Here is a 41,753-nt window from a genome sequence, read left to right on the forward strand (position 1 = left end):
GGCGGTGTCAGGAGTTCTGGCGGACTTTCTAAGGAGCAGTAGACCGGTGTTGGGGAAGTTTACGCGTAAAACAGATCCTCTTACGACACTTGTATCTACGGCAACCTGCGAATCATATTCAAAGAGCTTGACGAGTAATGATCCGTCATATTTCTTGCTCTCGCATTCCCAGTGATACTTTTTGCTGGTTCCTTTGTAGGTGATGGTAAAATGAGAATCTGTTATTCTTTTCTCATCAGTTTTGTCCTGATGCTCGATGAAATGTTCATTTCTCATTCTTGTGATGACAGCGGTCTTGTCATAGTTTTCATTGTAGAAATAATTGACAAAGGGAATGACTATGTCATCACACTCTGTTTCCATTGTTCTGAATGCGTCGTCATAGGCAAACTCAGAATACAATGGGGATACATCGATTTCATTTGTGGGTTCTTCTTGCATACACATATGCCTCCTTCATTGATTTTTTTAATTCAAATACCCAAAACATTGAAAATAAGCATATGCAGAATGCATTGCCTTTCCGGATTGGAATTGAAGTTGTGAAAGAGTATCACAACGATAATACAATAGCATGGATATAAGGGATTTACAATATATAAAGTGTCAGGCACATGTGGCTTCCCGGGGGGTGATACTCAAATGAATGAGACGGTTTTTTACCAAACAGAACCGTCCCCATTGGTAAAAAAACCGTCCCCACATCCATTACTTCTCAAAATACGCAAACGCAATAGCTCCGGGGCCTGCATAGGTACCGATGGTGGCGCCTGCATACATGATATTGGTTTCCAGGCTGACAATCAGAATAGCATAAAAAATAGGGCTGCAAGAGCCTCTTCTTTACCACAAATTCAGTAAAGGTTGTGAATTTCATTTATACCATGTGACGGCTGTGCTATACTATTTCCCGGCAAATATGTAATTGTTGGGAGAGAGTATGATTTTCGTCAGGGACAAAAAATTTTACACTACTTTGGCGGCCTATGCGCTGCCGATTGCGCTTCAGCAGCTGATCACGGTGGGGGTCAACATGGCGGACAACGTGATGCTGGGGCAGCTGGGGGAGGCGCCCATGAGCGGGGCTACTCTGGCCAATAATTTTATCAGCATTTTTCAGATCATGTGCATGGGGCTTGGAATGGGCGCCAGCGTGCTGGTGAGCAGGTTCTTTGGGATGAAGGAGAAGCTCTCCATGAAAAAGGCTGTGAATATCATGCTCAGGATGCTGTTCGTGGTGGCGACGGTATTTGCGGTGGTGACAGCTCTTTTTCCTGAGAATATTATGAGACTGTTTACTACGGAAAAAGAGGTTATTGAAAAGGGCACGGGGTATCTGCTGATATCGATTCCTTGTTATTATCTTAACGGCTATGCGATGACGTCCAGCATTATGCTAAGGAGCGTGGGCAAGGCCAATATTCCGCTGTATTCGAGTATTGCTTCTTTTTTTATCAATATCTTTTTTAACTGGGTATTTATCTTCGGTAAGCTGGGGGCGCCGGCTATGGGTGTCAACGGTGCGGCGCTGGGAACGCTGATCGCGAGGGTTGTGGAGTTTGGCGTTATCATGGGATTTCTGATGTTCGTGGATACGAATATTGGGCTGCGGCCGAGGGATCTTGCGATTTCTGTGGGAAATCTGATTCCGGAGTACATCAGGATCTCGATTCCGGTGCTGGTGTCGGATACGCTGCTGGGGCTTGGAAACAGCGCTGTGGCGGTGGTTATGGGACACATCGGGGCGAGTTTCGTTGCGGCGAATTCCATAACGACGGTGGTGATGCAGCTTGCGACGGTGGTGATACAAGGCATCTCTCAGGCCAGCTGTACGATCACGGGGATCACCCTGGGAAAAGGGGAGGTGGAGAAGGCGAGGCAGCAGGGCTACACTTTTGCGGCGCTGGGATTTATCATCGGCGGTGTGGGCTGCGGGGTTATTCTGCTGTTGTCCAATGTTATCGTCGGAGCGTACAAGATTGAGCCGGAGACGGCGGTGCTGGCCGGGGATCTGATGCATGCGGTGGCGGTGGTTATCTGGTTTCAGGCGGCGAACAGTATTTTGACGAAGGGGACGCTGCGAGGGGGCGGTGATACGAAGTTTCTGATGGTGGCGGATATTATTTTCCTGTGGCTGTGCAGTATTCCGCTGGGGGCGCTTACGGGGCTGGTGTTTAAGTGGCCGGGGTTCTGGGTGTATATTATGCTGAAGATCGATCAGTTTATTAAGTGCGCGGTGTGCGTGGTGAGGCTACGGAGCGGGAAGTGGATTAAGAGGATCGAGAAGTAGAGGAGTGATAAATAAAGGATTAATTTTGAAAAAAATTGGGGTCTGACCCCAATTTTTTTTTGCACATGGCGCGAAGCCAGTATTTATCAGGATTTGTGAAAAGGTAAATTGTGTCTAAAGTGTGAATTGGGGTCAGACCCCAATCACACTTTGGACACAATTAAGCAAGGAATCCAAGATTAACCATGGAATACAGCTCTCCGTCAATCTTGCCAACGCCGCTTACAAGGTACTCGCAGCCCTTAAGGAAAGCAGATGATTCCTTGATTTCCTCATCGGCAACAGAGATCACGTCCATAACCTGGTCAACGATGATTCCGACCTGCTTGTTCTCCTCCAAAGTAACAACAACAATCTTGGTGCTACGTGTGAAAACATCATCCTCAAGACCCATCATACGACGAAGGGAAAGCACAGGGATCACCTCACCGCGCAGGTAAATGATTCCTCTGTAATGCGCCTCAGCACCGGGCATGCCTGTGATCTGAGGAAGTTCGATAATAGTATTAATGGAAAAAATATCAATTGCAAAGTTCTCATCGCCAATCTTAAAAGCGATATACTTTTTCTCTTCTGTCACAACATCATTGTAAACTGCAAGCTCGTTCATTGTTACCCTCCTGAATTAATTTCGTTATCATAATTTTTTAATATATTTTTTATAATTGTTGCGTCCATATAATTACATATAGATAGCCGCTAAGTCAACAAGTAATTAACTTTTAACCGATTATCAAAAACGTGAAACTATGTTGCCGGAGCCGTTTCTTCATATTATATGGAATCACATTCGAAATAATTCTGTTGTAACTCTTCAACAAAGGATTATTGTTTTACAGTTATTTCTTTGACATGATTTATGAAAAAAATATAAATTAAAAATTAATATTGCATTAAGCGAGCGTCTGAAATATAATGCATTTTGTTGTTGAAATATTGGGCAAAGCAAGCGAAAGCTTGTGGCGCAAAGCTATAGGGACTTTAACATGTCAGCCAGTTGCATTCCTATTCGATAATGATCTGATCGGGGCAATACCCGCAGATCGATTTCGAAACGAATTTTTCAGAAGCATGGGACATGTCTCCCATGCTTTTTTGTGTTGAGTTTTATTGTTTGTACAAATACGAACAGAAAGGAAATGAAATGAAAAAGAAGAGTAGAAACATGGTCCGTGGTATTATTCTTATCGCATCAGTGCTTGCAATCGCTATGTCTGCACTGATCGGTTACATCGGATTCAACCACATTCAGAGCGCATATTACACATCTTTCTCAGAGGGCCTTCAGGCAGCCGCTATCCTTCTCGAGAATCAGATCTCTAATCAGTACGAGGGTGACTGGTCATTATCAGAGGATGGCCAGCTTCTTAAGGGCGGCGTTGCTGTACATGATAACTACCAGAGACAGCTTGATAACCTTAATAAGCAGACCGGTATGCATTTCACTATTTTCTACGGAGATACACGTTATATTACTTCTCTTACAGATGCTACCACCGGCAAGCGTATGGAAGGCACCAAGGCCTCTGATGCAGTAATCGCAGAGGTTCTTAGACACGGAAATGAGTACCTTGCAAAGAACTTCGAGATCGGCGGACAGAACTGGTACGCATACTACCTTCCTCTTAAGAACTCTGACGGAACCACAGCAGGTATGGTTTTCGCAGGTCGTGATACAACTATCGTAGCAAAGAACATGCAGGCAGCCGGAACAGCGATCCTTGCCACATTCCTTCTTTTCTTTGTATTTAATCTGATCGTTGCCCGTCTTATCATCTCAAGAACCAGCAAGGCTATCCGTGATATCGTTGATGGCCTCCAGAATCTTGAGGAGGGTGAGCTTTCCTTCTATATTAACGACAGAACCTTCAATCGTAAGGATGAGCTTGGTGTCATCGCATCCAGCTCCGCTCAGGTTCGTGACAAGCTTCAGGACGTTATCAGTGCTACAAAGAAGCTGTCAGAGGACGTTACAAAGTCAGGTGAGAGCCTTGCTACATCAGCAGAGTCTGCTTCAAGAGTTGCAGAGCAGGTTACAACAGCCGTTGAGGATATCAGCCGCGGCGCAGCTTCACAGGCAGAAAGTGTAGAAAACTCAGTAAACAACACAATAGAGATGGGCGACAGCATTGACGATATCACTGACAGAATCGAAGTTCTTTCAGCAGCAGCTAACGATATGATGACAGGCGCTCAGCGTACAGTTGATACTCTTGGCAGCCTTATGGACAAGAATGTTGACGTTATGTCTTCAATGCAGGATATCAATACTCAGATCCGCAACACCAACGACTCTGTAAAGAGTATCGCAGAGGCTTCTAACATGATCACAGAGATCGCAGAGCAGACACACCTTCTTTCTCTTAACGCTTCCATCGAGGCTGCAAGAGCAGGTGAGTATGGCAAGGGCTTCTCAGTTGTTGCTTCCGAGATCGGTAACCTTTCTAAGCAGTCAAAAGAGGCCGCTGTTTCAATCAAGTCAATCGTTGAGCTTCTTGTTGAGGAGTCTCAGAAGAACGTTCAGATCATCGAAAAGCTCAGCGAGAGCATGCAGGAGCAGAACGAGCAGCTCACCAACACCAAGGATGACATGGATGCTGTCGTAGAGAACGTTAACAACGTAGATCATTCCACAAAGCAGATATCAGAGAAGATCCACCTTCTGAATCAGCTTAAGACAAGCTTCGCAGATATTATCCAGGAGCTTTCCGCAATTTCTCAGCAGAACGCAGCTTCTACCGAGGAGACAAATGCTTCTATGGAAGAGCTCAACGCTACATTCTCACTTATCAGCAACGCTGCCAGCGATCTGCGTGATATGGCCGAGACTCTTAATGAGAAGATGGCATTCTTCTCACTTCAGAGCCAGGAAGAGAACCAGAAGACAGCTTAATATACCGCAAATGTGAAAAAACTGTGATTGGGGTCTGACCCCAATTCACAGTTTTTTCACATTTGCAGATACTCGTGGTATGATTAATACAGAATACGCATACCAATAATTCTTTTTTTGTGGGGGAAAAAAAGATTGAGTATCAACAAGAACCATTCGCTTGCCGAAAAAGCAAGATCTTTTACACTTCTTAGCTGCGTCGCCTTCGGAATCGTGGCGCAGATCATGGCTCTGACCTTCTACGGAGTCTCAAACACCAAACAGCTTATAAGGGTCGCGGAGTCTGCGGCAATGCAGGCGGCAATGAGCGCCATTCACGGTGCAGACAGCCTTGGTTTTTCCCGGGAAGTTATGGATATATATAACGGGCTCAGCGATGAGGAAAAAAATGCAGTCGGAACCCCGGCGTACCTTGAGCACTTCAGCTCCATCGACACAGGGAGCGACAGCACCTACAGGCGCCTCATCAACATGCTGGCGGGAACCAAGGAATACCACAACGTCTACGCAGTGTACATCGCCATGTACGATGAGCAGAATTCGCGCATAGTCTACATCGCCGACGCCGACGACATTGACGGACAGGGCATCAAACCCGGAGAATGGGAACCCGTCAACAAAAAAGGCATGATGAAGTTCCTAAACCACAACGACAGCAGAACACTCTACGACATCGCCTGGATCGACAAATACGGCTTTTTGTGCTCAGTGGCAGTGCCCATGAAGGACAGCGCCGGTAACCTCTGCGCCTTTATGCTGGTGGACATTTCCATCAGCGAAGAGATCACCCTAATGGTCAAATTCTTTTTCCAGCTGCTCATCGTCCTCGGCGCCGTAACCGTCCTGATTTCCTACACTCAGAACAAGCGGATCAAAAAAGGCCTCGTGGAGCCCATCAACCGCATCGCCCAGGCATCATCGGATTACGTCAAGCACAAAGAAAACGCCACCGGCGAGAAATCCTTTTTTTCCACCCTTGATATCCACACCGGCGACGAGATTGAGAACCTGTGCAACGTCATGTCTACCATGGAAAAAGAGATGCTGGACTACGAGACCAATCTGACCAAAGTCACCGCCCAGAACGAGCGAATCGAGACTGAGCTGTCCCTTGCAACCAAGATTCAGCTATCCATGATTCCGCACGATTTTCCACCTTTTCCCGACAGAAAAGAGTTCGACATCTACGCCAGCGTTGAGCCCGCAAGAGAGGTTGGCGGCGACTTCTACGACTACTTCCTGATTGACGATGATCACCTGTGTGTGCTCATGGCAGACGTTTCGGGAAAAGGCATCCCAGCCGCTCTTTTCATGATGATTTCCAAAGTCATTATCCAGAGCTGTGCCATGCTTGGAACCTCCGCTGCGGAGACCCTTAACAAGACCAACGAAGCAATCTCATCAAAAAACCAGACCGACATGTTCGTAACGGTCTGGCTGGGAATTCTGGAAATCTCCACCGGCAAGCTTACCTGCGCCAACGCGGGCCACGAGTACCCGGTTCTTAAACGCTCCGGCGGGGAATATGAAATTTACAAAGACAAGCACGGCTTTGTTATCGGCGGCATGGAAGGCACCAGCTACAAGGAGTACGAGATCACTCTGGAAAAAGGAGACCGTCTCTTCCTCTACACCGATGGCGTGCCGGAAGCCTGCGACGCCGACAATAACATGTTCGGCACAGAGCGCATGCTTGCTGCTTTGAACGAATCCGGAAGCGGCTCCGAACCCCCGTCGCTCCAAGACACCCTTACCAACGTGCGATCAGCCGTCAGCGATTTCGTCAAAGACGCCGAGCAGTTCGACGATCTTACCATGCTGTGCCTGGAGTACCGGGGCTAACTTAAGAATTTTGAAGTGGGCATGTGCTTTTCTGCCATGCTCACTTTTTTATGCGCTTGTTTTTTCTTTTGCCATGTGCTATCCTATCGGTGTTGCGATAATCTTTCGCAATTTCATTAACTCCAATCAGGTACAGCCAGACATTTCTTGTCGCGGCTGATTCCCAACTATTTGGACCAAGAGATAACACTTAAACGCAATAACACTAAAAAGGAATGACACTATATGGCAAGACCTAGAAGAATCTGGTACAAAGGCGCAGTTTACCACGTCATGAGCAGAGGCAACAGAAGAAAACTAATTTTCAACAATGATTCAGACTACCTACGTTTTTTACGGTGTGTCAAAAAAATCCAATCGGAATCCGGTTTCAAAATCCATGCCCTCTGTCTTATGCCCAATCATTTCCACATGATCATCGAAACCGGCGAGACGTCACTTAGCATAATCATGCAGAAAATCCTCAGTATTTATGTTGAAGGTTATAACAAAAAATACAGCGTGACCGGGCATCTTTTTGAAGGCCGCTACAAGGCCAAGCTCATCGAAGATGTACCGTACTTTCTGGAAAGCAGTCGCTACATCCATCTCAATCCGGTCAAAGCAAACATGGTAGTTTCTCCTGAAAAATTCCTGTACAGCAGTTACTGTAAGTACGTCAATTCGTATTTTCCCGCAATAAATAATGCGCAAAAGCTCATAATAAGTTCCATTTGGAATCTTACCGAAACTTCGCGCATTTTAGGTTTTTTCCCCAAAAAGCCCCATGAGCGGTATCGCAGATTCGTTGAGTCCAGAGTTTCCCACAGAGAGCAGGAACAACTGATCCAGAAAGAATTTTGCGAAGACGACAACTGGGTGCCTTGGGAGAGAAAAAAGCGTGGTTAGATTAGTCTAATGTGCTGTAGAAAGAATCAATATTCTCTTCCGGAAGTACAACCGGATCCCAGCCAAAATCCTTGTAAGAAGTGATGCTCAGATTGTTGGCGGCTACATAGTTGGCGATGATCTGGGCGCGGGTTGCTTCAGTGGCCTCAGAGTCGGAGTATGCCTTCATAAAAGCATCGTAGTGCTCGCCGAAGATCTTTTTTGCAGTGGGTTCAAAGTCTGAGCCGTCGCCAACCTGCTCGAAGCTCGTCACTTCATAATCGCCTGACTCGGTGGTCTTTATATGAATGCATCCGGGAAAAGAGCCGCCGCCCAGGGTCTCAAGCACGTCGCCGTTGAGGTTATAATTGTAGAACCAGAAATCGCCGTAAACCTTGATGTCGCTGCGATCACTATCATCCTCGCACAGAATCACCGGGCAGGGAATCGACACATCGCCACGATCGAAGTACTGGCCCAGCTCTTCATCAAGGTAGCTGTACAATACCAAGTAAAAATATTCAGGTCCCGGATACTCATATGCCGGAAGCTTCGCTGCAGCCTCCGTTGTAGCTTCTGCTGCGGCCTCGTTCGCGGGGGCAGTCGCTTCTTCCACGAACTCTAACGTATCAAATATCGTTGCGAAGGCGTCGCTGACAGCGATATCCATCTCCTCGTTGCCGCTTTTGTGGCCGGTGAACTCAAAAAGGAGCGCACCCTCGAGGTAGTCTCTCGTAAATCCTACCATATACAGTCCTGATCCCTCGTCGCCGGCGGGAAGATACACATAATAGCCCTTAACGTCCTCAGTCCCGGGGAAACGTGTCTCTGTCATAGTAGCAGCCTCGCCCCACTCAGACACGTAGTCCTTGGCGGCCTGCTCTGCATCCTTATCGATTGTGTAGGTTACCATCAGAATGTTTGTGCCTGCGCACTCACCTGTGTAGGAAAAGGCCATCTGCGCACCGCCGCCGATTACCTCGATGCAGCCGGGATCATACTGGCATTTCCATTCGTTGGGATCCTCATAGACTTTGTACTGAACCTCAGGAACCTCCGACACCGCATCATCAACAGCGGTCTGGTCCTCAGCAGCATCCACTCCATCAGCCAGCGGAACCTGCTCCGGCTCAATCACAGCCGCTGTCTCCCTACTTCCGCACCCCGTCACAGCTGCCATTACCATAACTGCAGCCATCACTCCGGACAATACTTTCGTTACCTGTAATTTTCTCATATTTAATTCCCTCCTCATTAGGCGTCCTCAAATTTTCACATCTGTCTTTCACATCTGCAAACAAATATTAGCAAACGGATTATCACAAAAGTGTCACATGCCACATCCCCCGTGGCTTCGCTCTGTAGAAAAGAACACCTACCTCTCATTATACCTCATATTTTTGGGGTCTGACCCCAATTCACAGTTTAGACACAAATGCGATTTTGAAGAATGCTGATAAATACTGGATTTGAGTTAGATTACAAAAAAAATTGGGGTCAGACCCCAATTTTGGCAGCATCTCCGGTTTTGTGAGGCTGGATGAGGAAGATTGCAGGAAGATATATGAGATGATGGTGTGAGAAGAGAATAAAATTCACCTTTGGTGATTTTCATTGTATAATAATCTGCTTGGGGCTTGGCGCCGGGAAAGGGATTAATAGATCTAAGCAGGAAGGTTATTATTTAATGGACTCTATACATACTTTTTTCAAAAAACATGTATCTATCGCAATCGTAGCAGTATTCATCGCGGAGCTCTCCCTCTACGAATTAATGTGGCAGATGGGAACAGCCCTACACTTTAGCTTCGGCACCTCTAATCAGTCATATTTCTTTGCCGAGATTCTTCTGAAGGTTCTTCCTGCATTACTGATCGCCTTTTGCATAGGGACACTGGATTCGCTAAAGGACCCATTTAAGAACCTTGGGAAAAGTCTTTTATCCGGAGCATGGATACTGATTATCTCAGTGCTGGGCAGTATTGTTTTTTTGATAGATGAGTTTGATAAAGGAAAGATGTTAAAAGAACCATCTCATATCGTTTATTTTGTTTTGTTCCTGCTGATGGTCGGTCTGTCAGAGGAGCTACTTATGAGAGGCACCATAACCAGACTTCTTGCGGATAAATTTAGCAAAGAAGGCAAGGGAAAAGTGATCACGGTCCTGATCGGCGGGCTGCTCTTTGGCCTGTATCATTTTTCCAATTATTTCTACAGCCGGGATCTTGAGGCTACGCTTCTTCAGATGTTGGCGACAACCATGATGGGAATGCTGTTATGTGCAATATATGTTAAATGGGGAAACCTGCTGGGAGTTATCCTTCTCCATGCGGCGCTGGATTTCATGACTATGTCGCGGTACGGCCTGATCGCAGGGATGTCCATTGCGGACGACAGGACTTCCGGCGGCAGGGGTGACCTTAAGCAGACTCTTATCAGCAATTCGACTTTTGTTATAGCGGCTATTGTTGTTATGATGCATGGGAAGAAAAAAGACAGGTTTGTAGATAAATAGAGATGGTTCAATCGCAGGGGGATTGAACCATCTTTTTTGTATCAGCCCTTGAGCCTCATCATGAAGATGGAGTATTCATCGTTCTGGAAGTCAAGATTGGGGGAGTTCTCACCGCCGCCGTTGGTGCTGCGCTTGATCTCGGCGTAGAATTCCTCACCCTGGTTGACGATGTCCATGACGGAGAGCGGGATGCCGCATTCTGTGGCTGTGGCGCAGAAATCGTGCAGGGGATTGGCGGATGCGGAGGTGGCCAGGAGCTTTTCTTTTAATGCGTTGTCTTTGGTTGCTTTTTCAAGTAGCAGGTCTAGTTTCTCGGTGATTTCCATATGTTCTCCTCCTTGTGATGTGGCTTTATTTATCGACTATACGCCAGGTGAGGGCGGCGGTCAACGGGGAAAAGATTGGGGTCTGACCCCAATTCACAGAAAGGACACAATTGTGAAATTAGAAAATGCGGTGGTTACAGGCTTTGTGGGCGGTAGGTGATAAAATTGGGGTCAGACCCCAATTTTTTGCGAACGATTTAGCGTATGGGGATGTTTTGCTTGACAAGAATGGGTGGATGTTATATTTTTAAATTGTGCACAATTAAATTTGCGAAAGAGGATAATTATTATGGATAAAAAGCTTGAATTCCATGCGCCTACCTTTGAGGAGGCGGCGGAGCTGGCAAAGACATATGCACTTAGAGACAACAGGACCTGTGATAGTACGGTTCTTGATACATATATCTGGAAAAACATGTATAACACTGCGGTTTATCATGAAGATGGGGCAGCGCTGCTTCTTATGAAGGATGAGAAGGGCTATTTTGCTGCCATGCCATATTGCAGTAAAGAGGAGCTTCCGAAGTATTTCGAGATGCTCAGAGATTTTTTTCACCGGGAACTTGCAAGTCCGCTACGGATTGATCTGGCGGATGAGGAGGCGCTCCGAATTCTTGGCCTGTGCGATTCTGCGGAGTACGAGGTGGCGGAGGAAAGTGACCTTAAGGATTATCTCTACGACGCCGGGGAGCTTAGAGAGCTTCCGGGGAAAAAGTTCCAGAAGAAGCGTAATCTCGTGAACAAATTTATGAAGGAATATGAAGGCAGGTGGGAGTATAAGACTCTTTGCTGCGTAGATGAATTTTTTCTTGAAGAGTTCATGAGTAAATGGGTGGAGCAGCGCCTCGCAGATGGCGTGGAAAGCAGGGAAACACTGCTACTGGAAAAGGAAGGTGTCACAGATATTTTACGTAATTGCGACAAGGTTACCTTCAGGATCGGAGCCATTTTTATCGATGAGAAGATGGAGGCTTTTACCATCGGATCCTACAACGCCAGGGAAAAAATGGTGGTTGTCAGCATTGAGAAGGGCAACTCCGAGATTCCCGGGATCTATCAGGTCATCAATCAGCAGTTCCTTCTTAATTCCTACCCCGAGGCGCAGCTGGTGAACCGTGAGGACGACATGGGAATCGAGGGCCTTCGCCGGGCAAAAGAGAGCTACAATCCCGTGGGATATGCGAGAAAATTCAGAGTGAGTGAGAAGACGGCATGATAGTTGAAATTGCGGAAAAAGATATAGCGGGAAAGCAGAAGACCAGAAAGCTGTACGAGGAGGCTTTTGACGATCCAAAGGAATTTGTTGATTATTATTACGAAGATGTTTGCAGGAAAAATCGAATGGTAGTCAGCATCGAGGGCGGCAAAGGCAGCGAAAGCGGTGATGGCGGCGAGGTTGTGTCGATGCTTCACCTCAATCCCTACACTGTAAATCTCTGCGGCACTGTGGTTCAGAGCTACTATGTTGTGGCTGTTGCAACCACCGCTTTGCGGCGCCATGAAGGGCAGATGAGACGAGTTTTTGACAGGACATTTGAGATTCTGGCAAAAGAGAAAGTTCCTTTTGTTTTCCTTATGCCCGTGGATGAGGCTATTTATTCCTGGATGGGATTTGAGACTATCTGCGATTTTGCGGTTAACCGAATTGCCGATTCTGAGCAAATACGTGAGCGTTATGATGTTTACTGTGTCAGGGATGAGGATTACATAAGGCGGATGCGGAAGGAAGATGAGTTCCGGGCCATGGATAAGGGAGAGGTGTTGCCCGAGGAGCCGGTTATTATGGCGAAGATTACTGATCTTGAGGCTTTCGGTGAGGCTGCAGGGCGAAGATTTGAGTCTGAGGGTGAAGCGATTGAGTGGCTTAAACGGAAAAAAGTATACTTTTGCGAGGAAGTTTAGTGTGAGAAAAATTGGGGTCTGACCCCAATTTTATTTGTGAAAGGGCGCGGGACCAGGAAATATCTGGGGGTGAGAAAATGATAATTGTGTCTAAAGTGTGAATTGGGGTCAGACCCCAATTTTAGAGCACCTGCTCTTGACAGTGTATTACCTCCTATGTATAGTTAGGGTAAAGTTAATCGGTTTACTAACGAGTATAGGAGATAAATCGTGAATATCAAGATGATCGCACAGCAGGCCGGCGTCAGTACGGCCACTGTTTCCAATGTTTTAAACGGCAATTATGGCAAGGTTTCTCAGGCGACCAGGCAGAAGGTTGAGGAGATCATTAAGGCTACGGGGTATAAGCCCAACGTTATAGCCAGGTCTCTGGCCAGGAAAGAGAGCAGACTCATTGGAGTGGTGGTGCCCTATATGGCTCCGGATGAGGACTTTTTTGCCAATCCCTATAATGCCCATATTCTTGCATCTTTGGAGAAATACATCCGGGGAAAAGATTATTATCTGATGCTCCGGTGTGTCGGCGACGCCAGGGACATAGTAACGATGCTGTCCTCCTGGAATGTGGACGGCGCCGTATTTCTTGGTATCTACAAGGATGAAGTCAGGGAGATCAGGGAGCTCATCGATATGCCGGTGGTATTTCTCGACACCTATGCTCCTGATGAAAAGATCGTTAACGTCGGAATCGAAGACTACAGAGGCGGCTATCTGTCCGCCAGATATCTTATTGGAAAGGGCCACGACAAGCTTGCGCTGGTGACACCGGAGATAACCTCAGAGGGTGTTATCAAGGAGCGATACAGGGGCTTTTCAGATGCCTGCAGAGAAGCAGGAATTCCCTTCAAAAAAGGAAATATCTATTATTCACAGTCAACCTATAACAGTGCAGTGCAGGTGGGGCAGGACCTGGCCTTTAAGAGCAGCGATTACACCGCTGTAGCCTGCATGTCCGATATTGTGGCCTTTGGAGTTATCGAGGGTCTTAAGCAGTGCGGAATCCGTGTGCCCTACGACATGTCGGTGATAGGTTTTGATAACCTGCCGGACTGCGAGCTGATGACGCCAAAGCTCACATCCGTGGCCCAGGACTTTGAGTGGAAGGTTAAAAAGGCCGGAGACTACCTGTTCCGGATGATCGAGAGCGGCAAGACCATAACCGCGGACGAGCGTCAGCCCCTTCGAATTGTGGAGAGACAGTCCGTAAGAAACCTCAGGGAATGATCATGGTAAACAGTTTACCAAGGCCTTATCAAAAGTTTCTAAAATTTTAATCTCATTTTCCCCTTCAATTCAATAATATTTATCTAAATAATGGAAAATCCTCCCAACATATTGACCGATATACCGACAATGAATATAGTCATGGTAAACCGATTAACGCAATTTGTTTCAAAGGAGGATTTTTATTATGGAATTCAAAAAAATAGGGGCCATAGCACTCTCAGCAGCAATGGGTATCACAGCGCTTACAGGCTGCGGCAGCGAAGCAGGCACTGCCGCAAACACAACCAACACTGCTAACACAACCAACAATACCGACACCACCCAGCCGGCAGCAACCGAGACTCAGGACGTAACCTTGAAGATCTGGGTTCCTGAGGAAGAGGTGGACATCACAGATCAGATGGTAAAAAACTTTGACGAAGCACATGCAGAGTTCAATATAACCTACGAGATCGCAGTAGTAGGAATTGACGAGGCACCTCAGGCTCTGGAGACAGATGCTGACACAGCAGCAGACATCTTTTACACACCCAGCGGCGGCGTAGGAGACCTTGTAGGCAAGGGACTTCTCCTTCCCATAACCAAGGACATCGACCAGCTCAAGGCAGACCTTCCTGAGAGCGCCATCAACGCTGTAACAGTAGATGGTCTTACCTATGCGGTTCCTTTTTCACCCAACACCTTCTTCATGTATTACAACAAGGACCTTTTCACAGAGGAAGAGGTTAAGAGCCTTGACGTTATGATGGCCAAGGACCTTGGCGATGGCATGTGGAACTTCAGCACACAGCTCACCAACTCCTGGTATGCAGAGATGTTCTTCCTTGGCAACGGCTGCACACTTTTCGGAGCAGACGGACAAAATGCAGCAGACTGCAGCTTCAATGATGCCAACGGCTTTGCAGCAGGCGAGTACATGATCGATCTTGCAGCCAACAGCAAGTATCTTGAGGATGCCGACGGCGTAGGCGGAAGCGCCTTCAAGGAGGGCAAGCTCGGAGCCGTTACCAGCGGAGCCTGGAGCGCACCGGAGTTCAGAGAGGCACTTGGCGACAAGGTTGGTGCAGTTGCCCTTCCCACAGCCAACATCGGAGGAAAAGACGTACAGCTCTCCAACTTCGTAGATTTCAAGACAATCACTGTTAAGTCCAACACCCAGTATCCTCTTGCTGCACAGCAGCTGGCAGTATACATGGCAAGCAGTGAGAGCTGCCTCACAAGATATGAGAAGCAGGGCGACGTTCCCGTTCTTTTATCCCTTGCTGAAAGCGATGCTGTAAAAGCAGACTTCGTGGCCAGCGCTCTCGGAAGCCAGGCAGCTTTTGCCACCAATCAGCCCAGCATCCCTCAGATGGGAGACTACTGGGATCCCATGAAGGCCCTTGGCGTAGGCATCTACAACAAAGAGGTAACAAGGGACAACCTTCAGAGCCAGCTTGATGCTCTGGTAGACAGCATCACCAGCGAGACCTTCTGATATAGGGTGACCTATGTCAATTCGCTACAGAATCACCGAACCAAAGACCGCAATCAAAAAGCGACATAAACCGCTAAAACCAATCAGATCCACAAGTTTCACTACGATATAAAAAGCAGTTGAGGAAATACAAATGAAAGCAGCAACCACTAAAAGGAATATACTAACGATATTTACCAATGGCGATATATTCTCCAAACTTTCATACATACTTTTCGGGCTTTCCAATATCAGAAACGGGCAGGTACTCAAGGGCCTTATCTTCATGGCCCTTGAAGCACTCTACCTTGTGTTCATGATACTCACCGGAGGCCACAACCTGGCTATGATGCGCACTCTCGGCACCAGCACTCAGGGCATGACCTTCAACGAAAGTCTCGGTATTTACGAAGTTTCTCAGGGCGACAACTCCATGCTGATCCTTTTAAGCGGCGTTGTGACCCTTGTTATCACCGGATTTTTCCTGGCTCTCCTTCTCTTTAGTGTCTACTCGGGAGAAGCGGCAAGGCAGGCAAAAGAGCTGGGGAGACGCCCCAACACTTTTCTCGAAGATATAAAGAGTCTTGCCAATGAGAACATTCACTTCTTATTTCTGTCAGTTCCGGTCCTTGGTCTTTCCATATTTACGGTAATGCCTCTTATCTACATGATCCTTATGGCTTTTACCAACTACGACCAGGATCACCAGCCCCCGGGAAATCTCTTTACCTGGGTGGGCTTAAAGAACTTTTTTACCCTCCTTTCCGGAGGTGACAGGTTGGCAGCAACCTTCTGGCCTGTGCTGGGCTGGACCCTTATCTGGGGCTTTGCCGCCACCTTTTCCTGCTACTTCGGCGGGATGATACTGGCTATGATAATTAATTCCAAGGGAATCAAACATAAAAAATTCTGGCGCACCATTTTTGTAATAACCATGGCAATCCCGGCATTTATTTCACTTCGTGTGGTTTCAACCATGCTGGGAGAAAGAGGAATCTTCAATGTCCTTCTGCAGCAGTGGGGCTTTACGGACCACGCTCTGCCCTTCTTATCCAACATAACCTGGGCAAGAGTCAGCGTAATCCTGGTGAATTTCTGGATCGGTGTGCCCGTGACAATGCTGATGGTAAGCGGAATCCTTATGAACATTCCCGGAGAGCTCTACGAGAGCGCCAAGATAGACGGGGCGGGACCTTTCACCATGTTCCGCAAGATCACCTTCCCCTATATGTGGTTCGTGACGACCCCCTACATCATTTCCAACCTGATCAGCAACTTCAACAACTTTAACCCCATCTATTTCCTGACGGGGGGTGAGCCTCTTACCCTTGATTATTACAAGGGCGCGGGCAAAACGGACCTTCTGGTGACCTGGCTTTACAAGCTCACCAAGGACAGCAACGACTATAACCTGGCGGCGACCATAGGAATCATCATCTTTGTCATCTCCGCTATTTTTACCCTGGTATCTTTCTCCAGATCCAATGCTATGAAAAATGAGGAGGGATTCCAATAATGAGTGTCACACACAAAACAGTCATCGGACTTAATCTCAAGAACCATTTAAAGGCGGTGGCAGCTTCCCTTGTTGCGGCGGTTGCTCTGACCCTACCATATATACATGTTTCCGGGGAGAAAAAAAGTATCCCCGGAGCGATAGTACAACTATTGTCAGGAAGTGAGTCCACAGCTTTTATCTGGTTGCTTGTGGGAGCTGCCATATTCACGGCAGTTTCCGCAGCCCTTTCCCTTATAGGGATGGTAAAAATGAGTAAGCCTCTGGCCTGTATCTGGCAGGCTGCTCAGGCACTGTCACTGATCTTCCTGGGACTATTGATGTTCTCCACCAGGATGATGCTGAAGGAAGCGGGGATAACCGACAACTTCCTGAACAAAGACCTGGGAGCAGGCTACTGGCTTGCCTTCGTAAGCTCTTTTGCGGCGCTGGTGCTGGTTATGAAGGTTACCAAGACCAACGTTGGTTACATTGCACTTACGATTCTCGGAGTCATCTGGCTCTTTCCCATTCTCTGGATCGTGCTTACGGCCTTCAGAGCGGAGCAGGGCTATTATGTGGGATATTTTATTCCCAAGGGCTTTACCCTTGATAACTTCAAGAACCTTTTTACCAATCAGAGCGTTCTTCCCTTTGCAAAATGGTGGCTTAACACTCTGATCGTAGCTGCCTGCAGCTGCGTCATAAACACACTGATAATCCTTGCCACCAGCTATGTGCTGAGCCGCACCAGATTCGCGGGAAGAAAAGCCTTCATGAACATTCTGATGATAATCGGCATGTTCCCCGGCTTCATGTCCCTGATCGCGGTTTATAATATCCTTAAGGGCATCGGCCTTAACCAGTCGCTGATGGCTCTGATCGTGGTGGGAGCTGCAGGGGCAGCCATGGGATATCATGTGAGCAAAGGTTTTTTTGACACAATCCCCAAGGCCATCGATGAGGCGGCGATAATTGATGGTGCTTCAAGACTGCAGATTTTCATTCATGTGACTTTGCCTCTGGCCAAGTCCATTATCGTGTACACAGTGCTGGGAAGCTTTCTGGCCACCTGGTCGGATTACATTTTCCCCAGCATGCTCTTTGGCGACAAGCAGAGCTCCTACACAGTTGCTGTGGGCTTGTACTGGCTCACGGACTTCAAGAGAATAGACACCTACTATACGCAGTTTGCTGCAGGAGCGGTGATCGTGGCACTGCCCATCGTTATCCTGTTTATCTGGCTGCAGAGGTTCTATGTTGAGGGACTGTCCGGATCCGTCAAGGGATAAGGCGTATTATCTGCGGGCTTCATGAATATGAACAAGAGCAGACAGGCAAAAATATGGGATGCAATTACATGAGTTTAAACAAACTGAGGATATTGGTATGATTACTGGAAATAAATACAGGATTTCGGTCCTGACTGACAGGATTATAAGGCTTGAATACAGTGAGAGCGGCTCCTTCGAGGACAGACCGACCTTTGCGGTTGTAGACAGGAGCTTTTGGGAAAAGGAGGGTTCTTACAGTCTGAGAGACGAAGAAGGCCTGCTGCAGGTGGATACCGGTGAGCTTCTACTTACCTATGACAAGAAGCCCTTCAGCTCCTTCGGTCTCTCCATCGAAGTAAGGAGCACAGGGAAAAAGTGGAACTATGGCGATTCCTACGGCTTTTGGACCAACCTTGGAGGCACCGCAAGGACTCTTGATGATGTGGACGGCCGCATAAGGCTTGAGGACGGAATCTTTGGAAGGGACGGCTACGCTGTTATTGACGACAGCAAGACTCCGGTCCTTGAAAACGGCGAGTTCGTGGGAGCTTTGGAAGACCACATCGACATATACTTTTTTGGCTATGGAAAAGATTACTACGCAGGACTTCGGGATTTCTGCAGACTCTGCGGCAATATGCCCATGGTGCCCAGGTATGCCCTCGGTAACTGGTGGAGCAGATATTATAAATATACGGAAGAGAGCTATATGAAGGTGGTGGACTCTTTTGCCAAAGAAGGAATTCCGCTGTCGGTGGCGGTTATCGACATGGACTGGCATGTGACGGAGGTGGATCCCAAGTACGGCACCGGCTGGACGGGATATACCTGGAACAAGGATATGTTCCCTGATTATAAGCGCTTTTTGCGAAGGCTCCATGAGAATAAGCTGGCGGTTACGCTGAATCTTCACCCTGCGGACGGCATCAGGGCCTTCGAGGACATGTACGGGGATATTGCTAAGGAGCTGGGAATTGACAGCAAGAGTAAGGCCCCTGCGGAGTTTGATTTTGGGGATAAGGCCTTCAGGGATGCTTATTTCAAGTGTGTGATGCATCCCTATGAGAAGGACGGCGTTGATTTCTGGTGGATCGACTGGCAGCAGGGCACCGGCAAAAAGGCTTCCGACGTTGACCCGCTGCTGCTTCTTAACCATTATCATTACGAGGATCAGGAAAAAAGAAATCTTCGTCCCATGATCTTTTCCCGATATGCGGGAGTGGGAAGCCACAGATATCCTGTGGGATTTTCGGGAGATTCCCATGCCACCTGGAAGTCGCTGAATTTCCAGCCCTATTTCACTTCCACGGCTTCAAATATCGGCTACGGCATGTGGAGCCATGACATCGGCGGACATATGCTGGGGGATAAGGATCTGGAGAGGCTGGTTCGCTGGATACAGTACGGAGTTTTCTCGCCGGTTATGAGGATCCATTCCAGCAGCAGTGCCTTTTTTAACAAGGAGCCCTGGAACCTGGAGGAGCCCTACAGATCTATCGTGAAGAAATTCATGGTATTAAGGCACAGGATGATCCCATATCTGTATACGGAGAATCACAGGGGATATGCGGAGAGTAAGCCCCTGATAAGGCCCATGTACTATGACTATTCCGGGGAGGCGGAGAGCTACAACGTGCTGAACCAGTATGGATTTGGCGACAGTCTCCTGGTATGCGCAATCACCGAGCCCGAGGACAGAGAGCTTAAGCTGGCCTGCAGCAGGGGATATATACCGAAGGGCAGATGGTATGACATTTTTAACGGATATATTTATGAAGGACCTAAGGTCAGGAAGTTCTACAGGGAGCTGTCAGAGCTGCCGGTACTTCTGAAGGCCGGTGGAATTGTGCCTCTTACGGAGGGTGAGTGCCAAAATGGCACGGACAATCCTTCTAATCTCTGCATCCTGGTTGGTGCCGGCGCAGACGGTTCCTATACATTGTATGAGGACGACGGCTGCAGCATGAACTACCGCCGGGGCGAATATGTTGAGACACAGTTTGCTACCCGCTACGATGCCGAAGTCCATAGGATCACCTTCACCATCTCTGCGGCAAAAGGAGAAGGAAGGCTCATTCCTTCTAAGCGAAGCTACAAGCTAAAGCTCATCGGAGCCGTGGCCGAAGGCTATGAGTTTGACAAGAACGCAGGCGCCACTATCGTGGAAGTTGGAGAAGTGGATGTATCCGGAGATGTCACTGTGGAGATCGAAGGAGTGGAGCTTTTATCCAACGATTACATGGAGCAGGGCTTCAGGATCCTTGAGAGAGCCTGGATAAACACCGAGACCAAGGATGTCATCTATGACAAAATGCTGCATCTTGACAAGGCTACCTTTGGCATCTGGTTAAGACAGGCAGATATCTCCGAGAAACTCAAGGATGCCTTTTATGAGATTGGTGTATAAGTTGACGATTTAACGGCAACATGTGTTAAGATATATATGAGAAGGTTGGGGGCTCATATATGAATACAAGCTTTTTGAATTCGGAAATAGTTCTGGTTAATAATCTACTGTATATCGATAATCTCGGAGGGCCGGAGGGGTCCTTTGTTTCGGAGAGGAATCAGCACAAGACAGTAGGTGAATATGTTAAGGGCGTCTTTGAGAATTATGACAAGATAGACGACAAGCGGGAGTACAGCGACGGGGTGACCGGCGCGGAGTACAAGCAGATTCTCGAGGCAATAAGGCGTAGTCCTCATCTTAGCGGGCTTATTGTTATGGAGGTTCACAATGAGAGCCCGGAGAACGGCGGGGGAAAAAGCGTTTTTTTCTATGACCCGACAGCAAATGAGGCGCTGATTGTTTTTAAAGGAACCGAGAGCAGCGCAGAGTGGATCGACAACGTTGAAGGGCTGTTTAAGCTGCCAACCGCTTTTCAGGAAAATGCCCTGAACTGGTACCGGTCGCTGGACCTTTCTTCCTACGATGTGATCACGGTTTCGGGCCATTCCAAGGGCGGAAACAAGGCGAAGTATATCGCAATTGTTGACGATACGGTGACAAATTGTATCTCTTTTGACGGCCAGGGTTTTTCCGATGAATTTATAAAAAAATATTCGGATGAGATAAGGCGTAACGAAGGCAAGATCCTGAATATCAACGCCGAGAGCGATTTTGTGAATATTCTGTTGAACGATGTGGGCAAAAGGCAGTACTACCTGGGCACCAACTACGGAAGGCTGGGCTTTGGGGAAAACCACTGCGCCAACGCCATACTCTTTTTTGACGAGGATAACAATGTCTCCATCTGGCAGGCGCCAAAGGGGCAGGACCACAGAATGGCGGATCTGGACGTGATGCTCAACAGCTTTGTCAGGTCCATTGACATGGGCTCTCGTGAGGTTGTGGCTTTGATGCTGGGAAATCTCATCGTCAACGCCAACAACAAGGACACGGAGGGAATCATCAGCCTTTTTTCCGATGAGAAGTACTCGGATGCGGCGGCGCAGCTACTGGCATTTATCCTGCGGTACAAGGAGGAAAAGCCCAGTATGGTGGCTTCCACCAGGGAGATTCTGGCGGAAAACGGTTTTGACACCGGAATGCTGGGGATCGCGGATTTTGTCACGAATCACGAGCTGATATTGGAGCTGATCGGCCAGAGTCCAACGGCGGTGATCGATGCGCTGGAGCTGAATAACGCGCCGGAGTCGGTGATTAAGCTTCTTGGCTCGCATATGGAGCTGTTCGGTTTTCTGGTAAAAGTGGCTAAGAGGATGCGGAAGGTGAATCCAACGGCCTACCGCGGCGAGGATATCACGCCGGATGACACGGAAGGGCTGCAGGGCGCGGTTATCAGCAGGGCCGGAAGGACCAAGATTGCGATTGGCATTGGTGTCGCGCTGGTTATCACTATTTTGATAATCGTAATTATGATTAAATTTGGTCGGTGAAAATTGGGGTCTGACCCCAATTTTTTCCTGCCGCTTAGAGTTGACAGGACCGCGTATTATGGAGATAATAGAATACGTGGTTAGACCTTTGGGGTATTGGCGCAGTTGGGAGCGCGCCACACTGGCAGTGTGGAGGTCACGGGTTCAAGTCCCGTATGCTCCATTGAATTAAGAGGTGTCGGGCACCGGGTGCCTGGGACCTTTTTTTGTTTAATAGGAAATTCCTCCGAATTTCCTATTAAACAAAAAACGCTCCGCTATGGATGCGCACTCGCGCGTAAGGTATATGTTGCATAAATGCAACCGCGCTCGGCGCGAGCATGCTGCGTGCGATATGCGGCTTGTTTTATAGGGGGGAATTTAGGTGAACGAACAGGACGAAAGATACGCAACAGCTGAAGATGCGATTTTCGATGCTTTTTTCCTGCTTCTTAAGGAGAAAGAGATCGACAGGATCACAGTGGCGGATGTGGTCAAAAAAGCGGGGCTCGTCAGGAGCACTTTTTACAACCACTACGAGAACGTGCCGGCCCTCGTGGCTGCGGCGGAGGAGAAGACGATTGAGAATATCTTTGGTCTGATGGAGAGCTTTCATCCGAAGGACGACAGGGCCATCTGCAAGTCTTTTTTCCTTGCGATCTGCAACTACACCAGGGAGAATCCCTTCCTGGCGACGCTTCTTGACAGCAGCAGGGGAGATGCTTTTTTTGAAAAAATGCTGCTGATGTTCGACAGGTATATGCGGCAGGTTACGGATGATGAGTCCTATCATATTCGGAATCGTGAGAGCGCGACGTATTTCATTGCGTCCGGGATCGGCAGTACCATCGGCGTGCTGCACAAGTGGTCTACGTCGGGGTTTGATGCGTCGGAGGATAAGATCGCGGATATTCTGACGCAGGTTTTTGTGACGGGGATATTGCCGGGACTGAGTAAGTGACAGGCACTTTAGTTAGTTAAAGTGCCTGTCACTTTAGGCTAGCAAAGTGCCTGTCACTTTAACTAACTAAAGTTTGCGCAGGGATGTCTTCGGCGGCGTACTGGCGCAGGATTTTGCGGGTGGTGTTACGACGGAAGGGGTTGTTTCTTATGATGAGATGGGCAATCCGTCGATAGGTGGGCACCTGCTTGTTGTAATCATCAAGGACCTTTTGGAGCTCTTTTTCCAGCTTCTCAGGGTCCATTTTCTTTTTTGATGCGAGTTCTTTGTCCGGGTAGATTCTGGCTGTGAGGCCGGTGCCATCGCCGGTTACGACGACTTCTTCAACGAGGGGATAGAGGGCGAGTTTGTTCTCGATTTCCTCGGGGGAGACGTTTTCGCCGTTTGACAAAATGATCAGGTTCTTGACGCGGCCGTTGATGAAAAGGTAGCCATCGTCGTCAAGGTAGCCTTTGTCGCCGGTGTGGAGCCAGCCGTTTTCAAGGGCTTCGGCGGTTTCGGCGGGCATGTTGTAGTAGCCTTTCATGAGGCTGGTGCTCTTGACGAGGATCTCGCCGTTTTCAAAACGAACCTGGGCGTTGGGGAGGAGTTTTCCCACGGAGCCTGGTTTGTTGGCGGTGGGGGTGTTGGTGCTGATGACGGGGGAGCACTCGCTCATGCCGTAGCCCTGGTAGATGTTTACGCCAAATTCTTTGAATTTATCGATATAAAAGGGATCTAAGTGCGCTCCACCGGAAAAAACTGTGGTGAGGCGGCCACCGAAGACTTTGTTTGCCACGACCTTTTTTGGCAGAAGTTTGGCGGCGCTGCCGAGTTTTTTGTAGATGGTCTCGATCATCATGGGGACCATGAGCATGACTTCGGGCTTAAAGAGCTGCATGTTTTTGACCATGTGGAGAAAAGAGTCGTTGATGCAGACGGTGGAGCCCAGGGAGAGGCACTTGAGGTAGTCCATGACGAGGCAGTAGGCGTGGTGAGCGGGAAGGACGCTAAGGACGACGCGGCCGGGGAAAGAGTCGTATTCCACAGCTTCAACGTTGCTTAGGAGGTTCTTCTGGGTCAGCATGACGCCTTTGCTCTTGCCGGTGGTGCCGGAGGTGAAGATTATCATGGCGAGGTCGGCCGGGGCGGGGCCGGCTACTGATGTGGCTTTTGGGGCCTCGGCGCGGAGAGAGCTTAGGGTGCTCAGGTTGTAGGTTTTGTGGAGCTTGGGGCAGGCGGCGGTGAGCTTTTTTGCCAGATCCTGCTTGGTGGGATCAAGGAAAACAGCAGCGCTGTCGGATCTTGCGATGAGGTCTGCAATCTCTTCATCGGGAAGAAGCGGGTCGATGAGGACGGCGGTGTTTTTTCCCGAAGTTATGGCAAAAAAGGCTTCGATCCAGGGCTCTGAGCTGTAGCCGACGAGGGCGATGTGGTCTTGGCAGAAGCCTTCGGAATTGAGGGCGCTGCGTAGGCTCCCTACGTTTGCGGCAAAGCTCCTGTAGGTGATTTCGGATACGCCGTCCTTAGTGGGCCATTTGAGAGCCGGGATGGTGGGGTAATTCTGGGCGCAAAAATCAAGGAGTTCACGGATGGTTTCCATAGTCTTCCTCCTTACCCGGCTCAGGCGGTACGGCGGGCGGCGCCGATGAACTCGAGGGCCTGTCCGATGGTGGTGATGTCGCTGATGTTGTCGATGTTTAGCTCCACGTCGAAGTTGTCCTCCATGTCGCCGAGAAGGGACATGAAGTCGAAGGAGCTAAGGCCGAGGTCCTCTACGAGGCGCATGTCGTTGGTCATTTCCTCAGGGGTGAGGGTGCAGTACTGTGATAGGAATTCTTTGAACTGTTTTTCGTTTTTCATTTTTTCTCCTCCCGTTTGTAAAAAATTGGGGTCTGACCCCAATTTTGGTGCAGAATATCCGCTAGGCCAGGAAATATCGGCGTTTGCGAAAAGGATAATTGTGTCTAAAGTGTGAATTGGGGTCAGACCCCAATCTGGATTGCGGCGATAGCCGCAAGGGGATCGGAGATCCCGGCGAACATAATTCGCATCATGTAGTAGTAGAACAGCTCCATGTCGTGCTCGCAGAGCGCAGCAGTCTGGTAGTGGTAGGAAAAATTCAGGCCGCCGTCCGGAGTGTGAGTGACCGTCAGGTACACCTTCTTGGTGGCAGCGCCATTGGCGAACCACTTGAAGTAGAGCGGAATTCCCGACAGATCCAGGGCATCGGCGTCCACCTGCAGAGGCTGGTAAGTCAGGTAGCAGCTAACGTAGGTCGTGTCCTTAGGAGTGCCATAACGCTCGCGCAGAGCCTTCCTTATGAGCTCCGGATCGTAGCTGCTGTGAAGATAGATATTGTTCTGCGTAGCCTGAATCTGCATCGCCGCATCGAGGAAACTCGTATCGCCGCTTATGACCGTCCTGCAGGGGAACATAATCGTCCTGCTCCCGCCGCTCGTCCACTCATCCCTGGTGGCGCGTCTAGCAATGAAACTCTCGATGGTGATGTCCTCCTGACCGCCGTTTACCTTGGACAGGTAGCTTCGCATGGTAAGAAGCAGCAGATTGTTAAAAGAAATTCTTTTTTCCCTGCAAAAATCCAGGACCCTCCGAGTGGCCTCCGGCTCCAGCTTATAATCCTTCACCGCCACAAAAAGGTTCTCCGTCTCAATGTCCGCCGCCCGAAGCGAAGGATCACCATGAGCTTTCCTGGACGCCTCCAGCACACCGGGGCCTGTGATATCGGAGTAAAGCGGCTCCCCGTACTTATCCATCTGATCCTGCCAGAACGCCTCATCTCTCGCACGCCTCTTAACGTTCGAAGCCTTCGCAAGGTCCACCGCCAGCATCTGCTCAAAGCGCGCCAGCTCCTCAGGATAGTCTTTTCCATAAGCGTAGTGCGCGTACAGCGCCATAATATCCTTAACCATCACCGCCAGACCGCAGGAATCCAGGAGTCTATGATCCAAGTGGACAAAAAAACCATTGAACCCCTGCGGCAACATAACCATCAGGAACTCATACATAGCCCTGTCATTTCCATCCAAAGTATCGTAGGCCATAGTCTGCAGCACATTGTCCGCTTCCTCCAGGCTCATGGAGGACAGATTCAGAATCTTGATGTTCTTTAGGACCTTTCGCTTAAAATACTGCCGAATCTCCCCGTTTTCATCAGGCTCGGTAAAACGAAGATTGAGGCAGTCATATCTTTTTGTCTCTTCATTGATACATTTGTGAAGCAGGCCAAAATCCAGCTCAAGCTGCACCGCCGCAACGATGCTAAGCCCGGATACCTGCTGGGTATGATACTGCCTGATCCAGTTGTAGTGCATGTTCTGGGCGGCAGTTAAGGGATACAGTTTTTCCATATTTCTCCTCCTCATCTAACTGTATGCTAAGTTATCACGGACGATATCACGTTTAAATGGGTTCGGAGAGTTAACAGACACATTTGAAAAAAGTGACTGACAGATAACGGACAGATTATGCGGATGTGTTTGATATCCGGTAGTTTATGGTGACAGGCACTTTAGCGGAGAAAAGTGAAAAATTGGGGTCTGACCCCAATTTGGGGGTGGAATGGGCTGGAGTACAGGAAATATCTGGGGTTCCGAAAATGGTAATTGTGTCTAAACTGTGAATTGGGGTCAGACCCCACTTTAGTAAAGTAAAATGTGTCCTAAAATTCACAATCTTTCGCAAATCTTAAGAATTTTCGATGGTAAATCTTAAGAATTTGCTGCTAGAATTAGTTCTTGGATATAAAAAAAGCAAAAATGCAATCTACTCCATCGTGAGTAACTTATCATGCTGACGGCGTGTCCAATTCGCTGCAAATCATTTTTTTCCGGCATGATGAGTGTCTTTCAAACACAAGGCCCATGGGGATTGTCATTACCCACCACCACGCACGAGCCATGACGCACATATGGCTGTTTCTGTGCTTTCTTAAGGTCACACTTTTTTAGGGGACTGTCTTCAAACCTGTGGGCTGAGTGTTTTGTCTTGGAAAAAAGAAAATATCCGGCAGAAAGGAATACTATGCAAAACAATAACTTATCACAATTTTTTCCGATGATCAGATCCAGGTCGCAGATCCTGGCTGAAATAAAGAGCAGGTCCGAACTCAGTACCATATTTGAGAAATGGCCCACGGATCAGCAAGAGAGGTTTCTTGATATCTGCTCTGGAGCAAGAGGCTGCAAACTTCTGTATGATAGCTATTTCAAGGAGATTCTTAATCCTGAGACAACACCGGACAGGCTTTCGGAGCTTCTTAGTATTATTTTGAAAAGAAAGGTCAAGGTAAAATATCCTCTTCCCAATGACAATTCCCGTATCGGCGATGAACTGTCGCTTGTGATAACGGATATCGTTGTGGAGCTGGAAGACGGGTCAATTGCAAACATCGAAATCCAGAAGATCGGGCTTACTTTTACAGGAGAAAGGGCATCATGCTATACCGCAGATTTGCTACTTAGGCAATATAAGCGTGTCCGTGATGAGCGCAAAGAAAAGTTCAGTTACAAGGATATATGTCCGGTATATACAATTGTTTTTATGGAAAAAAGTCCTGCTGAGTTCAAGAAGTTCATTGATGTCTTCATTCACACTTTTACAGCAGAATCGGATTCCGGTCTAAAACTCAATATGCTTCAAAATATTATTTTTATTCCCGTTGATAATTATCTGGATAAACTTCATAATAAAGGTAAGATAGACGGAGAGTTTGAAGCGTGGCTGACCTTCCTTGGCTGTGATGATCCTGAGTATATCATAAGGCTTATCAAGGAATATCCGTATTTCAAGTCTCTGTATCAGGACCTGTACAACATGTGTTTAAATGTGGAGAGGGTGATGGGAATGTTCTCTGAAGAGCTTAGGATTATGGATCGAAATACGGTGAAGTATATGATTGATGAGCTGCAGGATGAACTTGATGATACGAAGGCGGCGCTTGATAGTGCAAATGCTGCCATTGCGGACAAGGATGCTGAGATAGCAGATAAGGATGCAATGATAGCGAAACTGCTGGCGGAGAATGAAGAGCTTAAGAAAAAGAAATAATTGATGTGGATGGTGGAGTCCTCGGCGCGTGAGTGCCGGGGGCTTTTTTCGTGGGGTGAAGTGACAGGCACTGGGGTGGAGGAAAGTGACAGGCACTTTAGGGGAATGAAGTGACAGGCACTTTAGTAGAGTAAAATGTGTCCTAAAATTCGCAATCTTTCGCATTTCTTAAGAATTTTCGATGGTAAATCTTAAGAATTTGCTGCTAGAATTAATTCTGTGCTCGTTCAGAGCAGGTTGTCACAGTCTGTGGCAAGGAGGCGTAATCGCCGGACAATCCCTATAACTGGCGCCATGCATGGATTGACTGGAAACGTTGACTGGAAAACTATCAGGGAGTAAAATATTCCCAGAAAGGAATAAATGATTGTAGAGTTCTATAAATTGGAAGATGGAACAAAACCCGCAGGTATATTCATCAAATCCATTGAAGACAATAAGCTTAAGGCAAAAGTCATACGGAGTACCAAATTGCTTGAAGAATTCGGAACAAGCTTATCAGAGCCTGATTCGAAAATGCTGGAGGATGGCATTTTTGAGCTAAGGTCAATTCAAGGCAAAGATATTGCCAGATGCCTATATTTCTTTACAGTAGGAGATAAAGCAATAGTGACAAACGGGCTTATTAAAAAGACAGAAAAGACCCCTCGGAGCGCGATAGCCCTAGCCAAGAAGTATCGGTCAGATTACGAAAGGAGGATTAAGGATGGGAGATATTGATGAGTTGTTAAATGAAGAACTCAAAGATCCTGAATTCGCAAAAGCGTGGGAGCAAACCGAGCTTGAGTATCAGATTAAAAGGATGCTGATTTCTGCACGAATTGAGAATAATATGACACAGAAGGAATTGGCGGAAAAATCCGGCGTGCGGCAGTCGAATATCAGCCGAATTGAAAAGGGTGTATGTGTACCGACACTTACTACGCTGAACGAGTTGGCGAAGGGATTAGGGAAAAAACTGAGAATCGAATTGATATAAATTGATGATAAATAAGGTTGAAGAGCCTGAAAGAATATAGCATTTTTGTGGCTAAAGTGCGAAAATATATAGAAGAAGCATCTTTGGCACAAAATCGAAATGGGATATTGACCATAGAGAATGATAAGAGAAATGTCTTGATAGAGAAGGCTGTCGGAAAAGCTATCGATGAGTGCATAAAGGATGATGTTCTTAAGGATTTCTTCATTGAGTACCGGAAGGAGGTCATCAGGATGGGAGCTCTGGGATATAGTGCACAGCGGCATTTGCAGGCTGTGGTTGAGGAAGCAAAAGAGATCAGCTTGGAGCAGGGCATGCAGATAGGTGAGAAGAAGGGTGTAAAGCTAGGTATAGATATTATTAATCAGCTGAATTGTGCTTTGGCGGCTGCTGGCAGGAATGATGATATAATCAAGGCGGCAAATGATCCGGAATATCAGTTGAAGCTGATCAGGGAGCTTATTGATAAGGATTATGGTCAAGACAGCAGTGAATAAGGCGTTGGAAGAGATGCCTAAGGATTTTCAAATCAAGGAATTCCTAATGGCACATAGAAAAGAGGTGGAAGGTATGCTGGATACAGAATACAATGAAGCTGAGGTAAAAGAGTTGTTTGTGGCAGATGGAATCAGGAAAACCGTTGCTATTCTTAGGGACCTGGGCCACTCAGATGAAGAGATGCTGGATGCGATAATTAAGCAGTATGATTTAAAGCAGGAAGAGGCAAAAAAGTATTTGTAAATAATTGATTTTAGTTGAAGCCTTCGGTGTGTGATGCGCCGGGGGCTTTTTTCGTGGGGTGAAGTGACAGGCACTTTAGGGGGATGAAGTGACAGGCACTTTGGCAGAGTAAAGTGATGAAGTGGATATAATTCGGGAGGGGGAGGGGAAAAAATGGGGTGGGGAGGGGGAGGGGAGAAAAAATTATCGAAATTTAATTAAGATAACCCCGAAATTTTCGGATTTATAGATTCTTTAGAAATTGGGAGATGGGGGCGGAAGGTAGGCGCAGAGCGGAGTGAGGAAAATATTTTATGATTTGTTTATATATATTTTGTATTTCGTTAATGGTATTTGGTGGTGGCGTTTACGATAATTGATGTGTAGCAGCTCGTAAGGGACGAGGCAATTTGTGTCTAGGGACGAGATCGAATTGTTTTTGCGAGCCGGCGATTCTAGACAATGGCCATTAAGCTGAAATGGCCGAAATGTGTGTGTGAAAGGAGAAACTAAATATGAGAAGTAAGCTATTTGGAAGGCTGATGAGCTTTACCTTGTCAGCAACAGTAGCACTGACTTCGGGTATTCCTGCACTTGCCTATGATGGCGGAGGCGGCGATTTGCCTGAAGAAGATGTTGAGCTCCTGGAAGAAGAGGTCGTTGAGGAAGACCTTGAGGAAACAGGGGCTGATTTTGATGTTCTCGAAGACGAGATTGTTGAGGACGATGAAGAGTTCTTTGCAATTGAGGATGAAGAAGCAGAATTTGAATCTTATAATGATGCTTCCTTCACTATTCCTAATGCTCATTCGTTAGCACATGTTGGTGCATATACTATTGCAGCAGATTTGGCAACACGAATAAGCAACCATGTTGACGGAGGAGGTTCTGCCACTCAACGTTTTGACTCCACAAAGGACTTCGTTTTCTACGTAGCACCGGACATGGGGTATAACTGGGCAACAACTCCTTCACCTGTTACTCCTGTTTCGGTGGCAGGAGGATATACATATAAGGATGAAGAAGCTTATACTTTAGAAAAAGGCACAGATTATAAGATTGAGGACAGTGATATAAGTTATGCATCATATTTAAATAATTATGATGCTGTTGACTGGTCACTGGCAAAGAAGGTTACTATTATTGGTAATTCTAATATTGCAAAGGCATTAGCAAAATATGCCACAACTCCTACTGCATTCGCCACTGCAGCATCTTTGACTTTCACCATGGGAACATGCGCTGCTGCTCAGTATGTGCAAATCAATACGGTATATGAAGATGGACTTACAAGACCGGCAGTAGATCTTGCTGTTGCTGCGTACAGACCCACATATGCTTCACCTTATAATCAGTCTCTTGCAGGTCTCATTAGTTCAGCCGATGAGGATAAAAATGTAGAAGTTGCTGTATCACTTGTTAAGGGTGATGACGTAATCGAATTTGATCCAGAAGATTCCCCGGATGAACAAGATGAATATAAGTATGCAACTAAGACATTAACACTTCCTGCAGTTGCTGTTAATTATGCATACCTTATGTCTAAGAAGGGATATAAGCTTACAGTTACTTTCTCAGAAGGTGAAGAAGTTGCTCCTGATGTAATAACTGTTGCACCGACTAGTACAGATTATGTTACTTTTGCCAAGGTTGATAGTGCAACTATGGCAGCTGCAACAAAGATTCCTACTACCGGCGCAGAAATTACAAAGGGATTAGAAAGATTTGGAATCTATGCATATCCTACAGCAAATACTGATACAACAAGAAGTATTCTTGGAGTAGCATATTCTGTTGAAGGAATAGCAGGAACAGCCAATGCAGCTGTCACAACTGTGAGATATCCAGTTAATACTGGTGTAGGTGTGTACTATAAATATGGTGACCACACCGACACTGGCTATAACGAATTAGATATAGATGGCGATGATAAGACACATGTACAAATCACCAATACACAGGACGATGGTGGTGCGTTCATGGTTACCCCTATAAGTCCTGCAGTAGAGTTAAATGGTAATATTACGCTGTCAGCCATTACAGGTGAGCAGGTAGTAGTTAAGGGTGGATATGACTCAGCTAACACAGCTTCTATGATTAACTTCACCGTTGGTGGTATCGCCAAAGAAATTAACCAAACCAGCGAAATACTTGCAAGTACTAAGGTAAGCAGTACATATTCAGATTCAGAAAGTGGAGCAATCACAGGAAAGGATTATACATTCTATGTAACTCCAACTGCTGGCTATAAAGTTAATGATGTCAAGGTTGATATGTATGAGAAGACCGGAGCAAATTCTGTTTCTTATACTAAGGCTAAAGGCAACCTTATTGTTGGAGATTTCGGAAAATATACCGTTCCTGCAATAACAGGACGACTCGTTATTACAGTAACTGCAGTTGCAGAAAGCGATTCTCTTAAGACAATCGAAGTAACTGGTAATACTGATGATATCGCTCTTTACAGACTTTCTGATAAAAAGCCTATTACTACATCAGCAGATGGATTCGTAGCAGAAGGCGGTTCAATTACATTTAAGGCTGTTCCTGCAGCTGGTAAGGCTATCAAGGCTGTTTCTTACGCTGTTAATCATGGAACAGCAACATACACAGCTCTCACTGGCACCGATGATGGTGAGGGTGGAAAGAATTATACAATTTCCAACATTTCAGATAATATCACAATCAAGGTTGAGAGTGAGGCTGGCTTTACATTTGTAAAGGCACCTAACCCCAATGTAACTCTTAAGGTTAATGGTGTTGAGATCAAAGATGGCGCAGCCATAGGTGGATTCCCTATTGGTACAGAAGGTATTGCTATTACTGTAGAAGGTAAGGGTGGTGCAGAAGTATCCAATCTTTGGTATGCATATGCAACAACTGTTCCTGACTATGATGAAGTGGGAGATGTTGTAGGTGTTCCTACGCTTACACATACAGTAGGAGACGAAGAAGTTCCTGGTGGTAAGCTTGGTGTTACACAGCTCACAAATGCAGCAGCTGTTTTAAATGCCAAAGATTATGAATATTACTTATATGCTCAGACAGAGCGTAATGCTCCTGCAGCAAGCTACACAGCAACATTTACAAAGAGTGGCGTAGCTAAGGCTATTTCTTCTCTTGACCTTCTTGCCGGTGGTGTAGGACTTGGCGTCAATGCTACTACCATCACTGAAGACTATGCTGCCACAGCAAATATGGAATATGCAGACCTTGCAGTTGCATTTAAGCGTAGTGACTATGTAATAGTAGCTCCATCTACAGCAACTAATACTGAGTATTCACTTGTTAAAACTGGTGATGCTGCGATAGCTAAATTCTTCCCTCAGGAAAATGCTGGATTCAACAGGATTGTAACAACAAAGCTTGCAAGCACAGGCATGATGTCAGATACAATTACTGCTAAGGAAACAGTCAGCGATGCAGACAATGGCTGGCTTGATCAGGTAGTTTATACAGCAACATTGCCTCTTAACGTATATCCGATGAGTACAATGTACGCTGGCGGTATTGAACTCTTATCAACAGTTGCTTCTGCTAGCAATACAATTGAGGACATGGTAGGTTCTGATAAGACTGTTATTAGAACATATAAATCTGGTGCTTTCAATGATAGTGCAACATTGACAATCATACCATATAACATCAATTCAGAGACTGGAAAGAAAGTGGCCTTAACTGCACTTCAGAGTACGAATGTTGGTGAAAAGCAGAAGATCGCTTCTGTTAAGTGGGAAACCACACCTGCATATGCATCAACTCAGACCGAGAGCGCAAGACAGTTATATGTACACGTACCAGGTGAGGTAGATGGAGAATCTCCTACTACAAATGAAGATATTATTATCTCTCAGGTTAAGAAACCGGGAACAATCAATGTTAAAGCAACTGTAACCTATGTAGATGGAAGTAAAGAGACAGCAACTCTTGATCTTTCAGCAGTTGACCAGACATTTGGTTATGCTGCAGTAGCAGTGGTTACACGTGGCGGAAAGACATATATCGCCTCAGATAATGAATCATTTACACTTGAGAAGAAGACAGGCGGAATAAATACCGCAACTGTTAAGTATCGTGTATTTGAGAGACTGACTTCAGATGGATTTGTTCGTGCATTAAGCGGTATTGCTGCCCTTGCAGCTGAGGCAAAGAGTGATGTTACAGAAGCAATCATCGATGAATATCTCGCAAGTGAAGCAAACATCTATGTAAAAGAAGTTACTGCAACATTTGATGGATGTGATGATGAAGATAAGTTTGATGCTGTAACAGCAGCTAACTCAGGAAGTACATATACTATCACAGCTTCGCAGGTAGGTAATTCAGATAGAGTTACTGCTCTTGGTGAAGTAAATGGAATTCCTGTAGCTGTTCCATATTTCGATGTATCTGTTGTAAATACTCTTCCTACTACCACCATGACAATGGCTCTTGGCGATTCTGATGGTGCTGGAACAGAGTATAGTAAGCCACAGCTTAAGACAACTGCAGCAATCCTTGGCTATGCACATAGTAACAACGGTTCAGACAAACAGGGTGAAATAACAGGATTTGTATTTGATAAGCTGACAGTTGGTGATGTAATTGTTCTTCCTACAATCAGTGATTTTGATTTAACAACTGTTTATCCAAAGAACACTCTTACTAGCTGGAAGGTAGATAATTCCGGTGATTCAGTTGCTGACGTATACCTTGCTCCTGGAGCAAAGTACACTGTAAAGGCTGGTGATACCATCACAGCACAGTGGCAGCCCAAGTATAATGGCATAACTGTATATAATGATTTAACGGATGCAGCTATCAAAGATAAAGACTTCATCGGAATCGGTCTCAGCATTCCTCTTTCACTCAGATATAAAGAGATTGATTGGGATAAGACACCGGCATCAGCTAACGGAGCGGTAACATATAAGACTGATGTAACAACTGCTAAGACCGGATTTACTGTAACTCCAGCAGATGAAACAAGTACAGCTCTTACCATCTCCGGAACCACTGTTACAGGTGCTATGGCTAACGGCGGAGCAGTTGTAAACTACAAGTGGGTTGATGGCGAAGCAGAATATACAGGCGCAGAAATTGCTGTAGCAGATACCGATGAATTGGCAGATACTGGCTCAACAAGCTTTACTGTAGCAGAAGCAATTGCATATAAGCTTGAAATGGATGCCATCACTGTTGAAGAAGGACAGACAAAGGCATTTACAGCATATTACTATCCTGCAGATGGAACAAAGAAAGATGATTCACTTAATTTCAATGCTGGTGCAATAGCATCTGTATCAGCAGAGCTTAAGTCTGGTGAAGCTGGTAACGTTGAGATTGAGTCCGTATCTCATTCATCAACACAGAATACCATCAAGGTTACCGGTCTTAAGGCTGGAACAAGCGATACAATGACTCTTGCTATTGTAAGTAAGCAGGGTGAGAAGAAGACTATCGAAGTTCCGATCAGAGTAACCAGCACAAAGAAGCAGATTGTACTTAAGACAGTAAATGGTAAAGAAGTTACTACAGAGGATATTCAGATTCCAGTTGCTAATAATGCAGAAGCTGAAGCAACTATCATTACAACGAACGTAACCTTCAATTATGTATTTGATGGTTCAGTCCAGCAGGCAGGTGCTGCAGAAAAATGGTCAATCTCTAAGGTTGATGATCCTGATGACCTCGATGATGCTGCTGTAGCTGATACACAGAATGGAACAATATTAGTATCAGGCTCAACAGTTACTGTACCGATAAAGACCAATGAAAATACATTTGGAACCGGTAAGGTAAAGGTAACATATACTGTTGATTCTACAACAGGCGAGACATTCTCAGCTTGGTTCGATGTAAACACATATTATTCACTTACATTCAAGGCACAGGTTGGTACTGAAACAACTGGTAACGTATATCTTGTAAAGAATAATGGTGTAACCGTAAAAGACAGCACAGCAGGTGATATTGTAGAAAAGATTGTCTATAATGGCGAGAATACATATACCGTTGCTAATGCAGCTAAATATACCGCTGTATATGCTACAGGTGATGTTGCAAACACTGCTGGTAACAAGAACGGTGCAGCTAATACTAAGAAGTTCTTAGGATGGGGCAACACAGAACCTCACTATACAGATGCAACTGTTTCCACAACTAACTTCTATGAAGCTGATGCAGCAATAACACTGAAGGTAGTAGGTGGAACAGCTGAGACAGCATGGCCATTCACTGTAAATAAGGAAAACATCAATCTTTATGCTCAGTTTGGTGCTAACCCTGTAACAAGCATTGAAGGACTTCCTTCAGAGATCGTTCTTTCCGATGCAAATATCGGAACAACAACAGCTATAAGCACAGCATCTAACGCTTTGACAGATTATCTGCCGATTTCTCTCACACAGAATCCTGCAGATACAGAAGCTACAATAGCCGTTTATGCAGATGATATTGGCCTCTTTACAATTACAGATGGTGAGATACCTAGCAGAACAATTGTTAAAGACGCAACAGCATCAGAATCTGTTGGACAGGCACTGTGGGGAATAAATGGTGCTCCTACAGCTTCCAGATTCATCACTATGGCAGTAAACGGAACCATCTCCAAGGTTGGTGCAATCACAATCGCTAAGGCTGCTAATGTAGCAGGAAAGTCAGCTATCCATGTAGTATCAGGAGATCTAGAGTATGATATTCCTGTATATGTAAATGGTGAATATACTGACAACGATGTTAAACGCTATATGGAAAATGGCGAAATCGTTGAAGAAGGTGCTAGAGTAGTAGCTGGTAAGACACACTACTATAAAGACAGTAAGCAGGTACTTAACGATATCGTAACTATTACTGTAGATGGCGTTAAGAAACTCGTTATGGTTGAAGCTGGTGTTCAGGTAACAACTCCTGCAAACAACACAAGAGCATTCAACGGAAAGACATACTACATTGACGCTGATGGATATCTTGGAACAGGCCTTATCGAAATTGGTGGTAAGACTTATCTCTTCCGTGAGGATGGATCAAAGGTATTCCACACAGACAGTGACGTTGTTGATGGCAAGATTACAGCCGCAGGTGCTGAATATGTTATCGCAGACGATGACACAGCAGAACTTGCAGATGTACGCTATGCTCCTACAGTTAAGTTCTCAGAATGGCCTTCAAGCTGGAAGAAAGATACAACGTATCCTGCAATCACATACACTGTATCTTATACTTCAGCTAAGGAGAACAAGGTCGTTGCAGATCCTGCTACTTACACAGCAATCGTAACAGCAGAGCCTGCTTCTATCGCTGCAGACACAGTTAAGGTTACATTTACAGCTACAACCAACCTTACCGGCTTCTTTGCAGATAAGGAAGGCACAAAGGTTGCTGAAGACGTAACAACAAGTAAGACTTATCTGTTCTTTGATGAGAGCGGAGATAGCGAAGAGGCAATCGAGATTTCTGATGAAGATAGTGGAATCATGATCGTAGGTCTTAACGAGACATACGACTATACAGGAAAGGCAATTAAGCCTAGATTCTACGTATATGATTCAGCAGATGAGCTCAGACCTCTTGCACTTACAACTGATTACACAATTATTTATGCTAACAATAAGAACGTTGGAACAGCAGACATTACCATTAAGGGTAAAGGCAACTATCAGGGCAAGTCACTTACTGCTCACTTCCAGATTGTTGATCCTAGAGCAGAGTTGACAGCTGATGAACTTGCTGAACTTGGAGAGGTTAAGACTCTTAAGATTTCCAAGGATGAACACATTTTCAATGGCGAGGCTCATTATCCTAGCAGCATCTTCCTTACACTTGTAGGAGGCTCAGCTGTTGAGTACAAGCTCCAGGAAGATGGCTCATATGCTACAGCATCAGGAGAACCGATTCCTGCAGTTGTAACTGTTTCTAACAACGTAAACAAGGGATCAGCAACCATTACCGTAAGAGGTAAGAACAATAGTAAAGGTAAGGTTACATCTAAGAGTAAGAACTTCACAATCAAGGCAGCTACACTTGCAGCAGGCAAGGATGGCAAGGATCTTGAAGTAGAAGTAGAGGATGCTGAGTGGGCTGTTAAGGGTGCAACACCTACAATTACAGCTACATGGAACGGAATGCCTCTCATTCAGGGTGAAGACTTTACTGCTAAGTATGTATACGCAAAGAATAAGCTCGGTGCAGCATCAGTCAAGATAACCGGTAAGGGTAACTTCAAGGGTAAGGTTGACAATGCAGCAAGCTTCACAATCAAGGCTCTTGACCTTGACAGCGAGGGCGTATCAATTGCTTCAACAAATGCAATTGCAGGTCTTGCAGTTAAGAAGCTTAAAGTAACCGTACTTGATAAGGCTGGAAATATAATTCCTGCTAAGCTCTACAAAGTATCAGTTCTTGATGAGAGCGGAAATGCATTCACCGGAACATTCGAAGGCGAGAAGACTTATACTATCGTAGTAGATAGAAAGGATTCTAACGTTGCTGAACTTGGTGAGGACGCTATATCTGCAGCAATTACAACAGGTATTAACTTCTCGAAGGTTAAGATCAAAGTTACCAGCAAGTACACAAGATTCTATTCAGGAAGTCCTGTAGTATACGAGACACCTGAAGAGATCGAAGAGTTCAACAGCAAGATCGCTGTAACTCTTGGAAGCGAAACACTTAAGCTTGGCGAAGACTTTGAGATTACCGGATACACCAACAATATCAAGAAGGGAACTATGACAGTTAGTCTCTCTGGTATTGGCAAGTACAGCGGAACAAAGAATGTTAAGATTAAGATTGCAGCTAAGAAGCTTACAAAATAATTAAACAAGGTTCCACCCTATTTGAACTTCACAACACACCATCAATCAAATAGGTAAAGAAGCCCTACCCGGATCGTCCCGGGTAGGGCTTCGTATTTTGTCCAAAAATTTTTTTCCCAAAACTAAAAAAGTGTCATTCGTCCGATTTCAGATACCGTTCGTCAGAAAATCAACAATTCCTTTTTCCCATAGGTTATAATGCAGTATATTCCAAAATAAAAGGAGTCTACGAACATGAGTCATTTCAGCATCAAGCCTGACAGTATCAGGCCTCATAGCAACACTTTTATAAATGCTTCTGGGAAACTCAGACAGTACTCGGGGGAGATCACTTCCATTATGGGAGAACTGGACGGGAGCCTTGCGGAGGTGAAGCCGTCTCTTGAGGTTCTGGCGAACCAGACGATGGAAGAGTCGAATAATCTTAATAAGCTGGGGAGTGCTCTTACTCAGATCGTCACAGCTTATACCACTGCAGAATCGAATATTACAGGCAATATGAAGGGCGCGGGATCAGGCGCAAATGTGTCCAGGAATGCGGATAACTCGAGGGACGGCGATTCAGGACTGTACGACAGTGACGGTCAGTACGGCGGCAATCAGATGAACTTCGAGAAGCATGATGATGTGCATCATTTCCTGTGGTTTGACTGGGGAAAAGATCTGGCTCTGTACGAGTTTATTCGTCAGCACCCGGGATATGAGAATCTGACGGATGAGCAGATCCAGAAGCTGCTTGAGGATTATACCGGCGGCGGCTGCGGATGGGTGGCTGATGCGAATACTCTTTTTGCCGAGTTCGAAGGAAGGGAGGATGAGTTCGAGAAGATCTTTGGCTTCCCTATGTATGACAAGAACGGTGAATACAATTATGACATGCTGGCGATCGATTATTATCTGGAGACGAAGAACAAGTTCTATATAGGTGATAATGATGTGGAGGGCGCGGATGCTCTTGCGAATTCCATCTACAATTACTACGACGAGAACCAGGCTGAGTTCAAGCAGAAATACGGAATCGATCTGTATGATAAGAACGGCAATCTTACCAATGATGCGTGGAACAAGATAGAAGCTGAGAGAGATGCTATGATTGATCAGGCGGAGGCGAATGGCAGCGACGTTGTTGTATATGACAAGGATCAGGTTGGAACGGTTGCTGATGAGAGATCGAACAGAATGAATCATTATCTGAGGGAGAGGGGAATTGATTCCTATTCTTACAGGGATGCAACACACGATTCACCGGCAGATATTCAGCAGTCTCTTAATAACGGCCAGACACCTACGATTGAGGCGATTGATTTCAATCTGTATGATGAGAACGGCAATAAGGTTAATTCCAAGCCTATCGGATGCCATGCGATGGTTATCACAGGGGTTACACCGGATGGAAAATATATCGTTTCTTCCTGGGGTGAGAGATACATTTTTGATCCGAATGAGAAGAGCCCTACGGGCGGATCTACAGTCCAGAGCATAACGGTTAATGATATTTATGATGATACTAAGGCAGAGGTGAAGTAAATGAGTACAGAGATTAAGTCTGCAGGACATGTGCATTGCAAGTTTGTGAGTGAAAAAGATGGTGTGATGGTGTTTAAGGGGATTGAGGACGAGGTTACCTATGTGGTGCCGAGGGAGTGCCTTAAGGAGAGCGTTATCAATCCGGAGACGGTGTATAGTGTGAGCTACAGGGAGAGGCATAAGACGGTTCGTGAGGACGGAGCGGTGTGCTTTGAGAGGTGTGAGGTTATTTCGAGGGAGAGGTTTATGGCGAAGGTGATTGGGCCGGGACCGAATGGAAGATAAAAAGAGGAGTTTTGTATGAGTGTTTTTAGTATTAAGCCGGATAGTGTAAGGCCGTATGGTAATGTGCTGATTGGGTCGGGAGAGAAGCTGAGGCAGTACTCGGGGGAGATTACCACGATTATGGGAGAGCTTGACGGTAGTCTTGAAGAGGTGAAGCCGTCGCTGGAGGTGCTGGCGAATCAGACGATGGAGGAGTCGAATGCATTAAGTAAGCTTGGTGATGCGCTTACTCAGATTGTTACGGCTTATACGAGTGCGGAGTCGAATATTACGGGGAATATGAATGGCTCGGGAAAAGGCGGAAGCGGAAATGGGCCGATTGACGATGATGAGGCTAAGGACGGATCGTCTGAACTCTATGATGGTGATGGACAGTATGGCGGAGATCAGATGAACTTCGAGAAGCATGATGATGTGCATCATTTTCTGTGGTTTGACTGGGGTAAAGATCTGGCTCTATACGAGTTCATTCGTCAGCATCCGGGATATGAGAATATGACGGATGATGAGATCAAGGCTATGCTGGAGAGCTTTACAGATGGCGGTTGCGGCTGGGTTGCAGAGACGAATATGATCTTTGCAGAATTTGAGGGAAGGCCGGAGGATTTTGAGAAGACTTTTGGTTTTCCTATGTACGATGAGAATGGCGATCTGAACTATGATAAGCTTGCGATTGACATGTATCTGTCGACGCAGGGCAAGTTCTACATAGGTGATGATGATATAAAGGGTGACAGTGCTCTTAACAATTCGATTGGCTCTTATTACAAAAAACATCCTGATGAGTTCAAACAGAGATACGGAATCGATCTGAAGGGCGCAGACGGTAAAGTTACTGACGAAGCCTGGGATAAGATATGTGAAGAGGGTGATGCTCTGAAGGAAGATGCCAAGAGTAAGGGACTTGACTATGTAGAGTATGACAAGGATCCCACAGGAACAAACTATGCTGAGAGAGAAAACAGAGTGAAGCATTACCTGGCAGAGAGAGGAGTAGATTCCTACACAACAAGGGATGCTACGGGGGCTTCTGCTTCTGATATTCAGACTGCGATTGATAACGGAGAGACTCCGATCATTTCGGCTGCGGAATTTAATCTCTATGATGAGCAGGGAAATAAGATCAATCAGGATCCTATCGGAGACCATGCGATGGTTATTACGGGGGTTACGGCTGATGGTAAGTATATTGTTTCTTCATGGGGGGAGAGATATATTTTGGATCCGAATGAGGTGAGAGCGGATGGATCGTCGGTGGTGAAGAATATTAAGATTGATGATATTTACTAAATTGGCGTGATGGGCTGTAGTATTTGGCGAAGGAGAGATTTTATGATATAGGTGCCAAAAGTCATAAATGCGTACATGCTGGCATGTTAAGCATTTTGACTTTATGGCCCAAACAAATATGAGGAATTAGCAATTTACGCAGTAAATTAGCGGTTTCCGAATATTTGTAGAATTGCGAGAA

The 41,753-nt window shown here is 46.3% G+C and carries 29 protein-coding genes, 1 tRNA gene, 1 pseudogene and 1 riboswitch; of the genes and pseudogenes, 24 read left to right on the plus strand and 7 right to left on the minus strand.

What is annotated here, in order from left to right:
* Positions 1–441, minus strand: a pseudogene (locus NXH67_RS13535) (hypothetical protein); the annotation flags it as partial.
* A gap of 499 nt (positions 442–940) precedes the next feature.
* Between NXH67_RS13535 and NXH67_RS13540 the strand changes: the two are divergent.
* Positions 941–2,290, plus strand: coding sequence for an MATE family efflux transporter (locus NXH67_RS13540; RefSeq protein WP_272797712.1), 1,350 nt, complete (start codon positions 941–943; stop codon positions 2,288–2,290).
* Positions 2,291–2,450: 160 nt separating this feature from the next.
* Here the strand turns inward: NXH67_RS13540 and NXH67_RS13545 are convergent, their stop codons facing one another.
* Positions 2,451–2,900, minus strand: coding sequence for a chemotaxis protein CheW (locus NXH67_RS13545; protein ID WP_022780065.1), 450 nt, complete (start codon positions 2,898–2,900; stop codon positions 2,451–2,453).
* Between the two features lie 319 nt (positions 2,901–3,219).
* Positions 3,220–3,295, plus strand: a riboswitch (cyclic di-GMP riboswitch).
* A 139-nt stretch (positions 3,296–3,434) separates the two neighbouring features.
* On the opposite strand from NXH67_RS13545, the gene NXH67_RS13550 reads away from it, so the two are divergent.
* The 3 genes from NXH67_RS13550 to NXH67_RS13560 all read left to right on the plus strand — a co-directional run bounded on the left by NXH67_RS13550 (position 3,435) and on the right by NXH67_RS13560 (position 7,913).
* Positions 3,435–5,183, plus strand: coding sequence for a methyl-accepting chemotaxis protein (locus tag NXH67_RS13550; RefSeq protein WP_272797713.1), 1,749 nt, complete (start codon positions 3,435–3,437; stop codon positions 5,181–5,183).
* Between the two features lie 135 nt (positions 5,184–5,318).
* On the plus strand, positions 5,319–7,025 hold the full coding sequence (locus NXH67_RS13555; protein WP_272797714.1) for a PP2C family protein-serine/threonine phosphatase: 1,707 nt from the start codon (positions 5,319–5,321) through the stop codon (positions 7,023–7,025).
* A gap of 225 nt (positions 7,026–7,250) precedes the next feature.
* Entirely contained in the window at positions 7,251–7,913 is a 663-nt protein-coding gene (locus tag NXH67_RS13560; protein WP_022780067.1) for a transposase, read from the plus strand.
* Between the two features lies 1 nt (position 7,914).
* Here the strand turns inward: NXH67_RS13560 and NXH67_RS13565 are convergent, their stop codons facing one another.
* The gene (locus NXH67_RS13565; RefSeq protein ID WP_272797715.1) at positions 7,915–9,129 is read right to left on the minus strand and encodes a hypothetical protein; all 1,215 of its coding nucleotides are present in this window, start codon (positions 9,127–9,129) and stop codon (positions 7,915–7,917) included.
* Between the two features lie 450 nt (positions 9,130–9,579).
* Between NXH67_RS13565 and NXH67_RS13570 the strand changes: the two genes are divergently transcribed.
* Positions 9,580–10,407 (plus strand): CPBP family intramembrane glutamic endopeptidase, encoded by an 828-nt coding sequence (locus NXH67_RS13570; RefSeq protein WP_272797716.1) that lies wholly within the window; start codon positions 9,580–9,582, stop codon positions 10,405–10,407.
* A 41-nt stretch (positions 10,408–10,448) separates the two neighbouring features.
* Here NXH67_RS13570 and NXH67_RS13575 read toward each other — a convergent pair whose 3' ends face one another.
* The gene (locus NXH67_RS13575) at positions 10,449–10,733 is read right to left on the minus strand and encodes a hypothetical protein (protein WP_272797717.1); all 285 of its coding nucleotides are present in this window, start codon (positions 10,731–10,733) and stop codon (positions 10,449–10,451) included.
* Positions 10,734–11,022: 289 nt separating this feature from the next.
* Here NXH67_RS13575 and NXH67_RS13580 point away from each other — a divergent pair, with 289 nt between their 5' ends.
* The 10 genes from NXH67_RS13580 to NXH67_RS13625 all read left to right on the plus strand — a co-directional run bounded on the left by NXH67_RS13580 (position 11,023) and on the right by NXH67_RS13625 (position 22,927).
* Positions 11,023–11,949 carry a DUF2156 domain-containing protein gene (locus NXH67_RS13580; RefSeq protein ID WP_022779902.1) on the plus strand — a complete coding sequence of 309 codons (927 nt, stop codon included), beginning with the start codon at positions 11,023–11,025 and terminating at the stop codon, positions 11,947–11,949.
* The gene (locus tag NXH67_RS13585; RefSeq protein WP_272797718.1) at positions 11,946–12,635 is read left to right on the plus strand and encodes a GNAT family N-acetyltransferase; all 690 of its coding nucleotides are present in this window, start codon (positions 11,946–11,948) and stop codon (positions 12,633–12,635) included. The genes NXH67_RS13580 and NXH67_RS13585 overlap by 4 nt, the downstream gene beginning before the upstream one ends.
* Before the next feature lie 210 nt (positions 12,636–12,845).
* Positions 12,846–13,859, plus strand: a complete 1,014-nt coding sequence (locus NXH67_RS13590; RefSeq protein WP_272797719.1) for a LacI family DNA-binding transcriptional regulator — start codon at positions 12,846–12,848, stop codon at positions 13,857–13,859.
* 187 nt (positions 13,860–14,046) lie between these two features.
* On the plus strand, positions 14,047–15,339 hold the full coding sequence (locus tag NXH67_RS13595; protein ID WP_272797720.1) for an extracellular solute-binding protein: 1,293 nt from the start codon (positions 14,047–14,049) through the stop codon (positions 15,337–15,339).
* A 133-nt stretch (positions 15,340–15,472) separates the two neighbouring features.
* Positions 15,473–16,834, plus strand: a complete 1,362-nt coding sequence (locus tag NXH67_RS13600) for a carbohydrate ABC transporter permease (protein WP_272797721.1) — start codon at positions 15,473–15,475, stop codon at positions 16,832–16,834.
* A complete protein-coding gene (locus NXH67_RS13605) occupies positions 16,834–18,105 on the plus strand; it encodes a sugar ABC transporter permease (protein ID WP_022779907.1) in 1,272 nt (423 codons plus the stop codon). Before NXH67_RS13600 ends, NXH67_RS13605 begins: the two co-directional genes overlap by 1 nt.
* Positions 18,106–18,202: 97 nt before the next feature.
* Entirely contained in the window at positions 18,203–20,494 is a 2,292-nt protein-coding gene (locus NXH67_RS13610) for a glycoside hydrolase family 31 protein (RefSeq protein WP_272797722.1), read from the plus strand.
* 59 nt (positions 20,495–20,553) lie between these two features.
* The gene (locus NXH67_RS13615; RefSeq protein WP_272797723.1) at positions 20,554–21,987 is read left to right on the plus strand and encodes an Mbeg1-like protein; all 1,434 of its coding nucleotides are present in this window, start codon (positions 20,554–20,556) and stop codon (positions 21,985–21,987) included.
* A gap of 90 nt (positions 21,988–22,077) precedes the next feature.
* Positions 22,078–22,150 (plus strand) — tRNA-Ala (locus NXH67_RS13620).
* Positions 22,151–22,351: 201 nt separating this feature from the next.
* Positions 22,352–22,927, plus strand: coding sequence for a TetR/AcrR family transcriptional regulator (locus NXH67_RS13625; RefSeq protein WP_022779848.1), 576 nt, complete (start codon positions 22,352–22,354; stop codon positions 22,925–22,927).
* A 58-nt stretch (positions 22,928–22,985) separates the two neighbouring features.
* Here NXH67_RS13625 and NXH67_RS13630 read toward each other — a convergent pair whose 3' ends face one another.
* From NXH67_RS13630 to NXH67_RS13640, 3 genes are all read right to left on the minus strand, one after another.
* A complete protein-coding gene (locus tag NXH67_RS13630) occupies positions 22,986–24,509 on the minus strand; it encodes an AMP-dependent synthetase/ligase (RefSeq protein WP_272797724.1) in 1,524 nt (507 codons plus the stop codon).
* Between the two features lie 20 nt (positions 24,510–24,529).
* On the minus strand, positions 24,530–24,769 hold the full coding sequence (locus NXH67_RS13635; RefSeq protein WP_022779846.1) for an acyl carrier protein: 240 nt from the start codon (positions 24,767–24,769) through the stop codon (positions 24,530–24,532).
* A 122-nt stretch (positions 24,770–24,891) separates the two neighbouring features.
* Entirely contained in the window at positions 24,892–26,277 is a 1,386-nt protein-coding gene (locus tag NXH67_RS13640; protein WP_272797725.1) for a condensation domain-containing protein, read from the minus strand.
* Positions 26,278–26,983: 706 nt separating this feature from the next.
* Between NXH67_RS13640 and NXH67_RS13645 the strand changes: the two genes are divergently transcribed.
* From NXH67_RS13645 to NXH67_RS13685, 9 genes are all read left to right on the plus strand, one after another.
* Positions 26,984–27,976 (plus strand): PD-(D/E)XK nuclease family transposase, encoded by a 993-nt coding sequence (locus NXH67_RS13645; protein ID WP_272797726.1) that lies wholly within the window; start codon positions 26,984–26,986, stop codon positions 27,974–27,976.
* A gap of 363 nt (positions 27,977–28,339) precedes the next feature.
* On the plus strand, positions 28,340–28,696 hold the full coding sequence (locus tag NXH67_RS13650) for a type II toxin-antitoxin system RelE/ParE family toxin (protein WP_022779842.1): 357 nt from the start codon (positions 28,340–28,342) through the stop codon (positions 28,694–28,696).
* Positions 28,683–28,955, plus strand: a complete 273-nt coding sequence (locus NXH67_RS13655) for a helix-turn-helix domain-containing protein (protein WP_022779841.1) — start codon at positions 28,683–28,685, stop codon at positions 28,953–28,955. The genes NXH67_RS13650 and NXH67_RS13655 overlap by 14 nt, the downstream gene beginning before the upstream one ends.
* 107 nt (positions 28,956–29,062) lie before the next feature.
* Positions 29,063–29,452 carry a hypothetical protein gene (locus NXH67_RS13660; RefSeq protein WP_272797727.1) on the plus strand — a complete coding sequence of 130 codons (390 nt, stop codon included), beginning with the start codon at positions 29,063–29,065 and terminating at the stop codon, positions 29,450–29,452.
* Positions 29,430–29,696 (plus strand): hypothetical protein, encoded by a 267-nt coding sequence (locus NXH67_RS13665; RefSeq protein WP_272797728.1) that lies wholly within the window; start codon positions 29,430–29,432, stop codon positions 29,694–29,696. Before NXH67_RS13660 ends, NXH67_RS13665 begins: the two co-directional genes overlap by 23 nt.
* A 494-nt stretch (positions 29,697–30,190) precedes the next feature.
* Positions 30,191–38,470: a hypothetical protein gene (locus NXH67_RS13670; protein ID WP_272797729.1), complete on the plus strand. Its 8,280-nt coding sequence runs from the start codon at positions 30,191–30,193 to the stop codon at positions 38,468–38,470.
* Positions 38,471–38,704: 234 nt separating this feature from the next.
* Complete coding sequence (locus tag NXH67_RS13675) at positions 38,705–39,997, plus strand: hypothetical protein (protein ID WP_272797730.1); 1,293 nt, start codon at positions 38,705–38,707, stop codon at positions 39,995–39,997.
* Entirely contained in the window at positions 39,998–40,282 is a 285-nt protein-coding gene (locus NXH67_RS13680; RefSeq protein WP_272797731.1) for a hypothetical protein, read from the plus strand.
* Between the two features lie 15 nt (positions 40,283–40,297).
* The gene (locus tag NXH67_RS13685; RefSeq protein ID WP_272797732.1) at positions 40,298–41,572 is read left to right on the plus strand and encodes a hypothetical protein; all 1,275 of its coding nucleotides are present in this window, start codon (positions 40,298–40,300) and stop codon (positions 41,570–41,572) included.
* Positions 41,573–41,753 lie beyond the last annotated feature (181 nt).

It is taken from the genome of Butyrivibrio sp. DSM 10294, from assembly GCF_028539135.1.
Classification (GTDB): Bacteria; Bacillota; Clostridia; order Lachnospirales; family Lachnospiraceae; genus Butyrivibrio.

What these genes read in the sequence shown, in the direction of transcription:
- NXH67_RS13540 (WP_272797712.1), top strand. Translation starts at nt 941, where the DNA reads ATGATTTTCGTCAGGGACAAAAAATTTTACACTACTTTGGCGGCCTAT.
- NXH67_RS13545 (WP_022780065.1), bottom strand. Translation starts at nt 2,900, where the DNA reads ATGAACGAGCTTGCAGTTTACAATGATGTTGTGACAGAAGAGAAAAAG.
- NXH67_RS13550 (WP_272797713.1), top strand. Translation starts at nt 3,435, where the DNA reads ATGAAAAAGAAGAGTAGAAACATGGTCCGTGGTATTATTCTTATCGCA.
- NXH67_RS13560 (WP_022780067.1), top strand. Translation starts at nt 7,251, where the DNA reads ATGGCAAGACCTAGAAGAATCTGGTACAAAGGCGCAGTTTACCACGTC.
- NXH67_RS13565 (WP_272797715.1), bottom strand. Translation starts at nt 9,129, where the DNA reads ATGAGAAAATTACAGGTAACGAAAGTATTGTCCGGAGTGATGGCTGCA.
- NXH67_RS13570 (WP_272797716.1), top strand. Translation starts at nt 9,580, where the DNA reads ATGGACTCTATACATACTTTTTTCAAAAAACATGTATCTATCGCAATC.
- NXH67_RS13575 (WP_272797717.1), bottom strand. Translation starts at nt 10,733, where the DNA reads ATGGAAATCACCGAGAAACTAGACCTGCTACTTGAAAAAGCAACCAAA.
- NXH67_RS13580 (WP_022779902.1), top strand. Translation starts at nt 11,023, where the DNA reads ATGGATAAAAAGCTTGAATTCCATGCGCCTACCTTTGAGGAGGCGGCG.
- NXH67_RS13585 (WP_272797718.1), top strand. Translation starts at nt 11,946, where the DNA reads ATGATAGTTGAAATTGCGGAAAAAGATATAGCGGGAAAGCAGAAGACC.
- NXH67_RS13595 (WP_272797720.1), top strand. Translation starts at nt 14,047, where the DNA reads ATGGAATTCAAAAAAATAGGGGCCATAGCACTCTCAGCAGCAATGGGT.
- NXH67_RS13600 (WP_272797721.1), top strand. Translation starts at nt 15,473, where the DNA reads ATGAAAGCAGCAACCACTAAAAGGAATATACTAACGATATTTACCAAT.
- NXH67_RS13605 (WP_022779907.1), top strand. Translation starts at nt 16,834, where the DNA reads ATGAGTGTCACACACAAAACAGTCATCGGACTTAATCTCAAGAACCAT.
- NXH67_RS13610 (WP_272797722.1), top strand. Translation starts at nt 18,203, where the DNA reads ATGATTACTGGAAATAAATACAGGATTTCGGTCCTGACTGACAGGATT.
- NXH67_RS13615 (WP_272797723.1), top strand. Translation starts at nt 20,554, where the DNA reads ATGAATACAAGCTTTTTGAATTCGGAAATAGTTCTGGTTAATAATCTA.
- NXH67_RS13630 (WP_272797724.1), bottom strand. Translation starts at nt 24,509, where the DNA reads ATGGAAACCATCCGTGAACTCCTTGATTTTTGCGCCCAGAATTACCCC.
- NXH67_RS13635 (WP_022779846.1), bottom strand. Translation starts at nt 24,769, where the DNA reads ATGAAAAACGAAAAACAGTTCAAAGAATTCCTATCACAGTACTGCACC.
- NXH67_RS13640 (WP_272797725.1), bottom strand. Translation starts at nt 26,277, where the DNA reads ATGGAAAAACTGTATCCCTTAACTGCCGCCCAGAACATGCACTACAAC.
- NXH67_RS13645 (WP_272797726.1), top strand. Translation starts at nt 26,984, where the DNA reads ATGATCAGATCCAGGTCGCAGATCCTGGCTGAAATAAAGAGCAGGTCC.
- NXH67_RS13650 (WP_022779842.1), top strand. Translation starts at nt 28,340, where the DNA reads ATGATTGTAGAGTTCTATAAATTGGAAGATGGAACAAAACCCGCAGGT.
- NXH67_RS13655 (WP_022779841.1), top strand. Translation starts at nt 28,683, where the DNA reads ATGGGAGATATTGATGAGTTGTTAAATGAAGAACTCAAAGATCCTGAA.
- NXH67_RS13665 (WP_272797728.1), top strand. Translation starts at nt 29,430, where the DNA reads ATGGTCAAGACAGCAGTGAATAAGGCGTTGGAAGAGATGCCTAAGGAT.
- NXH67_RS13670 (WP_272797729.1), top strand. Translation starts at nt 30,191, where the DNA reads ATGAGAAGTAAGCTATTTGGAAGGCTGATGAGCTTTACCTTGTCAGCA.
- NXH67_RS13675 (WP_272797730.1), top strand. Translation starts at nt 38,705, where the DNA reads ATGAGTCATTTCAGCATCAAGCCTGACAGTATCAGGCCTCATAGCAAC.
- NXH67_RS13680 (WP_272797731.1), top strand. Translation starts at nt 39,998, where the DNA reads ATGAGTACAGAGATTAAGTCTGCAGGACATGTGCATTGCAAGTTTGTG.
- NXH67_RS13685 (WP_272797732.1), top strand. Translation starts at nt 40,298, where the DNA reads ATGAGTGTTTTTAGTATTAAGCCGGATAGTGTAAGGCCGTATGGTAAT.